This is a genomic window from Kitasatospora sp. NPDC096128, assembly GCF_040303105.1.
Lineage (GTDB): Bacteria > Actinomycetota > Actinomycetes > Streptomycetales > Streptomycetaceae > Kitasatospora.
On sequence record NZ_JBEOSP010000019.1, the window covers coordinates 53,482 to 109,209 of the forward strand.

Sequence of the window (55,728 nt, forward strand, 5' to 3'; positions counted from 1 at the left end):
TGAGCCCAGCCCAGCCCAGCCCAGCCCAGCCCAGCTCAGCTTCAGCGCAGCCCAGTTCAGCTCAGCTCAGCTTCAGCGCATGAGCGCGGCGAGCAGCGGGCGGTAGTGCTCGAAGTCCGGGGTCTTCAGGCCCGGCTCCTTCGCCTGCTCGTCCCAGTGCCGGACGGCCACCGCGTCGACGGCGCCCGGGAGTTCGGCGAAGGCGGCGGCCTCCTCGGCGTCCATCGGGCCGCCCTGGACGGTGAGGGTGTACTCGGAGGCCTCGGAGAGCTTCGCGCGGTAGCCGGGCTCGACCGCGCACAGGTAGCGCTTGGCGGCCACGTGCAGCCGGACCGGCTCGGTGACCTCCGGGCCGAACCAGCGGGCCAGCCGGTCGGCGCCGGTGTGGCTGTGCCGGTTGTCCTGACCTTGCATCAGATCCCGTCCGTGCAGGGTGCTTCGGCCGTGCTTGTCGGAGAAGTGTCCGACGTCGTGCAGCAGGGCGGCGGCGATCAGGTGGTCGGGGGCCCCGGCGGCCTCGGCGACGGCCGCGGCCTGGAGCATGTGCTCGGCCATGGTGACCGCCTCGCCCAGGTACTCCCCGGCGCCCTCGCCCGCGAACAGCTCGGCGAGCTCGTCCAGGGCGGCGGTGCGGCGGTGCAGCACCGCGAGGGTGGAGGAGAGGGAGTCGAGGTCCGCGTAGCAGCCCTGGAGGTGCCGGTGGCCGTCCTGCTGGAAGGCCGTACGGGCGTGCAGCAGACGGGTGTTGTCGAAGACCAGGCAGTCGCCGGGACCGAGTCGGAAGGTCAGCTGGAGCTCGGGGCGCAGGGTGATCGCGGCGAAGCGGCGGTAGGCGGCGTAGAAGGCCTCCCGGTTGTCGCTGCGGAGCGTGCCGATCGAGCGGTTGTTGAAGCGGACCTCGCGGATCCGGCCCAGGGCGTCCACGTCGATCAGCGGGCGGTCGGCGCGCAGTTCGGTGCGGCGGTCGCGGAAGACGAAGGGGACGGGGGTGCGGGTGAGCGTCGCGAAGTCCTCGGGAGCCTCGTCCCGCAGGACCGCCGCCGCCTTGAAGCCGTCCACCAGGCCGGAGTCGCCGCCGGTCGCCGAGTTCTCCAGACAGTGCAGCAGTTGGAGCGTCGGCACCGGGTCGCGGTACGGGTTGTCGGTGTGCGGGGCGATGGAGACGCTGGTGAAGGCCAGGTTGTTGGGGTCCGGCTCGACCCGGACGTCGAACAGCTCGCCGTAGTTGGTGACCCGGACGTAGCCGAAGCTCTCGGCCACCCGTAGCACCTGCCGCTCCACGGTGGGCACCCCGCGCAGCACCGCGAAGCCGCTGCGCCGTACGGCGGCCAGCACGGCGGCCTGCTCGGCGGGGTCGGTGAGGTACGTCCCCCAGTCGGCCTCGGGGATGCCGCGGGCGAAGTCGGCGGCGGCCCAGAGCCGCTTGCCCTGCTCGGTCCGGCCGTCGTCGCCGTCCTCCCCGGCCAGCCAGGCGAGCGGGTAGCGGGAGCGGTGGCCGTCGGACCAGAGCACCTCCAGGTGGCCGTCGAGCTCGGTGCTCGCGGCGACGGAGAGGTCCGGCGGCAGGTCGTCGATCTGGAACAGCTTCTGCCCGTTGCGCGGGTCCCGGCACTCGGCGCAGGGGCAGTTGTCGCGCAGCCAGTACGGCGGCGGTTGCTCGGTCATAGGGCCCTCCTCGGCGGAAAGTTGTCTAGCCAACTTCAGCTCTGGGCGGAGCCTGCCGCTCCCCGGTGAGTTCCGCGTGCCGGGCAGGTGAACGCTGCGGGAACTGTGCCGGGAGGCGGTGGCCGGAAAGCGATCAACCGGGTGGGGTGCGGAGATAGGCCTCGGCGGCGGAGCGGGTGTAGAAGCGCCTGATCCGGGCGGAGCTGCCGTGCACGCGGAGGTACTGGTGTCGGACCGGGTCCCACAGGCCCCAGCTCTCCAGAAGGAGGAAGTGGGGGCTGCGGGAGCCGATCAGGCGGATCTCGTACCGCGTGCAGGGGAGGGCGTCGGGCATCACGCGACCTCCGGGGTCGGGCGGGGCTGCTCGTTGGCGCTGACCCAGCGCTCGGCCTGGTCGTAGGAGTAGAAGCGGAGCGGTTCGGGGCGGGGCGGGAGCGCCTTCACCAGGTGGCCGGTGGTGTGGTCGTGGACGACCCAGACCGGGTACGACGCCCCGTCGTGGGTGTCGGCGGGAACGATTCCGTAGCGGGCGCTCATCTGCGGGCCACCTGGAGGAAGCCGCCGGCCTTCTCGACCTGGGCGGCGAAGTCGTCGAACTCGCCGTCGATGGGGGAGATCGCGGCCCTGGAGGGGAGCAGGATCGCGCCGGCGGTCCGGTCCGTGATCGTCTGCAATGCGGCCAGGAGCAGGGGGCGCTGCTCCGGAGGCTTCTCGGTCTCGTCGTCCAGGACGGTGAGGGTGACGTCCCAGCGGTGGGCGATCGCGTACGCCTCGCAGCTGCGCATCTCCAACTCGGGGAAGTCGGCGGTGGGTTTGGCCAGGTAGATCACCACCTGGAAGCGCTCGGTGGGGCGGAGTCGGGGGGAATGCGGGGCGGAAGGGGTTCGTTGCAGCTTCATGGCCCGCTCCTCTCAGTAGTGAGACGGCTACCCGGAGTCCCCACTGTGGTCTATGCTTTGAGGGTCTTCAACCTGTCAAACGTGCTCGAAGAGCGAGGATCAAGGTCCATGAACAAGGTTGAGCTCGACCCCGATGGGGGGCCGGCGACGAAGTTCGGTGTGTTCCTTCGCACTTCACGGGAAGAGCGGGGATGGACTCAGGACGATCTGGCGGCTGTCATCGGCTACTCCGCGACGCATGTGTCGGCCGTGGAAACTGGTCGACGGCCTCCAACGCCGCGTCTGGCACGCGAACTTGACAGAGCGTTCGGCTGGGAGCGTGTGTTTGCCCGCAAGGCCCTCGACATCAAGACCTCGGCACTCCTCGAAGGGTTCCCACAGTACGTGGAGCGGGAGTCGAAGGCCGTCGAGCTGAGGCTGTTCGATCTCGGCATCATTCCCGGTCTTCTCCAGACCACGGACTACGCACAGGCCATTGCGGCCGGAGCAGTCCGCCGAGGAAGCATCACGTCTGCCCAGGCCGAAGAGCGAGTGACATACCTGGCGCGCCGGCAAGCCAACCTGCGTCGAGAGCCCTCGCCGTTGATCCACGTTGTCCTGGATGAGAGCTGCATCCGTCGGCCCGTCGGCGGCCCCGAGGTCATGGCGGCTCAGCTGGATCAGCTTGCCGAGTTTGCCGCAATGCCCAACACGATGCTCCAGGTGGCTCCGTATGCCATAGGGGAGGAGCGGTCGTTCGACCTTCCGGTGAACATCTTGACCCTCCCTGACCGATCGCTGATGTCCTACGCGGAATCGGCACAGCAGGGTCACCTGGAACGGGACAGCGCAGCCGTGCTGCCGGTACTTACGGCCTACTATCAGTTGCAGGCCCTCGTGCTCTCGCAAGCTGAGTCCGTGGCCCTGATCAGACGGCTGAGGGAGGAACTACCGTGACCGCCACCGAACCTGCGTGGTTCAAGTCTTCGTACAGCAGCAACGGCGGCAACTGTGTCGAGGTAGCGGGGAACCTGGTCGCCTCCGGCGCTGTTCCCGTCCGTGACTCGAAGGATCCCGAGGGTCCCTCCCTGGTCTTCCCGGCCGACGCCTGGTCGGCTTTCGTCTCCGCCGTGCGCAGCGGGGAGTTCGGCGCAGTCTGAGCACAGTGGTCGACGGGCCCGCCCCGAGGATTCTCGGGGCGGGCCCGTCCTGGTGTTTTAGCCCCTGCGGCCTTTTGGGCTTCCAACGACCTTGCTGACCCTGCCGAACAGGACCATCGTGGGATACGGCGAGACTCAGCGACTGCTCAGCGAGTCGAGAGTTCATCCGACAGGTTCGGAGAGGTGTTGAGGATGGATGACCTGACAGGCGCCGCGTGGCGCACGAGTAGCTACAGCGTGCAGGAAGGGCAGTGCGTGGAGGTCGCGGACGGGTTCCTCGACCGGGTGCCCGTGAGGGATAGCAAGGATCCCGATGGCCCTGCCCTGGTCTTCCCGGCTGACGCTTGGTCGGCGTTCGTCTCCGCCGTGCGCAGCGGGGAGCTCGGTACCGTCTGACTCAAAGGAGGAACTACCGTGACCGCCACCGAACCTGCGTGGTTCAAGTCTTCGTACAGCAGCAACGGCGGCGACTGCGTCGAGGTAGCGGGGAACCTGGTCGCCTCCGGCGCTGTTCCCGTCCGTGACTCGAAGGATCCCGAGGGTCCCTCCCTGGTCTTCCCGGTCGACGCCTGGTCGGCGTTTGTCTCCGCCGTGCGCGGCGGGCAGCTCGGCGCGGCCTGAGCGAACGAGTGGCGGGCCCGCCCCGAGGATTCTCGGGGCGGGCCCGTGTGGTCCCACCGGTACCGGCCGTTCGGGTGAGGGTGCAGGTCGGAGGGTGTTTCGGGGCGAGGTGGGCCGCCGGGGCTGCGGCACTGTCGGGGTGGATTTCTCCCCGATTCGAGAGGCGGCTGCGCCATGGCCCGTTCCGATACCACGTCATCTCCCCCCACGGGGCACAGCGGGCTGAAGCGCGAGGTCGGCGTCGTCGGGCTGCTCTGGGCGTCGGTCGGCGCGATCATCGGCTCCGGCTGGTTGTTCGGGGCGCAGAAGGCGGCCGTGGCGGCCGGGCCCGCCGCTCTCCTGTCCTGGGGCATCGGCGCGGTGGCGATCATCCTGCTGGCGCTGATCCACGCCGAGCTGGGCGGGCTGTTCCCGGTGGCGGGCGGCACGGCGCGCTACCCCCACTATGCGTTCGGCGGGTTCGCGGGGATGTCGTTCGGCTGGTTCACCTGGCTGCAGGCGGCGACCATCGCGCCGATCGAGGTCCAGGCGATGATCAACTACGCCCGGCACTGGACCTGGGCCGACGGGTTCCTGAACAAGGACCTGACGCTGACGGGCAGCGGGTTCGTGGTCGCGGCCGTGCTGCTCGGGGTGTTCGTCGCGATCAACTTCCTCGGGGTCCGGCTGCTCGCCCACACCAACAGTGTGGCCACGGTGTGGAAGGTCGCCGTCCCGATCCTGGCGATCTTCGCGCTCGGGATCACCGAGTTCCACGGCTCCAACTTCACCTCGCAGGGCTTCGCGCCGGACGGGTCCAAGGGCGTGCTCGCGGCGATCAGCACCAGCGGCGTGATCTTCGCCCTGCTCGGCTTCGAGCAGGCCATCCAGTGGGCGGGGGAGAGCCGCAACCCCCGCCGGGACATCCCCCGGGCCGTCCTCGGGTCGGTGGTGATCGGCACGATCGTCTACGTCATGCTCCAGGTGGTGTTCATCGGCGCCCTGCCGCCCGAGACCTTCGCCGGGGGCTGGGGCAAGCTCGACTACCCGGGCATCAGCGGCCCGTTCGCGGGCCTCGCGACGCTGATCGGGCTCGGCTGGCTGGCGACGATCCTGTTCATCGACGCGGTGGTCTCCCCGGCCGGTACCGGCCTGGTCTACATCACCTCCAGCTCCCGGGTCACCTACGGCCTCAGCCGCAACGGCTACGCGCCGCCCGCCCTGCAGTACACCGACCGCAACTCGGTGCCCTGGCTGGGCCTGCTCATCGCCTGGGTCGCCGGCGTCATCTGCTTCCTGCCGTTCCCGAGCTGGCAGAAGCTGGTCGGCTTCATCACCTCGGCGGTGGTGCTGATGTACGCGGGCGCGCCGCTGGCCTTCGGGGTGCTGCGCAAGCGGCTGCCGGACATGGAGCGCTCGTACCACCTCCGCGGCGGCACGGTCATCTCGCCGATCGCCTTCGCGGTGGCGAGCCTGGTCATCTACTGGTCCGGCTGGGACACCCTGTGGCGCCTAGGGCTGGCGATCCTGATCGGGTACGCGCTGCTCGGCGGGTACTCGGCGTACGCCGCCTCGAAGGGGGTGCCGAACGCGCCGCGGATGGACTTCAAGGCCGGGCAGTGGCTGCCGGTCTACCTGGTCGGCATGGGGATCGTCTCCTGGCAGGGCACCTTCGGCGTGGGCGCGCAGGGGAACCTGCCGCTGTGGTGGGACATCGGGGTCGTGGTGGTGTTCTCGCTGGCCGTCTACTACTGGGCGCTGGCGGTCGCGCTGCCGGCGGAGGAGATCGAGCGGAACATCCGCGGCGTCGAGGTGGTGGACGCGGGCGGACACTGAGCGCAGTCGAGCGAACGGCCCCCGGAGCGGTTCGGGGGCCGTTCGGCGTTCCTAGGCGGTGGCCTTCCAGGCCGCCTCGGCGGCCGCGAGCGCCGCGTCGGCGTCGCCCCCGGCGGCCTTGGCGAGGGCGGTCAGGCAGGCCGCGACGGTGTCCAGCGAGGCCGCCCGGCCGTAGTGGTTCACGCGGAGCATGGAGGCCGCCAGTGCCCCGCCGCCGGGCTGGACGGGCAGCGCCGGGTCGAGGGCGGCGGCCAGTTCGGCGGCGTGCACGCCGGCCGGGGTGCGCAGGGTGGTGGCGACCGGGGCGGCGTGGGCGTCCTGGTGCACGTACGGGCTGACGGTGCCGAGCGCGCGGGCGCCGGCCCGGGTGGCGGCGGACGCGGCGCGGTGCCGGGTGATCACGGCGGGCAGGCCGTCGGCGGCGATCCGGTCCAGGCAGGCGCCGAGCGCGAGCATCTCCAACTGGGCCGGGGCGTGCGGCAGTACGGTGCGACCGGCGTCCGTCCAGCGCTCCTTCCAGTCCAGCAGGGAGAGGTAGGAGCGGCGCGGGGCGGCCGGGTTGGCGGCGATCCGCTCCCAGGCGCGCTCGGACACCGAGACGGCGGAGACCCCGGCCGGGCCGCCCATCGCCTTCTGCCCGCCGATCACGCACAGGTCGATGCCCCACTCGTCGGTGAGCAGCGGCTCGGCGGCGACCGAGGCGACCGCGTCGAGCATCAGCAGGGCGCCGTGCTCGCGGACCACGGCGGCGATCCCGGCGACCGGGTTGGTGTTGCCGGTGGCGGCCTCGGCGTGCACCAGGGAGACGAAGTCGATCTCCGGATGGGCTTCGAGCGCCTCGGCGACCTGCTCGGCGCTGACCGCGCTGTCGAAGGGCACCGCGAGGTCGACGACCGTCGCGCCGCAGGAGCGCAGCCAGTTGCCGAAGGTCTGGCCGTACGGGCCGGTGACGATGTTGAGCGCGGTGGAGCCGGGGTGCGCGGCGCCGCGGATCGCGGCCTCCAACGGGAGCAGGGCCTCACCCTGGGTGACGATGACATCGGCCTCGGTGTGCAGCAGCGCGGCCACCTGGTCCTCGATCGCCGCGAACCCGGCGGCGCTGAGCGGGGGGAGGTCGAGGAACGGACTCACGATCGGAGGGCCTTTCGCCGTAGGGGTGGTGGGTGCGGGAACGAGTGTGCCGCATTCTCGCCCCTTACACGTGGGGGTCGCGTCGGTAGAGTGCCGCCATGAGCGATGGCGCGGTGCTGCACGTCCGGGGTCGGGTGCTGGTCGGCCCGGAGGAGGTCAGGGACGAACTCTGGGTGGTGGACGGCCGGGTGAGCTTCACCCGCCCGCCGACGGCCGGGGACGTCCGGACGGTCACCGGCTGGGTGCTGCCCGGCCTGGTGGACGCGCACTGCCACGTCGGCCTGGACGCCCACGGCGCCGTGGACGCCGAGACCAGCGAGAAGCAGGCGCTCACCGACCGTGACGCGGGCACCCTGCTGATCCGCGACGCCGGCTCGGCCGCCGACACCCGCTGGATCGACGAGCGCGAGGACCTGCCCCGGATCATCCGGGCCGGCCGGCACATCGCCCGCACCCGCCGCTACATCCGCAACTATGCCCACGAGATCGAGCCCGGCGACCTCGCCGCCTACGTGCGGGCCGAGGCCCGGCGCGGCGACGGCTGGGTGAAGCTGGTCGGCGACTGGATCGACCGCGACCGCGGCGACCTCGCCGCCTGCTGGCCGGGCGACGCGCTGGCCGAGGCGATCGCGGCGGCGCACGAGGAGGGCGCGCGGGTCACCGCGCACTGCTTCGCGGCCGAGTCGCTGCCGGACCTGCTGGCGGCCGGGATCGACTGCGTCGAGCACGCCACCGGGCTGACCGAGGAGCTGATCCCGGCCTTCGCCGAGCGCGGGGTGGCCATCGTCCCGACCCTGGTCAACATCGCCACCTTCCCGGAGCTGGCCGCCGGCGGGGAGTCCAAGTTCCCGGCCTGGTCGGCGCACATGCGGCGACTGCACGAGCGCCGCTACGACACCGTCGGGGCCGCGCACGACGCGGGCATCCCGGTGTTCGTCGGCACGGACGCGGGCGGCTCGCTCGCCCACGGGCTGGTCGCGGACGAGGTGGCGGAGCTGGTGAAGGCGGGGCTGAGCCCGGCGGAGGCGCTGTCGGCGGCGAGTTGGGGCGCGCGCGAGTGGCTCGGGCGGCCGGGGCTGGAGGAGGGTGCGTCGGCCGACTTCGTGGTGTACGAGGAGGACCCGCGGGCGGACGTCCGGGTGCTCGCCGACCCGCGCGCGGTGGTGCTGCGGGGGCGGCCGGTGGCGTGACCGGTCGGGTGAGCGCTCGGGTGGGCGGTCGGGTGAGCGCTCGCGGCGGGCGTTTGTGGTGGTCAGCTGAGGTGACGCCCTGTCGGTATCGGCCGATAGGGTGACGCCCATGGCACCGCGTCCACTGAACGAGATCGTCGAGCCCGGCTGGGCCACCGCCCTGGAACCCGTCGCCGGACGGGTCGCCGCCATGGGCGACTTCCTGCGCGCCGAACTGGCCGCCGGCCGTACCTACCTGCCCTCCGGCCCGAACGTGCTGCGGGCCTTCCAGCAGCCCCTCGCCGACGTGCGGGTGCTGATCGTCGGGCAGGACCCGTACCCCACCCCCGGCCACGCCGTCGGGCTGAGCTTCTCGGTCGGGCCCGAGGTGCGGCCGATCCCGGCGAGCCTGATCAACATCTTCCAGGAGTACGGCACCGACCTCGGCCTGCCCCAGCCCTCCAACGGGGACCTCACGCCGTGGACGAACCAGGGCGTGCTGCTGCTCAACCGGGCCCTGACCACCGCGCCGCGCAAGCCCGCCGCGCACCGGGGCAAGGGCTGGGAGGAGGTCACCGAGCAGGCGATCCGGGCGCTGGTGGCGCGTGGCGGTCCGCTGGTGGCGATCCTCTGGGGGCGCGACGCCCGTAACCTGCGGCCGCTGCTGGGGGACGTCCCGGCGATCGAGTCGGCGCACCCGAGCCCGTACTCGGCGAGCAGTGGGTTCTTCGGCTCGCGGCCGTTCAGCCGGGCGAACGAGCTGCTGGTGCGGCAGGGGGCGCAGCCGGTGGACTGGCGTCTGCCCTGACGTCCGCAACAATTCCGGAGCGGACTGTCGCTCGGAGTGCGGGCCGCCGTGTGAGGTACTGGAGCCAGGTTGGGGCGGTACCGACGAAAGCCCTCGCTTTCGTATGCCCGAACCAATGGCGCTGCCCCGCCAGTTGCCCTGGCGGGGCCCCGTTCTCCTTGCTCAGGCCGGGCGGACCAGGCCGTCGAGCATCTTCTCCAGCAGGTCGTTGTTCGCATTGAAGCTGGACACTGACGCGGCGATGTTCTCCTCCTGGTCCATCTCCTGCCAGGAGACGGTGTATCCGGCTTCGCGGGCGAGTTGGGCGAGGAAGGCGCGCTGGGTGCGGCCGTTGCCTTCCCGGAAGGGGTGGATGGCGTTCACGTCGCCGTACAGGTCGGCGAGGGCTCGGATGAACTCCGGGCGGTCCAAGCCTTGCAGGTGGTCGTTGTCGGCGAGCTTGCGGAACACGTCCTCCGCGAAGGAGACGATGTGGATCGAGGGGCAGAACGATGTGCCCTTGGAGATCTCAATGGTGCGCAGTTCCCCGGCCCACGGGTACACGCTTCCGAAGATCCGCCGATGGAACGCTTGCAGGTGTGCGAGGTCGTACCCGCCGGGCAGCGGCTCGGCGTCGAGGATGGTCAGCTCCACGGCGGCAATGTCCGCTTCGGCCTGCGAGAGCTCGGTTGCGTCGGTGATGCCGAGACTGTTTCGGAGGACGCCGTTGGGCTCGCTGTAGGGGTCGGTCACTCAGCGGCCTTGCGGGTGTAGCGGGCGAGGGCACGGGCTCGCAGGGCCGCGGCGTCGAGTTCTCCGCGCGCGTAGGCGTCGAGGTCGGTGGTGGTGTCTGCGCTGACACGCAGCCCCTCGGCCTCTGTGGAGCCGATCGCGGAGGCGACCGCCGCTCGGCGACGCTGGGCTTGCTCGTACTGTTCGCGTCGCCGGTATCCCTCCAGGGATGCGACGTCCACACGGCGGTGCGTGCCGACCATGCGGTACTCGATCGCGCCCTTGTCGAGCAGCTTGACCAGGTGCGGCCGGGAGACACCGAGGGCTTTGGCTGCCTGGATAGTGGACAGTTCCATGCTCTTGGCGATCACTTCGACCGAGCTTCCGGAGGCGATGAGCGCCATGGTCTCCACGAGGACCGCCAGGGCTTCGCGCGGCACCTCCATGGTGACCTTGCCCGCCTCGGCGACGGTGACGTGGAAGGTCTCGGCGCTGCCGGTAAGGGCGTCGCGCAGGCATGGCACGGCTTCCTCGACGGTGCGCCTGCGCTGCTCCTTCCGCGTGCGCTGCGCCTGAGCCCCGCGCAGCGCCGGCGGGTCCTCGGTGGGGCGCTTGCGCAGCCTCTTCCGGGTGCGGGAAGTCAGGATCTCGTAGGCAGAGGTCGTCGTGACGTCCGCGGTGGCGCGCTTCTTCTGCCTGATCGGCTCTTGTTCCTGGTGCGTCACGGGCATAGGTGCGTCCCCAGCTTCGAGTGGCGGCTATCACCCCTGAGCATATGAAACAAGTGGATCAAGTGCAATATGTGAAACTATGCAGGGTGGCGAAGGTCTCCCCCTGGGCTCGTAGCAGATCCGGGTCAGCGCCGGGCGTCAAGCTCACTCCAACGAGTGAAATGACGCTCCGTGAGGCTCATGTGACGGATCGTTTGAGAAGACTGGCGACTCATCGTTTCACCTGTGTGGGGGTCCCGCCATGTCTTCTCGGCCGTCTCGCCGAATCGTTTCCGCATCCGCCGCCGTGGTGGTGAGCACCCTGCTCACCGCCGGGCCCGTCCAGGCCGCCCCGGCGGCCCCGGCGGTCACCCCCTCGCCGGGGAAGGCGCGCGCCGTCACCGCCGAACTCGCCCTGGACGTCAGCCTCTTGAACAAGGCGGTGGACGTCCCGGTGGACATCGCGCTCAACAAGGTGGAGACACCCGAGCAGCGGGAAGGTTCCGTGCTGACCGCCAAGGTGGCGGGCGTCGACCAGGCCGGCCCGGTCGAGCTGGTCAAGGCCGACATCGGCAAGTCCGTCACCCGGGTCGACGCCAAGGGTGCCACGGCCTCCGTCAAGCTGGTCAACGCCGACGTGCACGCCCCCGGCCTGCCGGCCACCGCGCTGCTCGGGCTGGAGGCTATGAGCGCCGAGGCCACCTGCCCGGTCGACGGGCAGCCGACCGCGGACGTGGTCGCGCCCGCCAGGCTGACCGTGCTGGGCAAGCCCGTCACCGTCGGGCTGTACGGCCCGACCACGGTGGACGTGCCGCTGGTCGGCAGTGTGTCGGTGGAGTTCTCCAAGAAGAACACCACCACGACCACGGCCGCCGCCTCGGCCCTGGAGGTGAAGGTGGAGGTGAACCCGCTCAACCTGAACGTCGCCAAGGTCACCGGGACGATCACCGTCGCCTCGGTGAGCTGCGAGAAGCCGTCCGGCCCGGCCGCCACCGACACCCCGAGCGCCGCGCCCACCAGCGCGCCCGCCGCCCAGCCGGTCGCGGACGCCACCACCTCCCGGGCCGCCGTGCCGCAGGCCGCGGTGGAGAAGCCGGAGCGGCTCGCCACCACCGGCGGCAGCGGCGCCACCGGCCCGCTGGCCGCCGGGGCCGCCGCCCTGGTCGCGGGCGGCGCGGCCGCACTGTGGGCGACCCGGCGCCGCCGGGCCGCCCACGCCCGTCGCCCCTGAGCACCCATCGCGGTGCGGGGTGCCACACCCGGCACTCCCGCACCGTGACCGTGCCATCGCGGACGGTTGGTTCACATGCGCGTTACACGAGAGGAACAACCGGGAAACGGCGGCTTGCGACGCTACGCGGGCACCCACCACCCAGCAATGCGAGGGACCAAGCCGTGGCAATCAAGGCCGAGTACATCTGGATCGACGGCACCAAGCCGACCGCGAAGCTCCGTTCCAAGACTCGCGTCCTGGCCAACGCCGACAAGATCCCGACCTGGGGCTTCGACGGTTCCTCGACCAACCAGGCCGAGGGCCACGCCTCGGACCGCGTGCTGGAGCCGGTGAAGGTCGTCAAGGACCCGATCCGCGGCGGCGACAACATCCTCGTCCTGTGCGAGGTCCTGGAGACGGACGGCACCCCGCACGAGTCCAACACCCGCGCCCTGCTGCGCGAGGTCGAGGAGAAGTACACCGCGCAGGAGTCGATCTTCGGTATCGAGCAGGAGTACACCTTCTTCAAGGGCTCCCGCCCGCTCGGCTTCCCGGAGGGCGGCTTCCCGGCCCCGCAGGGCGGCTACTACTGCGGTGTCGGCGCCGAGGAGGTCTTCGGCCGCGAGATCGTCGAGCTGCACCTGGACCGCTGCATCGACGCCGGCCTGGCGATCTGCGGCATCAACGCCGAGGTCATGCCCGGCCAGTGGGAGTTCCAGATCGGCCCGGTCGACGCCCTGACCGTCTCGGACGACCTGTGGATCGCCCGCTACCTGCTCTACCGCACCGCCGAGGAGTTCGGCATCGACGCCACCCTGGACGCCAAGCCGGCCCGGGGCGACTGGAACGGCGCGGGTGCCCACACCAACTTCTCCACCAAGGCGATGCGCGAGGGCTACGACGCCATCATCACCGCCTGCGAGTCGCTCGGCACCTCCCAGGAGAAGGTGCTGGAGCACGTCACCCAGTACGGCGCCGACATCGAGTCCCGCCTGACCGGCAAGCACGAGACCGCCCCGTGGAACGTCTACAGCTACGGCGTCTCCAACCGCGGCGCGTCGGTCCGCATCCCGTGGCAGGTCGAGGTGGAGCAGAAGGGCTACATCGAGGACCGTCGCCCGAACGCGAACGTCGACCCGTACGTCGTCACCCGCCTGCTGATCAACACCTGCTGCGCGGCCCTGGAGAAGGCCGGCCAGGTCTGATCCCCGCTTGAGGTGCTGAGGTACTGAGGTGTTGAGGCACTGAGGAACCGCAATACCCGCAGGCCCTTTCCCGCCGGGGGAAGGGCCTGCGGGCGTTGTGCCCGGTCGGGCATAATCGAGTGCATGACCGCTCCCCGCCCCCGCTACCTCGTGCGCCGGCTGCACGTGGACCTGGCGCGGGTGTGGGCGGCCGGCTGTCGTCGTCGGTGAGTTCGCAGCAGCAGGACTGCCGACCCCAGACCGCACCGGCCGCAGGAGTGTGTCCGTTCCATGGCTCTCACCTTCCACTGGTTCCTCCCCACCAACGGCGACAGCCGGCAGATCGTCGGCGGCGGGCACGGCTCGACGCCCGGGACGGCCGGCGCCGACCGGCCGCCGAGCATCGCCTACCTGGGCCAGATCGCCCGCAGCGCCGAGCAGTTGGGCTTCGAGGGGGCGCTCACCCCGACCGGCGCCTGGTGCGAGGACGCCTGGCTGGCCACCGCGATGCTGACCCAGGTCACCGAGCGGCTGAAGTACCTGGTGGCGTTCCGCCCCGGGCAGCTCAGCCCCACCCTGGCGGCGCAGATGGCCGCGACCTACCAGCGGCAGTCCGGCGGGCGGCTGTTGCTCAACGTGGTGACCGGCGGCGAGTCCGCCGAGCAGCGGGCGTACGGCGACTTCCTGGACAAGGACGCCCGCTATGCCCGCACCGGGGAGTTCCTGGACATCACCCGGCGGCTCTGGGCGGGCGAGACGGTCGACCACCACGGCCCTCATCTGCGGGTCGAGCGGGCGAGGTTGAACCGGCTGCCCGACCCCGTCCCGCCGGTGTACTTCGGCGGCTCCTCCCCGGCGGCCGGCGAGGTCGCGGCCCGCTCCGCCGACGTCTACCTGACCTGGGGCGAACCGCCGGCCCAGGTGCGGGAGAAGATCGACTGGATCCGTCGACTGGCCGCGGCCCGGGGCAGGTCGGTGCGGTTCGGGATACGCCTGCACGTGATCACCCGGGACAGCTCCGCGCAGGCCTGGGCGGAGACCGAGCGGCTGCTCGCCGGTATGGACCCGCGGCGGGTCCGGGAGACCCAACGGGCACTCGCCGAGAGCGAGTCGGAGGGGCAGCGCCGGATGATCGCGCTGCACGGCGGCTCGGCGGAGCGGCTGGAGGTGCACCCGGGGCTGTGGGCCGGCATCGGGCTGCTCCGCGGCGGCGCCGGCACCGCGCTGGTGGGCAGCCACCGGGAGGTCGCGGACCTGATCACCGAGTACCACGAGCTGGGGATCGACGAGTTCGTGCTGTCGGGCATGCCGCACCTGGAGGAGGCCTACTGGTTCGGCGAGGGGGTCCTGCCGCTGCTGGCCGCCCGCGGGCTGTGGCACCGGCCGTGACGACCGCGGGGCGTGACGTTCGCGGACCTTGACCGGTCGGCCATGGCGCCGGCCGCGATCGGCCGCACCAGTCGGTATCAGGCAAACCACTGGTCAATCCCGATCACCCGCCGGAGAATTCACGGCATGACTCGACAGCCGCTGCTCCTCCTCGATGTGGACGGACCCCTCAACCCCTTCGCCGCGCCGAGGCTGCGGCGGCCGGCCGGCTACCGGACGCACGAGCTGATGCCCACCTGGTGGGCGGAGCGGCAGACCCGCCGCGCCCCCGACGGCGAGCCGAAACCGCTGAAGGTCTGGCTCAACCCGGCGCACGGGCCCGAGCTGCTGGCGCTGCCGTACGAGCTGGTGTGGGCGACCACCTGGATGGCCGAGGCGAACGCCCTGATCGGCCCCAACCTCGGGCTGCCCGAACTCCCGTACATCCCCTGGACGGAGCTGTTCGGCGAGGATCCGGACGGGCTGCACTGGAAGACCAGGGATGTGGTGGCCTGGGCGGACGGTCGGCCGTTCGTCTGGGTGGACGACGAGCTCGGCCCGCAGGATGCCGAGTGGATCGCGGCGAACCACCCGGGCCCCGCGCACACCCTGCACATCAACCCCCGGACCGGCATGGCCGCCGGGGACTTCGCGATCCTGCGCGAGTGGGCGGCCGCCGCGTGACCGGCCTGCCGCTGCTCCTGATCGACGTGGACGGACCGCTCAACCCCTACGCGGCGCCGGACACCCGCTGCCCCGAGGGCTACGGCACCCACCGGCTGCTGCCCGAGTCCTGGGTCGCGCGGCACGCGCCGCAGCCGCGCGAGCAGGTCGAGCCGCTGCGGGTGTGGCTGAACCCGGCGCACGGGCCGGAACTGCTGGCGCTGCCGTACGAGTTGGTGTGGGCGACCACCTGGATGGCCGAGGCGAACACCTTCATCGCCCCCCGCCTCGGGCTGCCCGAACTCCCGTACATCCCCTGGACGAACCTGTTCGGCGAGGATCCGGACGGGCTGCACTGGAAGACCAGGGACGTGGTGGCCTGGGCGGACGGTCGGCCGTTCGTCTGGCTGGACGACGAACTCGGCCCGCAGGACATCGAGTGGATCGCGGCCAACCACCCGACCGAGGCACTGCCGCTCTGGGTCGACCCCAGGGCGGGTCTGCGGGAGCTGCACTTCGCGGCCCTGCGCGAGTGGGCGGAGGAGGAGTCGTGCTGACCGGTGAGACCGTCGGCCGGGTCGAGCGGCTGCTCCGCTACCCGGTCAAGTCGCTGCTGGGGGAGGAGCTTCCGGCGGCCGAGGTGTCCGCGCGGGGCCTGGCGGGGGACCGGGCGCGCGCCCTGCTGGACCTGGAGACCGGACGGGTGGCCAGTGCCAAGAACCCCCGCCGGTGGGCCGGGCTGCTCCGCTACTCCGCGGCGGCCGCGGCGGACGGCCGGGTGACGATCACCGGCCCGGACGGGCGCAGCGCGGACGAGGCCGGGCTGTCCGAGGCACTCGGCCGCAAGCTCGCCCTGATCGACGAGCGCCCGCCCGGCGCGGAGGTCGAGCGGGCCGTGCCGGAGGAGGTGCTGGCGCGCGGCATCGAGGCGGAAGTCCCGGTGACGGTCAACGAGTTGGGGCGGGCCGCGCCGGACGGCGGATTCTTCGACTTCGCCCCGCTGCACCTGATCACCAGCTCCACGCTGCGGGCCGTCGGCGTCGAGGCCGAGCGCTACCGGCCGAACCTGGTGATCCGCACCGAGGGCGAGGGATTCGTCGAGAACGCCTGGGTGGGGCGGGAGTTGACCGTCGGGGAGACGCTGCGGCTGCGCATCGTGGCGCCCACCCCGCGCTGCGCCGTCCCCACCCTGGCGCACGGCGCGCTGCCCCGCCGGACGGAGGCGCTGCGGATCCCGGCCGAGCGCAACCGGCTGGTGCCGCTGGAGGGCATGCCGGCGCTGCCCTGCACGGGGGTGTACGCCCAGGTGGTGGTGGCGGGGGCGATCCGGGCCGGGGACGCGGTCCGGCTGGGCTCCGGCTGAGCTGAGCTGAGCTGAGGCTGAGGCTTAGGTCCGGCCGGGCGCGCGGTCCGGCCGGGCGGGTCAGGCCGGACCGAGCACCGTCTCCAGGGCGTCGAGGAAGCGGTCGGTGGTCCGCTCGTCCCGGACCGCGATCCGCAGCCAGTCCTCGCCGAGCCCGGGGAAGGTGTCCCCGCGCCGGACGGCGAAGCCGTGCTCGCGCAGCCGCTCGCGGACCGCCGCCGCGTCCGGCAGTCGGACCAGCACGAAGGAGGCGGCGGGCTCGCCGTACATCCGCAGCGCCGGGAAGGCGGCCAGGCCCTTCACCAAGTAGGCCCGCCACAGGGCGAGTTCGGCGGCCGCCCGGTCCGCCTCGGCGAGCGCCGCGGGGCCGCTGCAGACCTCGGCGGCGGCCAGTGCCGGGGTGGAGACCGGCCAGAGCGGCTGGGCGGCGCCGAGGGCGGCGATCAGCGGGGCGGGCCCCAGCGCGTAGCCGATCCGGAGTCCGGCCAGGCCCCAGGTCTTGGTGAGGCTGCGCAGGACGACGACCTGCCCGGGGAGGTCCCGGACGGCGGCGAGGGACTCCCGCTCGCCGGGCACGGTGTCCATGAACGCCTCGTCCACCACCAGGGTGCGCCCGGGGCGGGCGAGCGCGGCGACGGCCTCGGCGGGGTGCAGGACGGAGGTCGGGTTGGTCGGGTTGCCGAGGACGACCAGGTCCGCCTCCGCGGGCACGGCGCCCAGCCGGAACCCGTCCCCGGGGGAGAGCAGCACCCGGTGCACCCGGTGCCCGGCGTCCCGCAGCGCGGCCTCGGGTTCCGTGAACTGCGGGTGGACGACGACGATGTGACGTGCTGTCAGGACGCGCGCGAGCAGCACGAAGGCCTCCGCGGCCCCCGAGGTGAGCAGCACCTCCTCGACCGGGCGCCCGTGCCGGGCGGCCACTGCGGCGCGGGCGGCGCCCTGGTCGGGGTAGGCGGCGAGGGTGCCGAGGGTGGCGGCGAGGTGCTCGCGCAGCCAGGCCGGGGGCGTGCCGGTCCGGACGTTGACCGCGAGGTCGACCAGGTCGTGGCCGTCCGCGCGCACCTCGGCGTCGCCGTGGTGGCGCAGGTCGGGTTCGCCGGCGGTCATGCGGAGGCCCCCGTCCGCTCGGGCCCGCCGGACGGTCCGGGCTCACCGGGCAGCTGGGGCTCACCGGGCAGTTGGGCCAGCCCGGGCACCCGTAGGACCTCGTACGCGCCCGGCGGCACGGTGAGCGCGGCGCCGTCGCCCAGGGCGACCAGGGCCACGGCGTGCCCGTGCTCGGCCAGGGCGACGGCCGCCCCGGTCGGATCGACCGCCCGCCCGGCCCGGTCGGTCGCCACCCCGGCCCGGTCGGTCGCCACCCCGGCCCGGTCGGTCGCCTCCCCGGCCGGGTCCGGCACCACGCCGCGGCCGCTCCGCACCGACCCGGGCTCCGGTACCGCGACCCGTCGCGTCCCCGGCCGGAGCAGCGCGGCCACCGCCTCCACCGCCTCCGGCCGGCCCACCACCACCGAGGCGCGGTGCAGTTCGGCGAGCGCGCGGGGCACCAGCAGGTCGTGCGCGCCCGGTCCGAGGCCGACCAGTGCCAGCCGGCCGCGCACCGCCGCCCGGGCGATCGCGACCGTCGCCGTCGCCGACTTCCGCTTGGGGACGACGAGTTCACCGCCGGCGGCGCTGGCCAGCGCCGCCGCCTCGGCGACACTCGCGGTGCCGACCGCCGTACCGACGGCCTCGGACGGGTTGGGCACCGTGAGCCGGGCCAGCTCCTCCGCCGGGTGCTCGTCCACCGGCACGTGCAGGCAGCGCGCGGCCCAGCGCACCGCCGGGTGGTCCGCCTTGCCGGCCACCGTGGCGATCCGGGCGATCGCCTGGCGCAGGTAGCCGGTCTCCTTGAGCACGTCCATCAGCAGGCGCATGGCGTCGGTCGATCCGGTGCCGCCGCCCGCGCCGATGCCGACGACCAGGGTGCGCGGGACGACCAGGAGGTCGCCGTGGCCCGGGTCCTCCTGGTCGGTGATCCGCAGCACGGGGGCGTCCTCGGGGGCGTCCGGCCGGACGTTCGGGGGCAGGGCGGGCAGCGGGTACGGCACCTCGCTGACCAGTCGGACCGGCAGGCCCGCCGTCGCGGCCTCCGCGGCGGCACCGGCACCGGCCCGGCGGTAGCGGACGGCGTGCGGGGTCAGCACGTCGAGCGGGTCGCCGGGCCCGGGCAGCGGGCCGGTGAGCACCGGGGTGACACCGAGGGCGGCCGCGACCTCCTCGGCCAGCGCCACCGCGGAGTCGGTGTGGCTCAGTGGGATCACCCAGCGGCGCCCCGGGTCCACGCAGAGCACCTCGGTGCCGCGCGGGACCTCGATCCGGGGGTCCGTCAGCAGGCCGACGACGGCGGCGAGCGATCCGACGGCGATCACCTGGCGGTGGTTCTCGAGGGCGACGTGCATCGCCTCCGGCCCCTGGAAGCAGTTGCCGTGCGAGGCCCGATAGGCGCGGGTGCTGTCCGGCCAGAGCTCCTGCAGTTCGTCGGTCAGCGGGCGGCCCGGCCCGTAGATGGCGACCAGTCCGATCACGTACTGCACTCCTTGCCGTCCCCGGCCCAGCGCTCGCGGGCCCCCGTGATCCCACCACGGGCGGAGGAGGGGGGTCAATCAGGGCGCGTGTGACGTCTGCCGCCGTTCGCCGTTCCTTCGTGTGGGGATCGCCTCGCAGCTGTTCTTCTGTTCTTCATTTCTCTTGTGCGGTACACGACACGCCGCGATCCTACTGTTCTCGGCGCTCCCGCCCCGGAAGCCCCGACACTCGGAGGACCCCATGGCCTTCGCACGACTCCGCACCCCCGGCACCCCCACGGCCGGCCCGCGCCCCGCCCGTCGCCGCAGGCTCCGCCCGCTCACCGCGCTCGCCTCCGGCCTCGGCCTGGTCGCCGGCTCCCTCGGCCTGTGGGCCGCGGGCGGCAGCGCGGCCGCCGACACCGCCGCCGGCCTGCCCAGCCCCGACCACATCATCGTCGTGGTGATGGAGAACCACGCGTACTCCCAGGTCATCGGCAGCTCCAGCGCGCCGTACTTCAACAACACCCTGGTGGCCGGCGGCGCGACGCTGACCCAGTCCTACGCGCTCACCCACCCCAGCCAGCCCAACTACTACATGCTGTTCTCCGGCAGCGCCCAGGGCGTCACGGACGACAGCTGCGTGGACGTCGGCGCCCTCCAGCAGCCCAACCTCGGCTCCGAACTGCTGGCCGCCAACCAGACCTGGGCCAGCTACAACGAGGGCCTGCCCTCGGTCGGCGCCACCGACTGCCGGGTCGACAACTACGCCCAGAAGCACAACCCGTGGTTCGGCTTCGGCAACGTGCCCACCTCCAGCGCCTACGGCATGGACGCGTTCCCGACCGACTTCACCACCCTGCCGAAGGTCTCCTTCGTCATCCCGGACCTCTGCGACGACATGCACGACTGTTCGGTCGGCACCGGCGACACCTGGCTGCAGAACAACCTGGACGCCTACGCCCAGTGGGCCAAGGCCAACAACAGCCTGCTGGTGGTGACCTTCGACGAGGACAACCGGCTCGCCGGCAACCGCATCCCGACCCTCGTCTACGGTGCCCACGTCACCCCCGGCAGCTCCACCGCCACCCGGTACAACCACTACGACGTGCTGCACACCCTGGAGGACCTGGCCGGCGTCAACGCCCACGCCGGCAACTCCGCCAACGCCTCCGACATCACCGGCATCTGGAACTGACGCCCGTGTACGTCGCGGACTCCCGCAGCTCGAAGGCCCCCGTCGCACCGGCCACCGGCCCGGTGCGGCGGGGCGCCGCCCTGCGCTCAGTGCCGGGGGCGGTCCTCGCCCTCGGCGCCGTCAGCATGGTCACCGACATCTCCTCCGAGATGGTCAACGCCGTGCTGCCGCTCTACCTGCTCACCGGACTCGGCCTCTCCCCGCTCGGCTTCGGCCTGCTCGACGGCATCCAGAACGGCTTCAGCGCCCTGGTCCGCCTGGTCGGCGGCCACCTCGCCGACCGCCGCGACCGCGACGGGGCCGCCCGGCACAAGGCCGTCGCCGCCGTCGGCTACGGGCTGTCCGCGCTGTGCCGTCCGCTGCTGCTGTTCGTCCACACCGTGCCGCTGATCGGCGCCGTGATCGCCGCCGACCGCACCGGCAAGGGCCTGCGCACCGCACCCCGGGACGCGATGATCTCGCTGGCCACCGAGCCCGCCCACCGCGGCCGGGCGTTCGGCGTGCACCGGGCGATGGACACGGCCGGCGCCCTGCTCGGCCCGCTCACCGCCTTCCTGGTGCTGCGGCTGGCCGGCGGCCCGATGCTCGCCGACAGCGGTGAACGGCACGGCTACGACGCGGTGTTCACGGTCAGTGCCTGCGTCGCCGCGCTCGGCGTGCTGATCCTGCTGCTGTTCGTGCCGAACCGGCAGAGCGGCGAGGCGCCGTCGACCGCCGCGCCCTCGCTGCGCAGCAGCCTCACCCTGCTGCGCCTGCCCGGACTGCGCCGGCTCACCCTGTGCGCCGTCCTGCTCGGGCTCACCACCGTCAGCGACTCCTTCCTGTACCTGCTGATCCAGCGCCGGCTCGGCCTGTCCGTCAACCTGTTCCCGCTGCTGCCGCTCGGCACCGCGGCGGCCTTCCTGCTGCTCGCCGTCCCGCTCGGCGCGCTCGCCGACCGGATCGGGCGCCGCCGGCTCTTCCTGCTCGGCCACGGGGTCCTGCTGCTCGCGTACGGGCTGCTGCTCTCGCCGCTGCGCGGGCTGCCCGCGGTGCTCTGCGTGCTGCTGCTGCACGGCTCGTTCTACGCCGCCACCGACGGCGTGCTCGCCGCCGCCGCGGCCGACGCCGTCCCCGCCGGGCAACGCGGCGCCGGGCTCGCCCTGGTCGGCACCGGGCAGGCGCTGGCCCGGTTCGCCTGCTCGCTGCTGTTCGGCGCGCTGTGGAGCGCGGTGGGTGGCCCGACCGCGCTGGCCTGGTCCGCGGGCGCCCTGGCGCTGTGCGTGGCCGGGGCGGCGCTGGTGCTGCGCCGCTCGGAGCCCGTCGCCGTGGAGGAGATCCCGTGAACCTGCAGAACAACCGCAGCCGGGTGATCGTGCTGCTGCTCGCCGTCCTGGTGCTCGGCGCGGTCGGCACCGGCGCCGTCCTCTACGCGGCCGACCGCGGCTCCGAGCGCGACCGCGCCCAGGCCGGCGGACCGGCCGTCGCGCCCGGCCCGGTCTCGCTCCAAGCGCCGTCCAGTGGGCGCCAGTTGCTCTTCCGCAACATGGCCTGGGGCCCGCACCGGGACGAGCTCACCACCGTCCCCGCCGACCACCCCGACGGCCCGCGCACCGCCTCCGGCACCCAGTGCCTGCGCTTCCACGCCGCCGCCGGCACCGGCATCTGCCTCCAGGCCCAGCACGGCGCGCTCGACGACACCTACCGCGCCGTCATCCTGGACGACCACCTGCACGAGCGGCGCTCCTTCCCCGCCGCCGGCATCCCCACCCGCTCCCGGGTCTCCCCGTCCGGGCACCTCGCCGCCTGGACCGTCTTCGTCAGCGGCGACTCCTACGCGGGCACCGACTTCTCCACCCGCACCTCGATCGTCGACGTGCGGGACTGGAACCTGCGGGAGAACCTGGAGGACTTCGCCGTGGTCAAGGACGGGCACCCGTACCAGGCCCACGACGTCAACATCTGGGGCGTCAGCTTCGCCGACGACAACACCTTCTACGCCACCCTCGCCACCTCCGGGCAGACCCACCTCGTCCGCGGCGACCTCGCCGCCCGTACCCTCACCACCCTGCACGACAACGTCGAGTGCCCCTCGCTCTCCCCGGACGGTACCCGCGTCGCCTACAAGAAGCGCGTCCCCGGCCTCTCGCCCGACGCCCCCTGGCGGCTGTACGTCCTCGACCTCGCGACCGGCACCGAGACCGCCACCGCCGAGCAGCGCAACATCGACGACCAGGCGCTCTGGTCCGACACCGGGACGCTGCTGTACGCCCTGCCCGGGGACTACGGCGCCGACCTGTGGACCGTCCCGTCCGACGGCTCCGGCACCCCGAGGCTGGTCACCAAGGCCGCCGTCGCCCCCGCCTACCTGGGCTGAGGAACTCTCCGCTAACGTCCCACGTCGAGCAGAGTGCGACGTCCAGACCAGAGGTGCCGGTCGGACGTCCTGATCGGAGCGGGGGAACGAGCGAACCGTGGACGGCATCCCACCCGAGCGCGTGGTCACCGACTCCTGGCCGGCCCTGCACGGCCGGCCGGTCCTGCGGCGCACCGTCGCCGTCGGACTCGTGCTGTGCGTGTCCGCCGGCGCCGCCATGATCGTGCGCGGCGTCAACGCGCTCACCGTCGGCCGGGTCGGGAGGGAGACCGACCGGGACCGCGCCGAGCGGCTGGCCGGGCTCCACCCCTCCCAGCACCCCGGGGCCGGCCGCTACTACGTCCCGGTCGGCGCCGTCTACACCCTCACCTCGGACGGCTCGCCCGTCGCCTACCTCCACTACCGGCTCGGCGGCGGCAAGGAGCCCGGCCTCGGCGACTTCCTGCGCACCTACGACCTCCCCGCGCCCGGGCCCGCCGCGCCGCTGCCGCCGGACCTCGCGGCCGCGCTCGGCGGCGACGAGCCGGCCGAGGCGCCGGAGCTGCCGGAGGAGCCGACGGCGGTGCCGGCCTCGCCGGGGACTCCGTCCGGGTCCGCCGCGGGCCCTTCCGTCCCGGCCCCTTCCGTCCCGGCCGCTTCCGTCCCGGCCCCGGAGCCCACGGCCGCGCCGGCGGCCGTCGCGGCGGAGCCGACCCCGACCGATGCCGACCCGGACGGTGTGGACGGTGATGCGGACGGCGCCCAGGGCGGCGCCCAGGACGCCGGTGCGGACGCCGGTGCCGGTGGGGGCGTCAGGACCGGCGGCGCCGCGCACGTCCCCGCGGACACCGCCGAGGGCGGCACGCCCGACCCGGTCCCCACCCCGACCTGGACGCCCACGGCCAGCCCGTCCGCCGTCCCGACCCACGCCCCTACGGCCCGCCGGATCTACGTCGCCACCATTCCGGGCGGCCTGCCCGGCGCCGCCGACATCTACATCCGCGCCACCGGCTGAGCAGGCCGCCCGCCCGTCGGACATGCCGACGCCCCGCCGGGCACCGGCGGGGCGGGGTGGGGCGTCGGGTCGTCAGCGGGCGGCTGCCGCCCGGGTTGCGGGGGCGGGCGCCGGGGTGGGCGCCGGTACGGGGGCCGACGCCGGTGCCGGGTTGGCCCGTCGGGCCGGGGCCTGGCCGACCAGCAGGGCGCCGAGCGCCAGCAGCAGGCCGAGCACCTGCCACGGGGTGAGGGTCTGGCCGAGCACGACCAGGCCGCCGATCGTGGCCACCACCGGGTTGATCAGCCCGAGGAAGGAGACCGGTCCGGCGCCGAGCCGCTCGATGCCGCGGAACCACAGCACGTACCCGACCGCGGTGCTGAGCAGCCCGAGGTAGGCGAAGCCCGCCAGGTTGGCGGCGCTCAGGGCCGGCGGCGCGCCCTCGACCAGCGCAGCGAGCGGGACCAGGAAGACCGAGCCGGCCAGCAGCTGCCAGGCGGTGAGGTCGATCATGGTGGCGCCCTCCGGGCGGCCCCAGCGGCGGGTCAGTACGGTGCCCATGGCCATCAGGCCGATCGCGGTGACCATCGCGGCGATCCCGACGCCGTCCAGCTCGGCCCCGCTCTTGAGCACCAGCAGGGCCACCCCGGCGACCCCGACCACTCCGGCGAGCAGCGCCCGGCGCCCGGGCCGGACCCGGAGCACCCCGATCGAGAACCCGGCGACCAGCAGCGGCTGGATCGCCCCGATGGTGGCCGCGACGCCGCCGGGCAGGCGGTAGGCGCCGACGAAGGTGAGCGGGAAGAACAGCCCGATGTTGAGCATCCCGAGCACCGCCGCGCGCCCCCACCAGCGCCCCTTGGGCAGCTTGCGGCCGATCAACAGCAGCAGCAGCCCGGCGGGCAGCGCGCGCAGCGCGGCGAGCAGCAGTGGACGGCCCTCGGGCAGCAGCTGTGTGGTGACCAGGTAGGTGGTGCCCCAGGCGGCCGGGGCGAGTGCGGCGGTGGCGGCGATGGCTGCGCGCTTGCGGTCCATGGTGATCCCGATCCCCTCAACGTTGACTATCTGAACGTTGAGATATTTCTACGCCCGGGATCGGTGAACGTCAAGTATGTGAATGTTAAGATATCTGGAGCGGCAGCCCCGCGGCGCAGCAGTCCCGCAGTCCCGCAGTCCGAAGGAGATGACAGGCCATGCAGCAGCGCGACACCGTCGACGACATCGCCGAGCAGTGGGCCAGGAACCGCCCCGACCTGCCCCTGGAAGCCATGGCCCTGATCGGCCGGCTGCGCAGGCTCAACGTCCGGGTCGACAACGCCCTGCGCGACTACTTCCTCACCTGCGGCCTGGACCCCTCCGAGTTCGACGTCCTCGCCACCCTCCGCCGCTCCGGCGAGCCCTACGAGCTCAACGCCCGCGCCCTGCTCAAGTCCGCGATGGTCACCTCCGGCGCCATCACCAACCGGGTCGACAAGCTCTCCGCCAAGGGCCTGGTCGAACGCAACCCCTGCGCCACCGACCGCCGCGCCGTCCTGGTCCGCCTCACCCCCGCCGGAAAGGACCTCATCGACGCCGCCCTGCCCGGCCACATCCGGAACGAGGAGAGCCTCCTCACCGCCCTCGACGCCGACGAACGCGCCCAGCTCGACAGCCTGCTGCGCAAGCTCCTCATCGCCCACGGCGACACCGAACCGCTGATCGGCTGAGCCGCCGCCGGCGCCCCCCGGCGGATCGCGTGTCCACGACCTTCCCCGCCGCGTTGACCCTCTCGGGACGACATAGCGGAGGAGAAGGCCGATGAAGCACAAGACCCCCAGGGAGATCGCCGTCGACGACCAGCTGCGGGCGGCCGGGGCGGAAGGTGCCCAGTGGCTCGCCGCCGCCGGGTGGGGGCCGCCGGTCAAGGTGCCGCTGCAGAATGCGGCCAAGTGGCAGCGGGAGACCCGGGAGAGGATGCTCGCCTCGCAGGAGGACGAGTCCTGCACCTGGTGCGACCACCTGCTCCACGGCGGCCCCCAGCCCGTCGTCGTGCACGCCGAGCATCCGACCCACCTGATCTGCCGCGCCTGCTCGGTCGCGGTCCGCCCCCACCGCCGCTGCGCGGACTGCGGCAGGCCCGCGGGTTCGGCGTCTCCGCTCGACGGCCGTGAGGACGTCTGCATGGGCACGGTGACGATCTACACCCGCCTCCGCTGCCCCGCCTGCTACCGCCGCGACCCGCTCAACGGGACCTTCGGCGGAAGCGCATGACCCCTCAGCAGAGCCGAGCGACCAGCGCATAGCGCTCGTCCGCCACCGGGCCGCCCCACAGCTGAGCGTCCCCGCTGAGCGGCTCGACCCGCAGCTCCGCCACCAACGGGCGCACCGCCGCAGCGAGTTGCTCCGCGCCTACGCCGCCGCCCCAGGGCAGGCGCTCCGCCCCGGCGACGTACGGCTCCGGCTGCTCGCCCGCCTCGCGCCAGCGGCCCTCGACCAGCACCAGCCGCCCGCCGGGGCGCAGCAGCCGCACCCATGCGCGCAGCGCCCGCTCCGGCTCGGGCAGGGTCCAGACCAGGTGGCGCGACAGCACCACGTCGAAGCCGCCCGCCCGCACCGGTGGCGCGCCCGCGTCCCCCACCAGGAACCGCCCGGCCAGCCCGGCCGCCGCCAGCTTCGCCCGGGCCCGCGCGACCATCCGCGGCGCCAGGTCCACCGCCGTCACCCGGTGCCCGTCCGCGGCCGCCAGTTCCGCCAAGGACCCCGTCCCGCACCCGATGTCGAGCACGTCCGCCGGCCCGCCCGGCAGCCACCCCCGCACCCGCCGTCGCCACGCCGCCCGCGTCGCCGCCGCCCGCAAGCCGTGGTCCGGCTCCTCGTCGAAGGCCGCGGCGGCCGCGTCCCAGTAGTCGGCGATGGCCCGCCCGGAGTCCGTCATGCCGCCCATCCTCCCCACCCCCACCGACATCCGGCCCGGATCGGTGGCCAGGCCCCAGGCCCTAGCCGCCGATCGAGACAGGGATGCCCCGGCGGTCGCCGGACAGTGACCGGCGGATGGCGTTGACCAGTTGGACCTGGGCCCTGGAGGTCGGCTGTCGGGCCTGTTCGAACTCGTCGGGGCGTAGCGGTGCGGTCGACGGGTCGCGGGTCCGCGCCACCTGGTCGAGGAAGGTGTCGACGGCGTTGCCGAACCTGTCGATCTCGGCGGCGACTTCGGCCGGGGCGACGAGGCCGGCGTGCACCAGGGCCGCACTCCACCCGCCCCAGTCGTAGTCCCAGCCGCGCCGGTCGCCGTGGGCGCGCCTGAGCTCCATCGTGAACTTGGCGTAGTGCGCGAGCAGTTCCCGGTAGGCGGCGAGCTGCTGGTCCCGTGACCACTGGCGGTCCTGGGCGCGGCGGGTGACGAGGCCGCCGGCCACGACGCCCACGGTCGCGGAGAGTGCTCCGGCCGCTGTCGTCACCAGAGCGTCCAGCATCGCGCCTCCCGGGGTGCGTCCGTCGGTAGCGGTCCCAGGGTAGGCGTCGCGCGGTGCCGTGTCCGACGGTTTTCCGCTGCTGCTCCCGTCCTCAGGCTCCGGTGCGGAGGGCCGGGGGCTGCCAGCCGTAGATCGTGGTGGTGCGGCTGAGGAGGGTGCGGGCGGGGAGGAGGCCGGCCAGGGTGAGGGCGGTGGTGCGGAGGAGGGTGGCGGCGGGGGTGCGGAGGGCGACCAGGTCGCCGGTGCGGCGGGAGGCGGTGGCCACGGCGGTGGTGCGGGGGAGGCGCGCGGCGGTGTAGGCGGGGAGGGTGGTGACGGGGTCGGTGGCGGGGGTGAGCGGGGCGGCGAGGACGAGGGCGTCCTCGATGGCCTGGCAGGCGCCCTGGCCGAGGAAGGGGCACATGGCGTGGGCGGCGTCGCCGAGGAGGGCGACCCGGCCGTGGTGGTAGGCGGGCAGGGGGTCGGCGACTTCCCGGACGTCGTTGCGGAGCAGCCGCTCGGGTGCGGCGAGGGCGAACAGCTGGGGGACGGGGGCGCACCAGTCGCCGAAGTGCCGCTGGAGTTCGGCGTGTTCGTCGGCGGCGCGGCCGCCGGCCGGGGCGAGGGCGGCGCCGTAGACGTAGACCCGCCGGTCGGCGAGCGGGACGATCCCGGCGAGCCGGCCGGGGCCCCAGACCTCGCCGGCGGCGCCCGGTCGGGCCCCGGGGGTGACGATGGCGCGCCAGGTGGTGAAGCCGCTGTAGCGCGGGCCGGGGTGGTGGGGGAAGAGCAGGCCGCGGGTGGCGGAGTGGATGCCGTCGGCGGCGACGACCAGCGCGGCCTCCCGGTCGCCCTCCTCGGTGCGGACGACGGCGGGTCGCCGGTCGTCGCCCGGGTCGGTGACGGCGGCGGGGGAGCCGGTGCGGACGGTGCCCTCCGGCAGGGCGTCGACCAGGGCGGCGATCACCTCGGCGCGGGCGACGGCGGCGATGGTGTCGCCGAGGTGGGCCTCGACGGCGGCGCTGCTGGTGCGGACGAGCCAGCGGCCGGAGGGGTGGCGGATGCCGACGGCGGGGTGGGCGGTGGCGCGGGCGCGCAGTCGGGAGCCGACGCCGAGCCGGTCGAGGGTGCGCAGGGCGTTGGGGGCGAGGGCGAGTCCGGCGCCGACGGGCTCCAGGGTGGCGGCGCGTTCGTGGACGGTGACGTGGATGCCCTGCCGGTGGAGGGCGAGGGCGGCGGTGAGGCCGCCGATCCCGCCGCCGATGACGATCGCCTGGTGCTGGCCCATGAGGGGGTTCCTGTTCTCCCACGATCCTGGCCACTACAGCTGTAGTGGCCATTGCTCCAGCACCGTACTACACGTGTAGTGGGCCGTAAACTACGGCTGTAGTGAGCTGGGTGGTCCCGAGGAAAGGCCCTGATCGAACCCATGACGTCCCCGAACCCGACGCCCCCGCGCCCGACCCTGATCGCCGACGCCGCCATCGACCTGATCGCCGAGGCCGGCCTGCGCGGACTCACCCACCGCGCCGTGGACGACGCCGCCGGCCTGCCCGCCGGCTCGACCTCCAACCTCGCCCGGACCAGGGCCGCCCTGCTGGAACTCGTGCTCACCCGGATCGTCGAGCGGGAGACCGCCGACTACCCGGTCTTCGCCGGCGACCCGCAGCCCCGAGCGGCCGCACCGGCCCGCGCGCTGCTGGTCGAGGTCGGCGCCGAGGTGCTCTTCCAGGCGCTCACCCGTGGCCGCCGGCTCACCCTGGCCCGCCTGGAGCTCGCCCTGGAGGCCACCCGCAGGCCCGAACTGCGCGCCGTCTACGACTGCCTGGGTGCCCGCTTCGCCCGGCTCGGCGCCGGCCTGCTCGCCGCCGCCGGCTCCACCGACCCCGAGGGCGACGCCCGCCGGCTGGTCCGCTGGTGCGACGGCGTGCTGTTCAACGCGACGGCGGGCAGCGGGCACTGGCACGTACCGATGCCGGAGGAACTGCGCGCGGAGATCGACCGCTACCTCACCGCCCTGCTGGACCGGTAGGGCCCGGGCCGCATCGGCCCTATACTCCGTGTGCTCGATCAGCCAGGGGGAAGCATGCTGAGCACGCTGGACGTCGTCGTACTGCTCATGATCGGTGCGGCGCTGCTGCTGCGGTTGGCGACGCTGCCGGTGTTGGTGCGCGCTCAAACAGCCGCGCGCCGAAGGGCGTTGGCGGCCACCGGCGCGGACGCGGGCGCGGGTGCGCCGGGCGGGGTCGGCGCGACCGTCGGCGAGTCGGTGCTGGGTCTGGTGGGCATCGCCGGGGTGACGGTGTTCCTGTCCGCCAACGTCGCGGGCAGCATGGTCTTCAAGGGGCTGGGGCAGCCGTTCGACCCCGCCAACGCGAGGTACCTCGCCTATCCGACGCACACGGACCGCAACCTGATGCAGACCGTGTACATCGCCGTCTTCGTCGTCTGCCTGCTGCTCGGCCTGCTGCTCTGCTACCTGACCCAGCGCAGGCTGCTGACCGCCGACCTGCCCCCGCAGGCCTGGTCGGCGGGCGCGACCCAGGCCCGGGTCGTCGGCCTGCTGGTCCTCCGGGCGGTGCTCGCGGTGTTCGTGCTGCCGGCCGCCCTGGTCGTCCCGGCGCTGGTGTTCCAGGTCGTCGCCTTCTTCGTGAGCCGCAGGCCCAGACCGGTCGGGGCGGAGCAGGGGAGCGCTCCGGAGGCCGGGGCCGCCCAGGCGTTCCAGGCGTACCTGGACGCGCAGAACCCGTATGCGCCCACCGCCCAGCCGCCGCAGGGCCCGTACGTCCCCCCGCAGTTCACCCCGCCGGCCCCGACCGCCCCGCCGACGCCGCCCGCCCCGCCGGTGGTGTCGAGCCCGCCGGTCGGCAGCCCGCTCAGCCCGCACGAGCCCCGCACGATCGGCGGCTACCAGCTGCTCGGCCGGATCGGCGCCGGCGGCATGGGCACGGTCTACCTCGCCCAGCGCCAGGGCTCCGCCACCCAGGTCGCCCTCAAGACCATCAACCTCGAACTCCTCGACGACGACGACCTGTTGCGCCGCTTCCAGCGCGAGGCCGAGGTGCTGGCCATGGTCCCCGGCGCCTACACCGCCCGGGTGCTCGACACCGGCGTGGACTCCGGACGCCCCTACCTGGCCATGGAGTTGCTGGACGGCCGCCCGCTCGACGCCCACCTGCGCGAGCAGGGCCCGATCCGCTCCGCCGAGGCGCTGCGCGCCCTGGCCCTGGCGCTGGCGGTGGCGCTGTCCGGGGTGCACCGGCTCGGGCTGGTGCACCGGGACCTCAAGCCCGCCAACATCATGCTGACCACGGCCGGCCCGCGCCTGCTGGACTTCGGCATCGCGGCGATCGTGGACGGCACCCGGCTGACCGCCACCGGCGGCGGGCCGGGCACCCTGACCTACATGGCGCCGGAGCAGTTCGGCGACGAGCGGGTCGGCCCGGCGGCCGACGTGTGGGCCTGGGCCTGCTGCGTGGTCTGCGCGGCGTACGGTGTCAGCCCGTTCGCGGCGACCAACACGGGTGCGGTGATCCGCCGGATCGTGGAGAGCGGGCCCGAGCCCGCCGCGCTGGCGGCGGTCCAGGCCCTCGACCCGGCGCTCGCGGCCGTCGTCACCCGCGCCCTGGCCATCGACCCGGCCGCCCGCCCGGCCGACGGTACGGGCCTGCTGGCGGCGCTCGCGGCGGCCCAGTCGACGGCGCCGGACCCGGCGGCCGTCCACGAGCAGATCACCCGCGGCTGGCAGACCCTGGCGCTCTGATCCGACGCTACCCCGCGACCCCCACCGTCACCTCGGCCTCGTGGCGCACCGGGAAGTTCACCGAGTTGGCGATGAAGCAGCCCCGGTTCGCCGCCGCGTGCAGGGCGAGCGCCGGCTCCACCATCCCCGGCTCGGCGACCTGCACCCGCGGGTGCAGCACCGCCGAGGTGAAGCGCCCGCCCTCCGGGGTCACGGCCATGGTGCCCACCGGTCGGTCGACGTACGAGGTCACCACGACCCCGTTCACGGCGCACTGGTGCAGGTACGACAGCAGGTGGCACTGGGAGAGCGCGACCAGCAGCAACTGCTCCGGGTTCCAGCGGGCCGGGTCGCCGCGGAAGGCGGGGTCGGCGGAGCCGGGGATGCCCGGCAGGCCCTCGGCCGTCACCTCGACGTCGCGGGCGTAGGCGCGGTAGTCGCTGGTGCCGGTGCCCCGGTTGCCGGTCCAGTTGATCTCGGCGGTGTACTCGTACTGCCTGGCCATGGGCGTGCCTCCGTGGGAAGGGGGTGCTGCCGGACAGTCAACCGCAGGAGGCCGCCCGCGCGGGGCTCATCGCGTCGCCGCCATGCGGGCGAGGATCGCGTCGGCGCAGTCCTCCGCCGAAGCCCGCGAGGTGTCCACGACCAGGTCGTACCCGACGCCCTCGTGCACCGCCTCCGCCTGCGCGGCAGCCATCCCGGCGACCCGGTCGCCGCGCGCGGCCTCCCGGGCCGCGGCCACCGCCGGGTCGCAGCGCACGCCTACCCAGAGCACGTCCAGACCGTCCAGCGCCGCGCGCCACCGCTGCTGGGAGGCGGCCCCGCCGAGGAACACCTCGTCCACCAGGACCGGGGCGCCGGCCCGGGCCATCGCCGCCACGCCGAGCGTCCAGGCGGCGTCCAGCCGGGCGAAGGCCGGCCCGACCTCCACCGTGCCGTCCCCGCCCGTCAGGCCGCCGATGCCCTCCTCGCCGCCGAGCAGCCACGGCGGCAGCGCGTCCACCATGGTGTCCGCGCCGAGGTGCAGCCACGGCTCCGTCAGCAGCTCCTGCAAGCGCCGGGCGATGCTCGACTTCCCGGAGCTGGAACCGCCGTTGAGAACGATCACATCCATCCGGGCATCCTAAGGAGGACAGCCCTCAGGACGCCCCCGCATCGAACGCCGCCGCGGCCCCCGCGAACGACTCCGCCAACCCGGGGGCCCCGGCCCAGTGCAGGTGCAGGTACGAGGCGTGCACGTTCCCGGCGGCGAAGCCCTCGGTGCGCGGCCCGGTCGGCAGGCGCCAGCCCCAGGCGGGGTGTTCGCCCGCGCCCGGTTCGCAGACCGTCCGGTGGAACTCGTGCCCGCGCAGCCGGGTGCCGGCCGGGGCGAGCGGGGAGTCGTGCAGGGCGACGGCCTCCCGGTAGCCGAGGGTGAGCCGTTCGGTCATCCGGGCGTCGGTGTCCAACACCCCGCACATCGGCAGGCCGTCCAACTCCCGCCCCAGATAGAGCAGTCCGGCGCACTCGGCGGCGACCGGGCCACCCGCCGCCGCGAACTCCGAGATGGCCCGCCGCAGTTCGGCGTTCCCGCTCAACTCCCGTACGTACAACTCCGGGAAACCGCCGCCGATGACCAGACCGGTGGTGCCCTCCGGCAGCGCCGAGGCGTGCAGCGGGTCGAACGGGACGACCTCCGCGCCCGCCGCGCCGAGCAGTTCGGCGTTCTCGGCGTACGAGAACGAGAAGGCCGCACCGCCGGCCACCGCGATCCGCGGCCGCCCGCCGACCGGCGTCACCTCCACCGAAGCGTCCCACGGCTCGGCGTCCAACTCCGGAGCCGTACGCGCGAGTTCCAGCACCGCGTCCAGATCCACCGAAGCCGCGACCAGCTCGCCCATGTCGGCGACGGCCTTCAGCGCCTCCGCCGACCGCTCCACCGCCGGGATCAGCCCGAGGTGCCGGGACGGCGTGGCCACGGCCGCCGAGCGGCGCAGCGCGCCCAGTACGGGCACGCCGGAGCCCTCCTCCAGCGCCTCGCGCAGCAGCTGCTCGTGCCGGTCGGAGGCGACCCGGTTGAGGATCACCCCGGCCAGGCGCACCTGCGGGTCCCAGGAGGCGAAGCCGTGCACCAGCGCCGCCACCGAGCGGGACTGCGAGGAGCCGTCCACCACCAGTACCACGGGGGCCCGCAGCAGCTTGGCGACGTGCGCGGTGGACGCCAACTCCCCGCGCCCGGAGGCTCCGTCGAACAGGCCCATGACGCCCTCGACCACCGCGACGTCCGCCCCGGCCGCGCCGTGCAGGAACAGCGGCGCGATCCGTTCCGGCCCGCACATGAAGGCGTCCAGGTTGCGGCCCGGGCGCCCGGCGGCGAGCGCGTGGTAGCCCGGGTCGATGTAGTCGGGGCCGACCTTGTGCGGTGACACCGCCAACCCGCGCGCGGCGAGCGCCGCGATCAGGCCGGTGGCGACGGTGGTCTTGCCGGCGCCCGAGGAGGGCGCGGCGACGACGAGGCGGGGGACGTTGCTCAAGAGGTCACCACTCGATACCGCGCTGGCCCTTGCGGCCGGCGTCCATGGGGTGCTTGACCTTGGTCATCTCGGTGACCAGGTCGGCGACTCCGGTCAGCGCCTCGGGCGCGTACCGGCCGGTGATGACGACGTGCTGGCTGCCCGGACGCTCCTTGAGCACCGAGACGACCTCCTCCGGGTCGATCCACCCCCAGTGCATCGGGTAGGTGAACTCGTCCAGCACGTAGAAGCGGTAGGTCTCGGCGGCGAGGTCGCGCTTGACCTGCTCCCAGCCCTCCTTGGCGGCCTCCTCGCTGGTCATCTCCTGCTCGGCGGAGCGCTGGATCCAGGACCAGCCGGAGCCCATCTTGTGCCAGTCGACGGTGCCGCCCTCGCCGGAGGCGCCGAGCACGCGCAGCGCGTTCTCCTCGCCGACCTTCCACTTGGCGGACTTCACGAACTGGAACACCCCGACCGACCAGCCCTGGTTCCAGGCCCGCAGCGCCATGCCGAAGGCGGCCGTGGACTTGCCCTTCCCGGGGCCGGTGTGCACGGCGGTGATCGGCTGGGTACGGCGCTGACGGGTCGTCAGACCGTCGTCGGGAACGCTCTCGGGGACACCCTTGGGCATGTCGGCTCAGGCCGCCTTTCGGATCGAAGTGGTCGAACGGTTCGCGCGGACGAGCGAGGCCACGCCCTCCGCGCGCAGCTCGTCCAGGCTGACGGCGCTGCCGCCGAGCAGCCCGGCCAGGGTGCGGGCCAGGCCCAGTCGGACCGGCCCGGACTCGCAGTCCAGGACCACGCTCGCGGTGCCCTGGGCGGCGAACAGCGCAGCCGCCCGCTGGGAGCGGGCGAGCGCGTCCCGCCCGCCGGTGGCCCGGCCGTCGGTCACCACGACCAGCAGCGGGCGCCGGTTCGGGTCGCGCAGCCGCTCGACCCGCAGCACCTCGTGGGCGCGCAGCAGGCCGGCCGCCAGCGGGGTGCGCCCGCCGGTGGGCAGCGTCTCCAGCCGGGCGGCGCCGACCTCCACCGAGGAGGTGGGCGGCAGTGCCAGCTCGGCGTCCGCGCCGCGGAAGGTGATCATGCCGATCTTGTCCCGGCGCTGGTAGGCGTCCATCAGCAGCGACAGCACCGCGCCCTTGACGGCGGCCATCCGCTGCCTGGCGGCCATCGAGCCGGAGGCGTCCACCACGAACAGCACCAGGTTGGACTCCCGTCCTTGGCGCACCTGTTCGCGGAAGTCGTCCTTGTGCAGCACCAGCGCCCGGCCGGCCCGCCCGCGCGCCACCTGGTGCGGAGCAGCGGCCTGGAGCGTCGCGGTCAGGTGCAGCCGGCTCAGCGTGCCCTGCGGGCGGCGGGCCCGGATGGTGTGCCCGCCGGTGGTCTCCGCGGGGGAGCGGCGGCCTTGGGCGCCATGGCCGGTGCCCTGCACGGTGAACAGCCGCGTCCGGTACGGGTCACCGGCCGCGACCGGCGTCGACTCCCGCGCGGGGGAGGGGTGTTGGGCGGGCACGGGCTGCGGCCCGGGCGCCTCGGCGTCCTCGGGGGCGGAAGCCTCCGGGGCGCCACCGTCGGCCGGCTCGGGCGCGCCCCCGCCGTCGGGACCGCCGTCACCCGGGCCACCGTCGCCACCGCCGTCCGGGCCGCCCCCGTCATCCTCCGGCCCGTCGCCCTCCGGCTCCGGCTCGTCCGGCTGGGCGTGCTCCTCCAGCGTGCGGTCCAGCTGCTCCTCGTCCAACCCCGGGGCATCAAAGGGGTTGCGGCGGCGCCGGTGCGGCAGCGCCAGCTGGGCGGCCTTGCGGACGTCCTCCTCCAGCACCTCGGTCCGCCCGGCCCAGGCGGCCAGCGCGACCGCGGTGCGGGCCATCACGATGTCCGCGCGCAGCCCGTCCACCTCGAACGCGGCGCACACGGCCGTGATCTGACGCAACGCCACATCCGTCAGCTCGACCTTCGGCAGCAAGTCCCTCGCCACGGTGATGTGTTCGGCGAGCGCCCGCTCCTCCGCCGCGAACCGCTCCGCGAAGCCGGCCGGATCGGCGTCGTAGGCGAGCCGGCGCCGGACCACCTCGGCGCGCTCCGCCGGATCCCGGGTGGCGGCGATCTCGACGGTCAGGCCGAAACGGTCGAGCAGCTGCGGCCGCAGCTCGCCCTCCTCCGGGTTCATGGTGCCGACCAGCAGGAACCGCGCCGCGTGCCGCACCGACACGCCCTCGCGCTCGACGTACGAGCGGCCCATCGCGGCGGCGTCCAGCAGCAGGTCCACCACGTGGTCCTGGAGCAGGTTCACCTCGTCGATGTACAGCACACCGCGGTGCGCCTTGGCGAGCAGCCCGGGCTCGTACGCCTTGACGCCCTCGGCCAGCGCGCGCTCCAGGTCGAGCGAGCCGACGATCCGGTCCTCGGCCACACCGACCGGCAACTCGACCAGCTGGGAGGGCCGTTCGCGACTCTCAAGGTCGGCGTGCGGCCCGTCCGGGCACTGCGGGTCCGGCGCGGCCGGGTCGCAGGCGAACCGGCAGTCCGCCACCACGGCGATGGCGGGCAGCAGTCCGGCCAGTGCGCGCACCATGGTCGACTTGGCGGTGCCCTTCTCGCCGCGCACCAGCACGCCGCCCACGGCCGGGGAGACCGCGTTCAGCAGCAGCCCGAGCCGCAGGTCGGCCATGCCGACGATTGCGGTGAAGGGATAGCGGACCTCACTCATGCGTCACTCCCAGGTGCCCCGGGCGGGAGGAACGGCAGCGCTCCGGCCGCCGGCACCCCGCCCTCGATCAGCTTCCACAGCGCGTCGGTGTCCGCGTGTTCCTCGATCAGGTCGCCCAGCCGGTCCAGCCGGGCCTCGCGCGCCGCCGCGAACGAGGTGCCCGGCGCCGGCACGAACGCCCGGCCCGCCAAGTCGGCGACCTCGCGCAGGAGTTCGCGGCGGAAGCCGTCGTTCTCCAACGCGCCGTGCCAGGTGGTGCCCCAGACCGAGCCGACCCGACAGCCGTCCAGGAACGGAACGCCCCCGTCCACGGCCACCACCCCGTGGTGGATCTCGTACCCCTCGACCCGCTGCCCGTACGCCTCGCCGACCGGCCGCGCCAGCACCTTCTCGACGCCGAACCGCACATCCGTCGGCAGCAGCCCCAGCCCGGCGACGACACCCGCCTTCGACTCCACCTCGTCCTCGATCGAGCGCGCCAGCATCTGGTAGCCGCCGCACACCCCGAGGACCGGCAGCCCGGCCGCCGCCCGCGCCTTCAGCGCCGGCTCCAGGCCGCGCTCGCGCAGCCAGGCGAGGTCCGCCACGGTCGCCCGGGTGCCGGGCAGCACCACCAGGTCGGCGTCGGCCAGCTCCTCCGGCCGGGTCGCCCAGCGCACCAGCACGCCCGGCTCCTGGGCCAGCGCGTCCAGGTCGGTGAAGTTCGACAGCCGGGGGAAGCGCACCACGGCGACCCGCAGCACGTCCGCCCCCAGCGGACCGGGCCCGTCCACCCGGTCCACCACGGTGGACAGGTCCAGCGAGTCCTCGGCGTCCAGCCACAGGCCCGGCAGCATCGGCAGCGTGCCCAGCACCGGCCGGCCGGTCAGCTCGCGCAGCATCTCCAGCCCGGGCGCCAGCAGCCGGGCATCGCCGCGGAACTTGTTGACGAACCAGCCGGCCACGTGCCGCTGGTCCTCCGCCGACAGCAGCGCCAGCGTCCCGTACATCGCGGCGAACACCCCGCCGCGGTCGATGTCCCCGACCACCACCACGGGCAGCGCGGCGGCCGTGGCCAGGCCCATGTTGGCGATGTCCCGGTCACGCAGGTTGATCTCGGCGGGCGAGCCGGCCCCCTCGCACACCACCACGTCGTAACGGGCGCGCAGATCCGCCAGGCACTCCAGGGAACGCTCCAGCAGGACGGGCTTGCGCTCCCGGTAGTCCAGCGCACCCACCTCGGCCACCGGCCTGCCGAGCAGCACCACCTGGCTGCGGCCGTCCGCGCCCGGCTTCAACAGCACCGGGTTCATCGCCGCCTCCGGCTCCACCCGGGCGGCCTGCGCCTGCATCGCCTGGGCGCGGCCGATCTCGGCGCCGTCGGCCGTGACGAAGGAGTTCAGCGACATGTTCTGCGCCTTGAACGGCGCCACCCGCACGCCCTGGCGGGCCAGCCAACGGCAGATCCCGGCCGTCACCACGCTCTTGCCCGCGTCCGAGGTCGTCCCCGCGACCAGCAGTGCGTTGGCCGTACTCATGCGCCCACCTCGCTTCGCTCGGCAGGCGCTTCGCCCAACGCGCCCCTCCCCATGGTTCGCTCGCTGCGCTCGCTCACGCGCCCACCTCGCTTCGCTCGCTCACGCGTTCCCCTTCTTCCCCATCAGCATCCGCAGCAGGACGTGCCCCGCGACCGTCGTACCCAAGGCCAGCGCGCCCACCCGCCGGGACAGCGTGCAGGCCCGCTCGATGTCGTCCACCGTCACCGGCCGCAACTCCGCACCCAGGACGGGCCGGTGCTCGACCCGCTCCCCGTACTGCAACGTCCCACCCAACCGGACGCCGACCGCCCCGGCGAAGGCCGACTCGGCCTGGCCCGCGTTCGGGCTCGGGTGCGCGGAGCCGTCCCGGCGCCAGACCCGCCAGGCGGTCCCGGGCTCGGGCGCGGCGGCCACCGTCAGCAGGGCCGTCAGCCGGGCGCCCGGCCAGCCCGCGACGTCGTCCAGCCGGGCCGAGGCCCAGCCGAACCGGGTGTACCGGGGCGAGCGGTGGCCCACCATGGCGTCCAGGGTGTTCACCGCGCGGAACGCCAGCAGCCCCGGCGTGCCGGCCAGGGCACCCCAGGCCAGTGCGTTCACCACGGCATCCGCCGTGTTCTCCGCCACCGACTCGACCACCGCCCGGGCGATCTGCTGCCCGTCCAGCGCGCTCGGATCCCGCCCGCACAGGTGCGGCAGCCGCTCCCGGGCGGCCGCCAGGTCACCTGCGGCGAGCGAGCGGCCGATGGTGCGCGCCTCCCTGGTCAGCGAGGTGCCGCCGAGCACCGTCCAGGTCGCCGCTGCGGCCAGCGCGGCCCGGCCCACCGGACGGCGCCCGACCGTGCGGTCCAGGGCCAGCGCGCCGGCGGCGACCGCACCCACACACAGCGCGGTGTACCCGGCGCCGGCCGCCCGGCCGTCGCGCCACAGCCGCCGCTCCAGCCGGCCCGCGGCACTGCCGAACAGGGCGACGGGGTGGCCGCGGCGCGGATCGGCGAAACGGGCGTCGGCGGCGTAGCCCGCGACGGCGCCCACCGCGAAGGCGGCGGCCCGGGTCAGCGGGCGCACAACAACGAAAAGCTGGGAATCCAACCGGGCGGGGCAGCCTGCATCGCGTGGGTGTCCTCACTCAGGGTCCGCGCCCTGGATCGACGTACCGGTGGCGAGAGTCTCCTGGCTTCCGGGTCGGACGCACCCCCGGGCCTTCCAGCGGCTCCTGACGGCCCGCCGTGGCATGTCCGAACGTGCTCCCCGGTGACAGTGGCGGGACCGCGCCGGACTCGCACCGGCTTCCTCTCCATGCCTCCGTTTGGCCCCAGGATCCCATCACGCGTCCGAACCGGGAGTCAACCGAGGTCACGGAGGGGTTGGTCACACGACGAACCCGCCCCCGCCCTGTGCGATCGCCCAGCGCCACGAAGGGCCCGGCACCCCCGCTTCGTGCGTTCGACGGCTGGGGCCGCGCCGCCGGCCGCGCCTACGGTTCGGCCATGCGCCGCAGAAAGCCACCCGTCGTCGCCCCCACCCCGGTGCCGTTCTCGCCGGAGGCCGCCCGCGCCCACCGGGCCGGCCTCGGGTTGACCCCCGAACAGGTCGCCGAGGGCATGGCCGCACACGGCGTCCGGCTGCTGCCCGGTCACGTCCTGGCCTGGGAGGACGGCGTGCTGCGCCCCGGCGAAGCCGAGTTCATCGCCCTGGCCCGCGCCCTCTGGTGCCCGGCCGCCTCCCTGATGCCAGGCCACCCCGTCAGCCTGCGCGACCACCGCCTCGCCCGGGAGCTCCCCCCGGAGACCGTCGCCGAACGGGTCGGCATCCCCCTGCCCACCTACCGCCAGGCCGAACTCACCGGCCGCTGGGACGGCGACCCGGACCAGACCCACGCCCTCGCCCAAGTCCTGGGCCTACGCCTCACCGAACTGGTCGAGGCCACCGGCCGCCGCGAGGCCCTGGACCGTCTCCTCCGCCAATGCGTGACCGGCCGCTGGCAACCCCACCTCCGCCCGATCGCCCACCTGGTACCCGTCCCCGAACCCGACCTCGCCGCCGTCCTCCCCCTCCTCCACCAGGAACACCACATCCCCTCCCACTGGGGCACCACCACCCAACCCACCACCCCCACCCCACCCCTCACCCCCCGCTTCTGGCAGCTCCTCAGCACCCACCACTCCGCCATCCCCATCTGACCGGCCCCCACCCAAGGCAACAGGGCACGCGGGCCCCACCCCCGCGCGCCCACAACGCCCCACCCCACCCACCCGCCCCACCCACCCGCACCAACCCACCCACCCCAACCACCCCCCTCCCCCTCCCTCGCCCCAGGCGAGAGGGACGCGCTGCGGGAGGGGGCGGTGGAGGGGGTGGGTGCGGAGAGGGGCGTGACGGGTGATTTTCCGACCGCCAACGGTCTCAGCCCCCTCGATGAGGGTCGGCGGTCGGAAAATCATCCAGCCCCCGGAGCGCCCACCCCCGGAACCGCCCCCGGCGTCACCCACCCTCCCGAGAGCCCCCCACACCCAAGCCCCCCGCGCAGCGGTCCCCCGGACAGCCCCCGCCCAGTGGCCCCCTCGCCACCCCCCTTGTGGACTGGTGCTCGAACACCATCCGGGTCCATGAACAGCATGAACAGAGCGGGGATCGAAATGCGTTGGGGAACCGCAGCCGTCGTGGCGGCCGCCGCCGCCGGGGCCGTCGTCCTGGTGGTGGGCCGTCGGGCCTCCGAGCGAATGGTCCGTCCGGGGATGGGGCCGGGGGGTGTCGGGCCGGAGTCCGGGCCGGTGCTGGTGCAGAGCCTCGCGGCCGGCCGGGTGACGTTCAGCCGCCGTCCGGACAGCCTGCGGCCCGGCCGTTGGGCGGTCGAGTGGGACGACAACGGGCATGCGGTGGTGGAGGAGGTCCTGCACAGCGACGAGCAGGGCGTCACCCGCCGGCTGGTCCGGGCGGACCGGGGCACCCTGACACCCGGTACGGAGGTCCGCTTCACCCCGCGGGTGTACCTGGGCGACCCGACTTCCGCGCTCGGCCTGGCCTTCACCGACACCACCGCCGAGGGTGAACTCGGCGCGCTCCCGGTCTGGCTGCTCGGCGGCAAGCGCGGGACCTGGGTGGTCCTGGTGCACGGCCCGGAGTCCGACCGCCGACAGGTTCTCCCGGTGCTGCCCGTCCTGCACCGCCTGGGCCTGCCCGCGCTGGCGGTCACCTACCGCGGCGACGAGGGCGCCCCGGCTTCCCCGGACGGCTACAGCCACTTCGGCGAGACCGAGTGGCGGGACGTCGAGTCGGCGATGCGGCTGGCGCTCGACCACGGCGCGGGCCGGGTGATCCTGTACGGCTGGTCGGTGGGCGCGACGACGGTGCTGCAGACGGCGGCCCGGTCGGCCTGGGCCCATGCGATCAGCGGGATCGTGCTCGACTCGCCGGTCCTCGACCTGCCCGCCTCGGCCCGCCGGGACGCCGCCCGGGCCGGCTTCACCGGGGTCTCCGCCGAGCTCGGAGCGCTGGCCGCGGAGGGCCGTACGGGCGTCGACCTGGCGGACTCCTCCCGGCTCGCGGAGGGCGCGGACCTGAGGGTCCCCACCCTCGTGCTGCACAGTCCGGACGACCGGATCGCGCCGATCGACGCGGTGGAGCGCTTGGCCGCGGCCCGCCACGACGTGGTGAACCTCCAGCGCTTCCCGGGCGCCGAGCACGCGGCGCTCTGGAACTCGGCCCCGGACCACTACACCGAACTCCTCCGCCGCTGGCTGACGCCTCTCCTCTGACCCCAGCGCCCCCGGATCCAAACCCTGCGCCCCCGGATCCAAACCCTGCGCCCCCGGACCCGACAACCCTGAATCCATGGGCTAACGGGACACAATTTGCTCCCCATACAAGCCCTCGGCAGAGCCCCCCACCGCACCAGAAGTCGACCCCGCCGACTTCCCGTGCAACCCCGTCCGCCCACAGGCACATGCCAGCCGGCCGGATTCCACCCCTCCGCTTCCGCCACCCCCACCCCCCGCCGCCCCGCGAAAACCCCACCCCCACACGCAGCGTGACCGCCCGAACGAGCAGCGCGACGCGCCGAACCCGCCCTGGCATGACCCCGCCACGCGTTTCCGGCCAGGCGGTTTGCCGCTGTTGCCCGATCTTGCGGAGGTGCTCTCCCCGGTCGAGCGGTCGTACGGACAACCGGATGTGACAGAAGGCCCGTACAAGGGGAAGACTGCTCGACGTGACGTCTCGGAACCCGCGCGACCGTGATGCCCCGCTCCCGCCGACGATCGGAACCGGTGCGACGGTGACCCGTCTCCCCGGTACGGCCAACCGGCCCTCCGGTGGCAGGCCGGGCGGGGCCGGTGTACCCCGCCGCCGGGGGCCCGCTCCGGCGCCCGGCCGGGGCCGGGTTCCGGTGCCGGAGGGCTTCCCCGCGCCGGCCGAACTCGCCCCGCTGGCCCGTCGGATGCTGGTGGACGCCGTCCGGATCGCCCGTTGGGCCGGGGAGCTGGCGGAGGTCGACAAGCGCGGCGAGCTGCTCCCGGAGGACGCCCGGGCAGCCGGTCGCGCGCTGGCCATGACGGTCGGCGCGGCGGCCAAGGCCTGGGGCCAGGCGCTGCTGGTGGGCCTGGTGGAGGCCCGGGACGGCGGAGCCGGCCCCGGCTGGCGCCTGCACGCCTGGGAGCACGACGACGAGGCCGTGGTGCGCGGCTGGTCCGGGCTGTTCGACGCCTGGACGCTGCTCGCCCCGGTGCCGCCCGCCGCGCTGCGCGGGGTGTTCGCCGTCCTGGCCGGTCAGGCCGTGGACCAGGCCCCGCAGTTGCTCTCCTTCCTGCACCTGGTGGACGGCCCGGTCGCCGACAGCGAGCTCCTGGAGCTGCTGCGCCGCGGCCTGGACGAGCGCCGGGTCGGCGGCAGCGGGGGCGCGGGCCTGTCGCCCGTGCCGCACGCCGCCTCCGCCGTGTCGGCGGTCCGCGGCACCTGCCGGGCGCCGCAGATCGACACCCCGCCCGCGCCCTCCGACGTGGCCGCCGTCCTGGACTGGATGCTGGACGGCCTGACGGCGGTCGGCGCCGTGGTGCGCCGGAACGACGCCGCCGAGCTCTCCCCGCTGGGCCACTGGGCGGTCCGGGCGAAGCTGGAGGAGATCTGCACCGTCGCCCAGACGGCGGCCGGGCACATCGAGCAGAGCGCCTTCGAGCTGTTGAACGCCTGCGCGGACTACTCGCCGGGCCCGGCCCGGGCGGAGTTCCGCGCCTGGGTGGCGGCCCGCCCGGCGGACCGCGCGGTGGCCGAGCTGCTGGACGCGGCCCGGGGCGACGACGCGCTGGTGCGCGGCCTGGCCTTCGAGGCGCTGCGGGTGGCCGGCGGACCGGCCGAGCAGGCGGTGCGGGCGGCGGTGGACGCCCCGGTGCTGCGCCCCTACGCGCTGCTGTGGCTGGCCGAGCGCGCCGACGAGGGTGTGTCCCCGGCGGACGTGCTGGGCGCCGAGGACGCGGCCTGGCTGTGGGTGGACACGGCGGCGGCGGTGCTGGACCACGGCGAGACGGAGCTGCTGGTGGGGCACGTCGAGGGCGCCGCGGCGGGCGATCCGGTACGGCTGTTCGCCCGGGCCCGGCAGTCCGGGCACCCGCGGGCGGCCTCGGTGCTGACGGCGGTCTCGGGGGTGCACCCGGATCCGGGCGTGGCCCGGGCGGCCCGCCGCTCGGCCTTCAGCGTCCACACCGGCGGCGCCTAGCCCGCACACCTGCACGAGCATGGCAGAGGGGCCCGGAACCTGATGGTTCCGGGCCCCTCTGCCGTGTACAGCGTGACTCAGCCGAGCCGCGACTCCGCCCGTCGGGCGCGGACGTCGCCGACCTTCTGCCCGACCTTGCGCCGGATCACCAGCAGCGGCGCCATCGCGGCGAGCGTGATCTGGGCGAAGGCCCCGATGTGCATCAGGGTGTCGCCACCGGGCAGCCCGGTCGCCCAGGCGGCCAGGCAGCCGATCGCCACGACGACCCAGCAGAGCGTGGCGGTGGCCAGCAGCCCCTGGGGCTTCGGGTACTCGATCCGGCTGACCATCAGGTACGCGGCGCCGAAGATGGCGAGCAGACCGGGCAGGAACGGCGGGTCGAGCAGCACGATGGCGATGACCGTCATCGCGCCCATCGGGCAGGGCATGCCCTGGAACACCCCGGGCCGCATCTTGACGGCCGAGAAGCGGGCCAGCCGCAGGACCACCGCGAGCAGCACGGTCAGCGCGATCAGCGCCGAGAGCTTGGTGTTGGAGCCCTGGGAGACCATGCCCCAGACCGCGACGAAGTAGGCCGGCGCGATGCCGAAGCTGATCAGGTCGGCCAGGTTGTCGAGTTCCGCTCCGAGGGCGGAGGAGCGGAGCTTCCGCGCCACCAGGCCGTCGAAGAGGTCGCACATCGAGCCGATCAGCAGCAGCGTCACCGCGGTGGCGGCGCTGTGCCGGTCCGGAGCGGCGTCCGGGTTGGTGATGTGCGGGACCAGGACCCCGGTGGTGATCGAGTAGATCGCCAGGAAGCCGCAGACGGCGTTCCCCAGGGTCAGGAAGTCGGCGGTGGACAGGTGCTGCGGGGAGCGCGGGGCGCGCAGTTCGCGGTCGCGCGCCCAGCGGCGACGGCGCAGGGCCGTCTCCTCGTCGTCCAGGCCGACGATTGTTTCAGGATCAGTCACGGTCAAGGCGCGTCACCCCGGCTGTGGTCTTCTGGCCGACCTCGACGCCGACCTCGACGCCGGCCGGCAGGTAGGTGTCGACCCGGGAGCCGAACCGGATCAGGCCGATCCGGTCGCCCTGCTCGACCTTGGTTCCGGCGGCCACGTACGGCACGATGCGACGGGCCACGGCCCCCGCGATCTGCACCATCTCGATGTCGCCGAGCTCGGTCTCGAAGTGCCAGACGACCCGCTCGTTCTGGTCGCTGTCCTTGTTGAAGGCCGGCACGAAGCCGCCGGCGACGTGCTCGACCGACGTCACCGTGCCCGGCAGGGGCGCCCGGTTGACGTGGACGTTGAGCGGGCTCATGAAGATCGCGACCCGGGTGCGGCCGTCCGGCCAGGCGTCGATGCTCTGGACCACGCCGTCGGCGGGGGAGATGACTCTGCCGGTGCCGATCTCACGCTCGGGGTCGCGGAAGAACCACAGCATGCCCGCGCCGAGCGCGCAGGCCGGTACCGCGGCCAGGGCCCACTTGCCGTTGCGCCGGGTGAGGGCGGTGGTCACGGCGGCCGTGGCGAGGGTGGGGACGAACCAGGGGGTGGCTCCGCGCGCGATGGTCACGCGGGGTCGCCGACCGGCCGCCGGGGCTGCGAGGGCATCGCGGTCCGTGACGGAGGTGTGAGGGGACGGGCTGATGGGCATCGAAGACCTTTGTCGCGGGGGATCATGGCCGCTGGACGGGGGCCACCGCGGAATCGGTAATAGAGGGACGGCTTGCTGTCCCGGTGGATGCTATCGGGAGCACACGGTGGGTGGGCAACCCGCCTGCTCGTTCATGTGTCCGGTGGGAGTGCGTATGCGCGTCCCACCTCTACGACCGTAGCTCGCCCCGGTCCGGTTCCCAAGGGACCTGACACGGCTGGTGACTCTTGTCTCAGCAGGGGTGCGGTCGGAACCCGGTGGGGGACACGGGCCGTAGCGGGTGGAAGAAGGTGTACGGAAGCGGCCGCAGGGCGCGTTGCTGCAGCTGTACGCCCTGCGGCCGCTTTCCGGAGGCCGTGCCGGGCCCAGGCGGACCAGGCCGGGCCGTGAGATGGCACGGCGCTCTGCCGGGACGGGCCCGCACGCCCGTCGACCGGCGGTTCTGAGGGGGCCGCCCGTCAATCCGGGCGGCCCCGCGATCACTCGGCGGTCCCCGCGCTCAGGCGGGGCCGGGCCGTCACTCGGCGATCTTGTACTCCTCCAGGAGCCGGCGTCCGACGATCATCTTCTGGATCTCCGCAGTTCCTTCACCGATGAGCAGCATCGGGGCCTCGCGGTAGAGGCGCTCGATCTCGTACTCCTTCGAGAAGCCGTAGCCGCCGTGGATCCGGAAGGCGTCCTCGACGACCTCCTTGCAGTACTCCGAGGCCAGGTACTTGGCCATGCCGGCTTCCAGGTCGTTGCGCTCGCCGCTGTCCTTCTTGCGGGCGGCCATGACCATCATCTGGTGGGCGGCCTCGACCTTGGTGGCCATCTCGGCGAGCTTGAACTGGATCGCCTGGTGCTCGGCGATCTTCTTGCCGAAGGTGGAGCGCTGCTGGGCGTAGGAGATGCCGAGCTCGAAGGCGCGGCGGGCCACGCCGCAGCCGCGGGCGGCGACGTTGACCCGGCCGACCTCGACGCCGTCCATCATCTGGTAGAAGCCGCGGCCCGGGACGCCGCCGAGGACGCGGTTGGCCGGAATCCGCACGTCCTGCAGCACCAGCTCGGTGGTGTCGACGCCCTTGTAGCCCATCTTCTCGATCTTCCCGGGCACGGTGAGGCCGGGGACGGTCGGGTTCGGGCCGAAACCGGCCGTCTTCTCGATCAGGAAGGTGGTCATGTTCTTGTACGGGGAACTGCCGCCCTCGTCGGTCTTGCACAGGACCGCGACCAGGGTGGAGGTGCCGCCGTTGGTGAGCCACATCTTCTGGCCGTTGAGGACGTAGGAGTCACCGTCCTTGACGCCCTTGGTGGAGATCGCGGAGACGTCGGAGCCGAGTCCGGGCTCGGACATCGAGAAGGCCCCGCGGATCTCGCCGGCGGCCATCTTCGGCAGGAAGTAGTCCTTCTGCTCCTGGGTGCCGTGGGCGTTGATCATGTGCGCCACGATGAAGTGGGTGTTGACGATGCCGGAGACCGACATCCAGCCGCGGGCGATCTCCTCGACCACCAGGGCGTAGGTGAGCAGGGACTCGCCGAGGCCGCCGTACTCCTCGGGGATCGTGAGGCCGAACAGCCCGAGCTGCTTCATGCCCTCGACGATGGCGGTCGGGTACTCGTCCTTGTGCTCCAGCTCGGTCGCGACCGGAATGATCTCCTTGTCGACGAAATCCCGCACGGTGGCGAGGATGTCCCGCTGGATCTCGGTGAGGCCGTCGGTCTGTGCGAGGCGTCCCATCGTGCGGCTCCGGAATGTCTGAAACGGGCGGGGGGGGGGGGGATTTCCGGGGGCCCTGCCGGCGTGGCTGCGGCAGCAGGGCCCCCGACCGGGTGGGGGTCGGCCGATGACGGCGGCCTTCCCGTCCGGGGTCTACAGGGGTTTGCAGAGGGGAGAGGGGATTCAGGCGAGCGGCTCGGGGCGCCCCGGCTGCTCGCCGCCGCGCTCCTTGATGTACGTCGCGGTCGGCACCATCACCTTGCGGCGGAAGACGCAGACGACCGTGCCGTCCTGCTTGTACCCCTTGGTCTCGACGTAGACGATGCCGCGGTCGTCCTTGGACTTGGACGGCCACTTGTCCAGGACGGTCGTCTCGCCGTAGAGGGTGTCGCCGTGGAAGGTCGGCGCGATGTGGCGCAGCGACTCGATCTCCAGGTTGGCGATCGCCTTGCCGGAGACGTCCGGGACGGACATGCCGAGCAGCAGCGAGTAGATGTAGTTGCCCACCACGACGTTCTTGCCGAAGTCCGTCGTCTTCTCCGCATAGTTGGTGTCCATGTGGAGCGGGTGGTGGTTCATGGTGAGCAGGCAGAACAGGTGGTCGTCGTACTCGGTGACGGTCTTGCCGGGCCAGTGCTTGTAGACCGCGCCGACCTCGAACTCCTCGTAGGTGCGTCCGAACTGCATGGTGCTACGCCTCCGCCTTCTGGTCGGATCCGGGCTGTTCGAACTTGGTGGTGCGCTGCATGCCGGCGGCCCGGCCCTTGCCGGAGATGACCAGGGCCATCTTGCGGCTGGCCTCGTCGATCATCTCGTCGCCGAGCATCGCGGAGCCCTTGGCGCCGCCCGCCTCGGAGGTGCAGTAGTCGTACGCGTCGAGGATCAGCTCGGCGTGGTCGTAGTCCTCCTGCGAGGGGGAGTAGACCTCGTTGGCGATGGCGACCTGGTCCGGGTGCAGCACCCACTTGCCGTCGAAGCCGAGGGCGGCGGAGCGGCCGGCCACCTCGCGGTAGCCCTCGGCGTTGCGGATCTGCAGGTACGGGCCGTCGATCGCCTGGAGGTCGTTGGCGCGGGCGGCCATCAGGATGCGCATCAGGATGTAGTGGTAGGCGTCGGCGTTGTAGCCGGGCGGCTGCTCGCCGACCACCAGGGACTTCATGTTGATCGAGGCCATGAAGTCGGCCGGGCCGAAGATGATGGTCTCCAGCCGGGGCGAGGCCTCGGCGATGGCATCGACGTTGATCAGGCCCTTGGCGTTCTCGATCTGCGCCTCGATGCCGATCTTGCCGACCTCGAAGCCCATGGTCTTCTCGATCTGGGTGAGCAGCAGGTCGAGCGCCTTGACCTGCTCGGCGTCCTGGACCTTCGGCAGCATGATGCAGTCGAGGTTGGGGCCGGCGCCCTCGACGACGGTGATCACGTCGCGGTAGGTCCAGTGGGTGGTCCAGTCGTTGACGCGGACGACGCGGGTCTTGTTGCCCCAGTCGCCGTTGTTCAGCGCGTCGACGATGGTGTGGCGGGCGCTCTCCTTGACCAGCGGGGCACAGGCGTCCTCCAGGTCGAGGAAGACCTGGTCGGCCGGGAGGCCCTGGGCCTTCTCCAGGAAGCGCGGGTTGCTGCCCGGTACGGCGAGGCAGGAGCGGCGCGGGCGAAGGCGGTTGACATTGCTCATGAGGGTGGTTCGTTCCTTCCCAGTGGTCAGCTGGTCAGCTGGTCAGTTCGTGGCCGCGGTCGGTGCGGACGTCCACGGCTGGAGCCGGTTGGCCAGCCGGATCTCGTCCACGATCCGGCCGATGATGGTGGTGATGCCGAAGTCCTTCGGGGTGAACACGGCGGCGACGCCGGCGGCCTTGAGGGCCTCGCCGTCCGCTGCCGGGATGATGCCACCCACGATCACCGGGACATCCTCCACCCCGGCGCGGCGCAGCCGCTTCAGGACGTCGGGCACCAGCTCGGTGTGCGCGCCGGACAGGATGGACAGGCCCACGCAGTGCACGTCCTCCGCCACGGCGGCGGAGACGATCTGCTCCGGGGTGAGCCGGATGCCCTGGTAGACCACCTCGAACCCGGCGTCGCGGGCCCGTACGGCGATCTGCTCGGCGCCGTTGGAGTGCCCGTCCAGGCCGGGCTTGCCGACCAGCAGGCGCAGCTTGCCGGCGCCCAGCTCCTCGGCGGTGGCGGCGACGGCGGCGCGGACCTGCTCGAGCTCCCCGCCCGGCTCGGCGGCGACCGCGACGGGCGCGCCGCCCACGCCGGTGGGGGCGCGGTACTCGCCGAACACCTCGCGCAGGGCGAAGGACCACTCGCCGGTGGTGACCCCGGCCCGGGCGCAGGCGAGGGTGGCCGGCATCAGGTTGGCCTCGGTGGCGGCGACGGCCTTGAGCTCGGCCAGCGCCTCCTGGGCGGCGGCCTCGTCGCGGGCGCCGCGCCAGGCCTCCAGGGCGGCGAGCACGGACTGCTCGGAGGCCGGGTCGACGACCATGATCGCGGTGTCGAGGTCGGCGGTGAGCGGGCTGGGCTCGGTGGTGTCGAAGCAGTTCACCCCGATGATCTTGTCCTCGCCGGACTCGATCCGGGCCCGGCGGGCGGCGTGCGAGGCGACCAGGTTGGACTTCAGGTAGCCGGACTCGACAGCCGGGATCACCCCGCCCATTTCCATCACCTTGGCGATCTCCGCCTCGGCGCCGGCCAGCAGCGCCGCGGTCTTGGCCTCGATCACCTCGGAGCCGTTGAAGATGTCGCCGTACTCCAGCAGGTCCGACTCGTAGGCCAGCACCTGCTGGATCCGCAGCGACCACTGCTGGTCCCACGGCCGCGGCAGCCCCAACGCCTCGTTCCAGGCCGGGAGTTGGACGGCCCGGGCGCGGGCGTCCTTGGAGAGGGTGACGGCCAGCATCTCCAGGACGATCCGCTGGACGTTGTTCTCCGGCTGGGCCTCGGTCAGCCCGAGCGAGTTGACCTGGACGCCGTAGCGGAAGCGGCGCTGCTTGGGGTCGGTGACCCCGTAGCGCTCCAGCGTGACCTTCTCCCAGAGCAGGGCGAAGGCGCGCATCTTGCACATCTCCTCGACGAAGCGCACGCCGGCGTTGACGAAGAAGGAGATCCGGGCGACCACGTCGCCCATCCGCTCGGCGGGCACCTGCCCGGAGTCGCGGACGGCGTCGAGCACCGAGATGGCGGTGCACATCGCGTACGCGATCTCCTGGACGGGCGTGGCCCCGGCCTCCTGGAGGTGGTAGCTGCAGATGTTGATCGGGTTCCACTTGGGGATGTTGCCGACCGTGTAGGCGATCATGTCGGTGATCAGGCGCACCGACGGGCCGGGCGGGAAGACGTGCGTCCCGCGCGACAGGTACTCCTTCACGATGTCGTTCTGGGTGGTGCCGGTGAGCTTGGCGATGTCGGCGCCCTGCTCCTCGGCGACCACCTGGTAGAGCGCCAGCAGCCACATCGCGGTGGCGTTGATCGTCATGGAGGTGTTGGTCTGTTCGAGCGGGATGCCGTCGAACAGGGTGCGCATGTCGCCGACGTGGCCGACCGGGACGCCGACCCGGCCCACCTCGCCGCGGGCGAGGATGTGGTCCGAGTCGTAGCCCGTCTGGGTCGGCAGGTCGAAGGCGACGGACAGGCCGGTCTGGCCCTTCGCCAGGTTCCGCCGGTAGAGCGCGTTGGAGTCGCTCGCGGTGGAGTGGCCGGCGTAGGTGCGCATCAGCCAGGGGCGGTCGCGCTTCTGGGGCTCAGTCATCGGACCTGTCTCAGACGTTACGGAAGCGGTTGATGGCGGGCAGGTGCTTGGCGCGCAGTTCGTGGTCGCGCACGCCCAGGCCCTCCTCGGGGGCCAGGCAGAGCACGCCGACCTTGCCCTGGTGCTTGTTGTGGTGCACGTCGAGGGCGGCCTGGCCGGTCTCCTCCAGGGAGTAGACCTTGGACAGGGTCGGGTGGATCCTGCCCTTGGCGACCAGGCGGTTGGCCTCGAAGGCCTCGCGGTAGTTGGCGAAGTGCGAGCCGACGATCCGCTTGAGCGACATCCACAGGTAGCGGTTGTCGTACTGGTGCATGTAGCCGGAGGTGGAGGCGCAGGTGACGATGGTGCCGCCCTTGCGGGTGACGTACACCGAGGCGCCGAAGGTCTCCCGGCCCGGGTGCTCGAAGACGATGTCGACGTCCTCGCCGCCGGTGAACTCGCGGATCTTCGCGCCCAGGCGCTTCCACTCGCGCGGGTCCTGGTTGTTCTCGTCCTTCCAGAACCGGTAGCCCTCGGCGGAGCGGTCGATGATCGCCTCGGCGCCCATGGCGCGGCAGATCTCGGCCTTCTGGTCGTTGGAGACCACGCAGATCGGGGTGGCGCCGCCGGCCAGCGCGTACTGGGTGGCGTACGAGCCGAGGCCGCCGCTGGCGCCCCAGATCAGCACGTTGTCGCCCTGCTTCATGCCGGCGCCGTTGCGCGACACCAGCTGGCGGTAGGCGGTGGAGTTGACCAGGCCGGGGGAGGCGGCCTCCTCCCAGGAGAGGTGCTTCGGCTTGGGCAGCAGCTGGTTGGTCTTCACCAGGGCGAGCTGGGCCAGGCCGCCGAAGTTGGTCTCGAAGCCCCAGATGCGCTGCTCCGGGTCCATCATCGTGTCGTTGTGGCCGTCCGGGGACTCCAGCTCGACGGACAGGCAGTGGGCGACGACCTCGTCACCGGGCTTCCAGGCGTTGACCCCGGCGCCGGTGCGCAGCACCACGCCCGCGAGGTCGGAGCCGAGCACGTGGTACGGCAGGTCGTGGCGCCTGGTGAGCGGCGACAGCCGGCCGTAGCGCTCCAGGAACCCGAAGGTGGAGACCGGTTCGAAGATCGAGCTCCACACGGTGTTGTAGTTCACCGAGCTGGCCATGACGGCGACCAGGGCCTCGCCGGGGCCGAGCTCCGGCAGGGCGACCTCGTCGAGGTGAAGGGACTTGCGGGGGTCCTTGTCGCGGCTGTCGAGGCCCGCGAACATCTGCTCCTCGTCCTTGTGGAGCGTGACCGCCCGGTAGGACTCGGGGAGCTTGATCGCCGCGAAGTCGGCCGACGTGGTGTCGGGGTTGAGGATCGCGTCGAGGATTTCCTGCATGGCTGCCTCCGAAGGCGTACCTGTGTGAGGGTCACAGGGCGTCTGGGGGAGCCGGGAGCGGACACCGGCTTCGCTGAGGTGGGTGGTTGGCGGTCAGGCGGTCGCCCGGTGGTGGTCCGGGCGGGGCTGGCACTGCGGGGATCTGCACTGCTGGTCTGGCACTGCTCCCGGGGTGTGGGAACGCCGGACGACGGCGCGCCGAGGTGGGGAGCCGCGGCGCCGCGACTGGTGAGTAACAAGGTAGTGGCACCCTGTGCCACTCGTAAAGACACCGGGTGTCAGGAATTCCGACGCTCTGGAAGGGTCCGGAACGCGCGTGGTGCGGGTACGCCGAGGGCCCGCGCCGACGGATCGGTGCGGGCCCTCGATATGCCTCTGACCTGCTGTTTCTACTGCCTCAGTGGTCCCGGGCGCCGCTCAGCGCGGCCCGGATGCTGTCCACCACGACGTCCAGTGGAGCGTCCGTCCGGGCGACTGTGATGAGCACCTCACCTCCAGGGCTGGCACTCAGTGCGCTCTCCGCCACGACGTCCTCCGGCATCCCACTGGCACCCGGTGCCACCAGTGACCCCCGGCGTCTGGCACCCGGGGCGCTGGCCGCCCAGAAGGTCCGCCGGATCACCTCGAAGGAGTGGTCCAGCTGCGCCTCCACGTCACCCCGCCCGCCCGCCCGCAGCCAGCGCCGCAGCACGTGGTTGTGCGCCGCGACCACCGCCGCCGCCGACACCTCGGCCAGCATCGAGTCGTCCTCGCCGCCGCGCTGCCAGCCCGACGGGATGGACTCGCCGGTGTCGAAGCGGCCCAGCAGGTACCGGGTGAACAGCCGCTCGTACCGGGCCACCACCGCGATCTCGCGCTCGCGCAGCGCCGGGACCTGACGGATCAACTGGTACCGCGCGACCGACACCCCCGGGGTGGAGGCGTACATCCGCAGCACCTCCTTGATGCCGCGGCAGACCACGTCCAGCGGGTGCTCCTCCGGCTCGGCGCTGGCCAGCAGGTCGGCCACCCGGACCAGGGTGTCGTCGTGGTCGGGGAAGATCGCCTCCTCCTTCGACCGGAAGTACCGGAAGAAGGTGCGCCGGGCGACCCCGGCGGCCGCCGCGATCTGGTCGACCGTCGTCTCCTCGTAGCCCTGCGAGGCGAACAGCTCCATCGCGGCCGCGGCCAGGTCCTGGCGCATCTGCTGGCGCTGCGCCGCCGCCCGGCGGCTGCCCGGCCCGGCCTCCGTCCCGGTGCTCCCGGACGGGCCGGCCGTCCGTTCGGTGCCGCGCGGTCCGGCGGAGTGCTGCGGGGTGGCTGACTGAACCCGATCCATGTCCGGAACGCTACACGGCCCGGGTGGCGCGTCCGCGGCCCTTCCCCGGCGCACCGGCGTGACCGGGCCGGTCACCGCCGGTCTGGGCCAGCGGGCGGACACCGCCCCCGGGGGCCGGCCGGCGCGGCCGTCCGCCCCGGAGCCGTACGGGGCGGTGCCGTTGCCGTGGGCCGCGCCGGTGCCGGGCGGCACGGCCCCGTACGCCGCCGCCCCCGCGTCGGGCAGTCGGCCGCCCCCGGCCCGTGACGTGGTCACCGGCGCGCGTGGTCGCGGAAGCCGCGGCCGGTCTTGCGGCCCAGGCAGCCGGCCGCGACCAGGTGCTCCAGCAGCGGCGCCGCGGCCAGGCCCGGCTCGCGGAACTCCTGGTGCAGCACCTGCTCGATGGTCAGCGAGACGTCCAGGCCGACCACGTCCAGCAGCTCGAACGGGCCCATCGGGTAGCCGCAGCCGAGCTTCATCGCGGTGTCGATGTCGTCCACCGTCGCGTAGTGCTCCTGGAGCATCCGCACCGCGTCGTTCAGGTACGGGAACAGCAGGGCGTTGACGATGAAGCCGGCCCGGTCGCCGCACTCCACCGGGTGCTTGCGCACCTTCGCGGTCAGCTCCAGCACCGTCGCCGTGACGTCCGGGGCGGTCAGCACGGTGGAGACGACCTCGACCAGCTTCATGGCCGGCGCCGGGTTGAAGAAGTGCATGCCGATCACGTCCTGCGGCCGCGAGGTGGCGGTGGCGCAGCTGATCACCGGCAGCGAGGAGGTGGTGGTGGCGAGCACCGCGCCCGGGCGGACGATCTTGTCCAGGGCGGCGAACAGCTCCCGCTTGACCGCCAGGTCCTCGGCGACCGCCTCGACCACCAGGTCCACCTCGGCCAGTTCGGAGTACTGGCCGACCGGGGTGACCAGCGCCAGCGCGGCGTCCCGCTGCTCCGCGGTCAGCCGGCCCTTGGCGACCGAGCGCTCCAGCGACTTCGCCAGCTGCGCCTTCGCCCGCTCGGCCTTCTCCTGGCTGCGGGCGGCCAGCAGCACCGGGTGCCCGGCCTTGGCGAACACCTCGGCGATGCCGGTGGCCATCGTGCCCGAGCCGCAGACGCCGACCGTGCGCACCGTGCGGCCGGGCACCTTCGGCCGGGCCGGGCCGGTCGCCGCGTCCACGGCCCTGGACGAGCCCGGCGCCTCGTAGGTGTAGAAGCCGCGCCCGGACTTGCGGCCCAGCAGCCCGGCCGAGACCAGCTGGCCGAGGATCGGCGCGGGCGCGTGCAGCCGGTCGCGGGACTGCTCGTACATCGCCTCCAGCACGGTGCGCGCGGTGTCGACGCCGATCAGGTCGAGCAGCGCCAGCGGGCCCATCGGCAGGCCGCAGCCGAGCCGCATCGCGGCGTCGATGTCCTCCCGGGAGGCGTACTTGGACTCGTACATCGAGGCGGCCTGGTTCAGGTACGCGAACAGCAGGCCGTTCACCACGAAACCGGCCCGGTCGCCGGCCGCCACCGGTTCCTTGCCCAGGTCGCGGGCGAAGGCGGCGGCGTCCTCGGCGGTCTGCGGGGAGGTCAGCACGGTGCGGACCACCTCGACCAGCTTCATGGTGTGCACCGGGTTGAAGAAGTGCAGGCCGAGCACCCGCTCCGGGCGGGCGGTCGCGGCGGCGATCCGGGTCACCGACAGCGCGGTGGTACCGGTGGCCAGCACCGTGCCCTCCGGACAGATCCGGTCCAACTCGGCGAAGACCTCCCGCTTCAGCTCCAGCTGCTCGGGGACCTCCTCGATCACCAGGTCCGCCTCGGCGGCGGCCGTCAGCGCGTGCCCGACCGAGATCCGGGCCAGCAGCGCGGTGCGCTCCTCGGCGGTGATCCGCTCCCGGTCGACCGCGTGCGCGGTCGCCTCCTCGATCCGGGCCAGTGCCCGGGCGGCCGAGTCCTCGGAGGCCTCGATGCCGATCACCCGGCGGCCGCTCCGGGCGACCGCCACCGCGACGCCGGCACCCATCGTTCCGAGGCCGACGACGGCCACGGTGGGGAAGGGACGCTCCATCAGTCCTGACTCCTATGTCATGAAAGGGCCCGCGCGTGCTCCGGCGGGCGGGCCGCCGCGCCCGTCGACGACGACGGGGGCGGCCGCCGCCGGAGGAGGGTCCACGCGCGGGGGCTCGGGGGGATGACGGGGTTCCGGCAGACCCGGGCAGCGGCCGGTCCGCTCCGGCCGAACTGCGGGGTGTGCCGTGGTACTCAGGCGCTCGAAGGTGAAGGAAGCGGCGCTGATACGAGGGGAGGAACCCGGTCCGCCGCGGTTCGCGGCACCGACCGGTGAAGGCACCGTGCGGGCGCCGAAGACACGACGACCGCGACCTGCCGCCGGTGCGGCTCCCGAAGCCCGGCGGTGGTGCGTCCGGCCACTGTAGCGAAGCTACTGGCCGGTAGGAAGGGGGCGGGAGCGGAAAACCGTTCGGCTCCCGCACCCGCTCTCGCTAGAGTGATCGGCGCGGGGGCGGCTCCGCGGCGTGCTTCCTTCTCCTCATCTCCAAAATGACCCGAGCGCGCCCACTCTCCGCCCCCGCTTCGTCATATCCAGCGGGGGACAGAGAAGTGAAGAAGCCGAGCGTCGTGGAGCCCGGGAACGGGCTGGACGCCTACTTGCTGCGCCGTCACGGGACGGTTCCGGTCGCACCCGGCGCCGCCCCCGGGGAACCGCTGCCCTGGTCCGCCCAGGGGCTCGTGGCGCTGGAAGCCGACCTGGTGCAGCGCGGCTACGTGCTGACCCGCGACCTGCGCGCCGCCCTCGGCCGACTGCGCCCGCTGGACCTGTCCGCCGCCGGCACCCGACTGCTGTCGCAGATCGACGCGCTGCTCGGCGCCGACCGCA

Annotated in this window: 54 protein-coding genes and 1 riboswitch (1 of these 55 only partly in view); of the genes, 25 read left to right on the forward strand and 29 right to left on the reverse strand. The window is 73.4% G+C overall.

Annotated elements, in window-relative coordinates:
* Window positions 1-72: 72 nt before the first annotated feature.
* From tmpA to ABTY61_RS21920, 4 genes are all read right to left on the reverse strand, one after another.
* Window positions 73-1,665, reverse strand: coding sequence for a 2-trimethylaminoethylphosphonate dioxygenase (tmpA, locus tag ABTY61_RS21905; RefSeq protein ID WP_350506702.1), 1,593 nt, complete (start codon window positions 1,663-1,665; stop codon window positions 73-75).
* 133 nt (window positions 1,666-1,798) lie between these two features.
* Window positions 1,799-1,999 carry a hypothetical protein gene (locus ABTY61_RS21910; RefSeq protein ID WP_350506703.1) on the reverse strand — a complete coding sequence of 67 codons (201 nt, stop codon included), beginning with the start codon at window positions 1,997-1,999 and terminating at the stop codon, window positions 1,799-1,801.
* Window positions 1,999-2,202, reverse strand: a complete 204-nt coding sequence (locus ABTY61_RS21915; RefSeq protein ID WP_350506704.1) for a hypothetical protein — start codon at window positions 2,200-2,202, stop codon at window positions 1,999-2,001. The genes ABTY61_RS21910 and ABTY61_RS21915 overlap by 1 nt, the downstream gene beginning before the upstream one ends.
* The gene (locus tag ABTY61_RS21920; protein ID WP_350506705.1) at window positions 2,199-2,564 is read right to left on the reverse strand and encodes a hypothetical protein; all 366 of its coding nucleotides are present in this window, start codon (window positions 2,562-2,564) and stop codon (window positions 2,199-2,201) included. The genes ABTY61_RS21915 and ABTY61_RS21920 overlap by 4 nt, the downstream gene beginning before the upstream one ends.
* A gap of 108 nt (window positions 2,565-2,672) precedes the next feature.
* Between ABTY61_RS21920 and ABTY61_RS21925 the strand changes: the two genes are divergently transcribed.
* From ABTY61_RS21925 to ABTY61_RS21945, 5 genes are all read left to right on the forward strand, one after another.
* On the forward strand, window positions 2,673-3,500 hold the full coding sequence (locus ABTY61_RS21925; protein WP_350506706.1) for a helix-turn-helix domain-containing protein: 828 nt from the start codon (window positions 2,673-2,675) through the stop codon (window positions 3,498-3,500).
* A complete protein-coding gene (locus ABTY61_RS21930) occupies window positions 3,497-3,703 on the forward strand; it encodes a DUF397 domain-containing protein (protein WP_350506707.1) in 207 nt (68 codons plus the stop codon). The genes ABTY61_RS21925 and ABTY61_RS21930 overlap by 4 nt, the downstream gene beginning before the upstream one ends.
* A 192-nt stretch (window positions 3,704-3,895) precedes the next feature.
* Window positions 3,896-4,099, forward strand: a complete 204-nt coding sequence (locus ABTY61_RS21935) for a DUF397 domain-containing protein (RefSeq protein WP_502895393.1) — start codon at window positions 3,896-3,898, stop codon at window positions 4,097-4,099.
* Between the two features lie 18 nt (window positions 4,100-4,117).
* Window positions 4,118-4,324: a DUF397 domain-containing protein gene (locus ABTY61_RS21940; protein ID WP_350506708.1), complete on the forward strand. Its 207-nt coding sequence runs from the start codon at window positions 4,118-4,120 to the stop codon at window positions 4,322-4,324.
* Window positions 4,325-4,498: 174 nt separating this feature from the next.
* Entirely contained in the window at window positions 4,499-6,139 is a 1,641-nt protein-coding gene (locus ABTY61_RS21945) for an APC family permease (protein WP_350506709.1), read from the forward strand.
* A 51-nt stretch (window positions 6,140-6,190) separates the two neighbouring features.
* Here the strand turns inward: ABTY61_RS21945 and ABTY61_RS21950 are convergent, their stop codons facing one another.
* Window positions 6,191-7,273, reverse strand: coding sequence for a pyridoxal-phosphate-dependent aminotransferase family protein (locus tag ABTY61_RS21950; protein WP_350506806.1), 1,083 nt, complete (start codon window positions 7,271-7,273; stop codon window positions 6,191-6,193).
* Between the two features lie 95 nt (window positions 7,274-7,368).
* Between ABTY61_RS21950 and ABTY61_RS21955 the strand changes: the two genes are divergently transcribed.
* Together ABTY61_RS21955 and ABTY61_RS21960 are read left to right on the forward strand one after the other, a co-directional pair.
* Entirely contained in the window at window positions 7,369-8,460 is a 1,092-nt protein-coding gene (locus ABTY61_RS21955) for an amidohydrolase family protein (RefSeq protein WP_350506710.1), read from the forward strand.
* A gap of 109 nt (window positions 8,461-8,569) precedes the next feature.
* Entirely contained in the window at window positions 8,570-9,247 is a 678-nt protein-coding gene (locus tag ABTY61_RS21960; RefSeq protein WP_270143187.1) for a uracil-DNA glycosylase, read from the forward strand.
* Between the two features lie 162 nt (window positions 9,248-9,409).
* On the opposite strand, the gene ABTY61_RS21965 is transcribed toward ABTY61_RS21960, so the two are convergent.
* Together ABTY61_RS21965 and ABTY61_RS21970 are read right to left on the reverse strand one after the other, a co-directional pair.
* Window positions 9,410-9,979: a Fic/DOC family protein gene (locus ABTY61_RS21965; protein ID WP_350506711.1), complete on the reverse strand. Its 570-nt coding sequence runs from the start codon at window positions 9,977-9,979 to the stop codon at window positions 9,410-9,412.
* Window positions 9,976-10,683 carry an antitoxin VbhA family protein gene (locus ABTY61_RS21970; protein WP_350506712.1) on the reverse strand — a complete coding sequence of 236 codons (708 nt, stop codon included), beginning with the start codon at window positions 10,681-10,683 and terminating at the stop codon, window positions 9,976-9,978. The genes ABTY61_RS21965 and ABTY61_RS21970 overlap by 4 nt, the downstream gene beginning before the upstream one ends.
* A 292-nt stretch (window positions 10,684-10,975) precedes the next feature.
* Between ABTY61_RS21970 and ABTY61_RS21975 the strand changes: the two genes are divergently transcribed.
* From ABTY61_RS21975 to ABTY61_RS22000, 6 genes are all read left to right on the forward strand, one after another.
* A complete protein-coding gene (locus ABTY61_RS21975) occupies window positions 10,976-11,899 on the forward strand; it encodes an SCO1860 family LAETG-anchored protein (RefSeq protein ID WP_350506713.1) in 924 nt (307 codons plus the stop codon).
* Window positions 11,900-12,063: 164 nt separating this feature from the next.
* On the forward strand, window positions 12,064-13,086 hold the full coding sequence (gene glnII, locus ABTY61_RS21980; protein ID WP_350506714.1) for a glutamine synthetase: 1,023 nt from the start codon (window positions 12,064-12,066) through the stop codon (window positions 13,084-13,086).
* 270 nt (window positions 13,087-13,356) lie between these two features.
* Window positions 13,357-14,454, forward strand: coding sequence for an LLM class flavin-dependent oxidoreductase (locus ABTY61_RS21985; RefSeq protein ID WP_350506715.1), 1,098 nt, complete (start codon window positions 13,357-13,359; stop codon window positions 14,452-14,454).
* Window positions 14,455-14,580: 126 nt separating this feature from the next.
* Window positions 14,581-15,117 (forward strand): HAD domain-containing protein, encoded by a 537-nt coding sequence (locus ABTY61_RS21990; protein WP_350506716.1) that lies wholly within the window; start codon window positions 14,581-14,583, stop codon window positions 15,115-15,117.
* The gene (locus tag ABTY61_RS21995) at window positions 15,114-15,653 is read left to right on the forward strand and encodes a hypothetical protein (protein WP_350506807.1); all 540 of its coding nucleotides are present in this window, start codon (window positions 15,114-15,116) and stop codon (window positions 15,651-15,653) included. Before ABTY61_RS21990 ends, ABTY61_RS21995 begins: the two co-directional genes overlap by 4 nt.
* Complete coding sequence (locus tag ABTY61_RS22000) at window positions 15,647-16,459, forward strand: MOSC domain-containing protein (RefSeq protein ID WP_350506717.1); 813 nt, start codon at window positions 15,647-15,649, stop codon at window positions 16,457-16,459. Before ABTY61_RS21995 ends, ABTY61_RS22000 begins: the two co-directional genes overlap by 7 nt.
* A 60-nt stretch (window positions 16,460-16,519) precedes the next feature.
* On the opposite strand, the gene cobC is transcribed toward ABTY61_RS22000, so the two are convergent.
* A complete protein-coding gene (gene cobC, locus ABTY61_RS22005) occupies window positions 16,520-17,566 on the reverse strand; it encodes an Rv2231c family histidinol phosphate aminotransferase CobC (protein WP_350506718.1) in 1,047 nt (348 codons plus the stop codon).
* Window positions 17,563-19,026, reverse strand: coding sequence for a cobalamin biosynthesis protein (locus ABTY61_RS22010; RefSeq protein ID WP_350506719.1), 1,464 nt, complete (start codon window positions 19,024-19,026; stop codon window positions 17,563-17,565). The genes cobC and ABTY61_RS22010 overlap by 4 nt, the downstream gene beginning before the upstream one ends.
* 241 nt (window positions 19,027-19,267) lie before the next feature.
* Between ABTY61_RS22010 and ABTY61_RS22015 the strand changes: the two genes are divergently transcribed.
* The 4 genes from ABTY61_RS22015 (at window position 19,268) to ABTY61_RS22030 (ending at window position 23,553) form a co-directional block, all read left to right on the forward strand.
* On the forward strand, window positions 19,268-20,203 hold the full coding sequence (locus tag ABTY61_RS22015; RefSeq protein ID WP_350506720.1) for an alkaline phosphatase family protein: 936 nt from the start codon (window positions 19,268-19,270) through the stop codon (window positions 20,201-20,203).
* 5 nt (window positions 20,204-20,208) lie between these two features.
* Window positions 20,209-21,528 (forward strand): MFS transporter, encoded by a 1,320-nt coding sequence (locus ABTY61_RS22020; protein ID WP_350506721.1) that lies wholly within the window; start codon window positions 20,209-20,211, stop codon window positions 21,526-21,528.
* A complete protein-coding gene (locus ABTY61_RS22025) occupies window positions 21,525-22,559 on the forward strand; it encodes a TolB family protein (RefSeq protein WP_350506722.1) in 1,035 nt (344 codons plus the stop codon). Before ABTY61_RS22020 ends, ABTY61_RS22025 begins: the two co-directional genes overlap by 4 nt.
* Window positions 22,560-22,656: 97 nt before the next feature.
* Entirely contained in the window at window positions 22,657-23,553 is an 897-nt protein-coding gene (locus ABTY61_RS22030; RefSeq protein WP_350506723.1) for a hypothetical protein, read from the forward strand.
* 72 nt (window positions 23,554-23,625) lie between these two features.
* Here the strand turns inward: ABTY61_RS22030 and ABTY61_RS22035 are convergent, their stop codons facing one another.
* On the reverse strand, window positions 23,626-24,567 hold the full coding sequence (locus tag ABTY61_RS22035; RefSeq protein ID WP_350506724.1) for an EamA family transporter: 942 nt from the start codon (window positions 24,565-24,567) through the stop codon (window positions 23,626-23,628).
* A gap of 158 nt (window positions 24,568-24,725) precedes the next feature.
* Between ABTY61_RS22035 and ABTY61_RS22040 the strand changes: the two genes are divergently transcribed.
* Window positions 24,726-25,238, forward strand: a complete 513-nt coding sequence (locus ABTY61_RS22040) for a MarR family winged helix-turn-helix transcriptional regulator (protein ID WP_350506725.1) — start codon at window positions 24,726-24,728, stop codon at window positions 25,236-25,238.
* A 91-nt stretch (window positions 25,239-25,329) separates the two neighbouring features.
* Window positions 25,330-25,782 carry a hypothetical protein gene (locus ABTY61_RS22045; RefSeq protein WP_350506726.1) on the forward strand — a complete coding sequence of 151 codons (453 nt, stop codon included), beginning with the start codon at window positions 25,330-25,332 and terminating at the stop codon, window positions 25,780-25,782.
* A 4-nt stretch (window positions 25,783-25,786) separates the two neighbouring features.
* On the opposite strand, the gene ABTY61_RS22050 is transcribed toward ABTY61_RS22045, so the two are convergent.
* The 3 genes from ABTY61_RS22050 to ABTY61_RS22060 form a co-directional block, all read right to left on the reverse strand.
* Window positions 25,787-26,446, reverse strand: a complete 660-nt coding sequence (locus tag ABTY61_RS22050; protein ID WP_350506727.1) for a class I SAM-dependent methyltransferase — start codon at window positions 26,444-26,446, stop codon at window positions 25,787-25,789.
* A 61-nt stretch (window positions 26,447-26,507) separates the two neighbouring features.
* Window positions 26,508-26,984, reverse strand: a complete 477-nt coding sequence (locus ABTY61_RS22055) for a hypothetical protein (RefSeq protein WP_350506728.1) — start codon at window positions 26,982-26,984, stop codon at window positions 26,508-26,510.
* Between the two features lie 91 nt (window positions 26,985-27,075).
* Entirely contained in the window at window positions 27,076-28,251 is a 1,176-nt protein-coding gene (locus ABTY61_RS22060; RefSeq protein ID WP_350506729.1) for an FAD-dependent monooxygenase, read from the reverse strand.
* Between the two features lie 141 nt (window positions 28,252-28,392).
* On the opposite strand from ABTY61_RS22060, the gene ABTY61_RS22065 reads away from it, so the two are divergent.
* Both ABTY61_RS22065 and ABTY61_RS22070 read left to right on the forward strand, forming a co-directional pair.
* Window positions 28,393-28,995, forward strand: coding sequence for a TetR/AcrR family transcriptional regulator (locus ABTY61_RS22065; protein ID WP_350506730.1), 603 nt, complete (start codon window positions 28,393-28,395; stop codon window positions 28,993-28,995).
* A 54-nt stretch (window positions 28,996-29,049) separates the two neighbouring features.
* Window positions 29,050-30,726 carry a serine/threonine-protein kinase gene (locus ABTY61_RS22070; RefSeq protein ID WP_350506731.1) on the forward strand — a complete coding sequence of 559 codons (1,677 nt, stop codon included), beginning with the start codon at window positions 29,050-29,052 and terminating at the stop codon, window positions 30,724-30,726.
* Window positions 30,727-30,733: 7 nt separating this feature from the next.
* On the opposite strand, the gene ABTY61_RS22075 is transcribed toward ABTY61_RS22070, so the two are convergent.
* From ABTY61_RS22075 to ABTY61_RS22105, 7 genes are all read right to left on the reverse strand, one after another.
* Window positions 30,734-31,210, reverse strand: coding sequence for an OsmC family protein (locus ABTY61_RS22075; RefSeq protein ID WP_350506732.1), 477 nt, complete (start codon window positions 31,208-31,210; stop codon window positions 30,734-30,736).
* A gap of 66 nt (window positions 31,211-31,276) precedes the next feature.
* Complete coding sequence (gene cpt / locus ABTY61_RS22080) at window positions 31,277-31,819, reverse strand: chloramphenicol phosphotransferase CPT (protein ID WP_350506733.1); 543 nt, start codon at window positions 31,817-31,819, stop codon at window positions 31,277-31,279.
* Window positions 31,820-31,844: 25 nt separating this feature from the next.
* Window positions 31,845-33,218, reverse strand: a complete 1,374-nt coding sequence (locus ABTY61_RS22085) for a cobyrinic acid a,c-diamide synthase CobB (RefSeq protein WP_350506734.1) — start codon at window positions 33,216-33,218, stop codon at window positions 31,845-31,847.
* Between the two features lie 4 nt (window positions 33,219-33,222).
* Complete coding sequence (cobO, locus tag ABTY61_RS22090; protein ID WP_350506735.1) at window positions 33,223-33,828, reverse strand: cob(I)yrinic acid a,c-diamide adenosyltransferase; 606 nt, start codon at window positions 33,826-33,828, stop codon at window positions 33,223-33,225.
* A 6-nt stretch (window positions 33,829-33,834) separates the two neighbouring features.
* On the reverse strand, window positions 33,835-35,904 hold the full coding sequence (locus ABTY61_RS22095) for a putative cobaltochelatase (RefSeq protein WP_350506736.1): 2,070 nt from the start codon (window positions 35,902-35,904) through the stop codon (window positions 33,835-33,837).
* Complete coding sequence (locus ABTY61_RS22100) at window positions 35,901-37,421, reverse strand: cobyric acid synthase (protein WP_350506737.1); 1,521 nt, start codon at window positions 37,419-37,421, stop codon at window positions 35,901-35,903. Before ABTY61_RS22100 ends, ABTY61_RS22095 begins: the two co-directional genes overlap by 4 nt.
* 99 nt (window positions 37,422-37,520) lie before the next feature.
* Entirely contained in the window at window positions 37,521-38,477 is a 957-nt protein-coding gene (locus ABTY61_RS22105; protein ID WP_502895398.1) for a cobalamin biosynthesis protein, read from the reverse strand.
* A gap of 108 nt (window positions 38,478-38,585) precedes the next feature.
* Window positions 38,586-38,713: riboswitch (cobalamin riboswitch) on the reverse strand.
* 195 nt (window positions 38,714-38,908) lie between these two features.
* On the opposite strand from ABTY61_RS22105, the gene ABTY61_RS22110 reads away from it, so the two are divergent.
* The 3 genes from ABTY61_RS22110 (at window position 38,909) to ABTY61_RS22120 (ending at window position 43,128) form a co-directional block, all read left to right on the forward strand.
* On the forward strand, window positions 38,909-39,601 hold the full coding sequence (locus tag ABTY61_RS22110) for a helix-turn-helix domain-containing protein (protein WP_350506739.1): 693 nt from the start codon (window positions 38,909-38,911) through the stop codon (window positions 39,599-39,601).
* A gap of 426 nt (window positions 39,602-40,027) precedes the next feature.
* Window positions 40,028-41,176: an alpha/beta hydrolase family protein gene (locus ABTY61_RS22115; protein ID WP_350506740.1), complete on the forward strand. Its 1,149-nt coding sequence runs from the start codon at window positions 40,028-40,030 to the stop codon at window positions 41,174-41,176.
* 629 nt (window positions 41,177-41,805) lie between these two features.
* Window positions 41,806-43,128: a hypothetical protein gene (locus tag ABTY61_RS22120; protein WP_350506741.1), complete on the forward strand. Its 1,323-nt coding sequence runs from the start codon at window positions 41,806-41,808 to the stop codon at window positions 43,126-43,128.
* A 77-nt stretch (window positions 43,129-43,205) separates the two neighbouring features.
* Here ABTY61_RS22120 and ABTY61_RS22125 read toward each other — a convergent pair whose 3' ends face one another.
* The 9 genes from ABTY61_RS22125 to ABTY61_RS22165 all read right to left on the reverse strand — a co-directional run bounded on the left by ABTY61_RS22125 (window position 43,206) and on the right by ABTY61_RS22165 (window position 54,900).
* The gene (locus ABTY61_RS22125; protein WP_402490705.1) at window positions 43,206-44,084 is read right to left on the reverse strand and encodes a CDP-alcohol phosphatidyltransferase family protein; all 879 of its coding nucleotides are present in this window, start codon (window positions 44,082-44,084) and stop codon (window positions 43,206-43,208) included.
* Window positions 44,071-44,763, reverse strand: coding sequence for a phosphatidylserine decarboxylase (locus ABTY61_RS22130; RefSeq protein WP_350506742.1), 693 nt, complete (start codon window positions 44,761-44,763; stop codon window positions 44,071-44,073). The genes ABTY61_RS22125 and ABTY61_RS22130 overlap by 14 nt, the downstream gene beginning before the upstream one ends.
* 517 nt (window positions 44,764-45,280) lie before the next feature.
* Complete coding sequence (locus tag ABTY61_RS22135; RefSeq protein WP_350506743.1) at window positions 45,281-46,483, reverse strand: acyl-CoA dehydrogenase family protein; 1,203 nt, start codon at window positions 46,481-46,483, stop codon at window positions 45,281-45,283.
* Window positions 46,484-46,645: 162 nt separating this feature from the next.
* Window positions 46,646-47,149, reverse strand: a complete 504-nt coding sequence (locus ABTY61_RS22140; protein WP_350506744.1) for a MaoC family dehydratase — start codon at window positions 47,147-47,149, stop codon at window positions 46,646-46,648.
* A gap of 4 nt (window positions 47,150-47,153) precedes the next feature.
* Window positions 47,154-48,134 (reverse strand): HpcH/HpaI aldolase/citrate lyase family protein, encoded by a 981-nt coding sequence (locus ABTY61_RS22145; RefSeq protein ID WP_350506745.1) that lies wholly within the window; start codon window positions 48,132-48,134, stop codon window positions 47,154-47,156.
* Between the two features lie 42 nt (window positions 48,135-48,176).
* Entirely contained in the window at window positions 48,177-50,207 is a 2,031-nt protein-coding gene (locus tag ABTY61_RS22150) for an ethylmalonyl-CoA mutase (RefSeq protein ID WP_350506746.1), read from the reverse strand.
* Between the two features lie 10 nt (window positions 50,208-50,217).
* Entirely contained in the window at window positions 50,218-51,555 is a 1,338-nt protein-coding gene (ccrA, locus tag ABTY61_RS22155; protein ID WP_350506747.1) for a crotonyl-CoA carboxylase/reductase, read from the reverse strand.
* A gap of 397 nt (window positions 51,556-51,952) precedes the next feature.
* Window positions 51,953-52,873 carry a TetR family transcriptional regulator gene (locus ABTY61_RS22160; protein ID WP_350506748.1) on the reverse strand — a complete coding sequence of 307 codons (921 nt, stop codon included), beginning with the start codon at window positions 52,871-52,873 and terminating at the stop codon, window positions 51,953-51,955.
* A 251-nt stretch (window positions 52,874-53,124) separates the two neighbouring features.
* Window positions 53,125-54,900: a 3-hydroxyacyl-CoA dehydrogenase family protein gene (locus tag ABTY61_RS22165; protein ID WP_350506749.1), complete on the reverse strand. Its 1,776-nt coding sequence runs from the start codon at window positions 54,898-54,900 to the stop codon at window positions 53,125-53,127.
* Between the two features lie 551 nt (window positions 54,901-55,451).
* On the opposite strand from ABTY61_RS22165, the gene ABTY61_RS22170 reads away from it, so the two are divergent.
* Window positions 55,452-55,728 carry the beginning of an MXAN_6230/SCO0854 family RING domain-containing protein gene (locus ABTY61_RS22170; protein WP_350506750.1) on the forward strand. Its footprint extends 2,435 nt past the window's final position, so only the first 277 of its 2,712 coding nucleotides appear in the window; the start codon lies at window positions 55,452-55,454; the stop codon falls past the right edge of the window.

Coding starts and splice junctions, on each gene's coding strand:
- tmpA (WP_350506702.1), bottom strand. CDS start 1,665: ATGACCGAGCAACCGCCGCCGTACTGGCTGCGCGACAACTGCCCCTGC.
- ABTY61_RS21910 (WP_350506703.1), bottom strand. CDS start 1,999: ATGCCCGACGCCCTCCCCTGCACGCGGTACGAGATCCGCCTGATCGGC.
- ABTY61_RS21915 (WP_350506704.1), bottom strand. CDS start 2,202: ATGAGCGCCCGCTACGGAATCGTTCCCGCCGACACCCACGACGGGGCG.
- ABTY61_RS21920 (WP_350506705.1), bottom strand. CDS start 2,564: ATGAAGCTGCAACGAACCCCTTCCGCCCCGCATTCCCCCCGACTCCGC.
- ABTY61_RS21925 (WP_350506706.1), top strand. CDS start 2,673: ATGAACAAGGTTGAGCTCGACCCCGATGGGGGGCCGGCGACGAAGTTC.
- ABTY61_RS21935 (WP_502895393.1), top strand. CDS start 3,896: ATGGATGACCTGACAGGCGCCGCGTGGCGCACGAGTAGCTACAGCGTG.
- ABTY61_RS21945 (WP_350506709.1), top strand. CDS start 4,499: ATGGCCCGTTCCGATACCACGTCATCTCCCCCCACGGGGCACAGCGGG.
- ABTY61_RS21955 (WP_350506710.1), top strand. CDS start 7,369: ATGAGCGATGGCGCGGTGCTGCACGTCCGGGGTCGGGTGCTGGTCGGC.
- ABTY61_RS21960 (WP_270143187.1), top strand. CDS start 8,570: ATGGCACCGCGTCCACTGAACGAGATCGTCGAGCCCGGCTGGGCCACC.
- ABTY61_RS21985 (WP_350506715.1), top strand. CDS start 13,357: ATGGCTCTCACCTTCCACTGGTTCCTCCCCACCAACGGCGACAGCCGG.
- ABTY61_RS21990 (WP_350506716.1), top strand. CDS start 14,581: ATGACTCGACAGCCGCTGCTCCTCCTCGATGTGGACGGACCCCTCAAC.
- cobC (WP_350506718.1), bottom strand. CDS start 17,566: ATGACCGCCGGCGAACCCGACCTGCGCCACCACGGCGACGCCGAGGTG.
- ABTY61_RS22015 (WP_350506720.1), top strand. CDS start 19,268: ATGGCCTTCGCACGACTCCGCACCCCCGGCACCCCCACGGCCGGCCCG.
- ABTY61_RS22035 (WP_350506724.1), bottom strand. CDS start 24,567: ATGGACCGCAAGCGCGCAGCCATCGCCGCCACCGCCGCACTCGCCCCG.
- ABTY61_RS22040 (WP_350506725.1), top strand. CDS start 24,726: ATGCAGCAGCGCGACACCGTCGACGACATCGCCGAGCAGTGGGCCAGG.
- ABTY61_RS22045 (WP_350506726.1), top strand. CDS start 25,330: ATGAAGCACAAGACCCCCAGGGAGATCGCCGTCGACGACCAGCTGCGG.
- ABTY61_RS22050 (WP_350506727.1), bottom strand. CDS start 26,446: ATGACGGACTCCGGGCGGGCCATCGCCGACTACTGGGACGCGGCCGCC.
- ABTY61_RS22055 (WP_350506728.1), bottom strand. CDS start 26,984: ATGCTGGACGCTCTGGTGACGACAGCGGCCGGAGCACTCTCCGCGACC.
- ABTY61_RS22060 (WP_350506729.1), bottom strand. CDS start 28,251: ATGGGCCAGCACCAGGCGATCGTCATCGGCGGCGGGATCGGCGGCCTC.
- ABTY61_RS22065 (WP_350506730.1), top strand. CDS start 28,393: ATGACGTCCCCGAACCCGACGCCCCCGCGCCCGACCCTGATCGCCGAC.
- ABTY61_RS22070 (WP_350506731.1), top strand. CDS start 29,050: ATGCTGAGCACGCTGGACGTCGTCGTACTGCTCATGATCGGTGCGGCG.
- ABTY61_RS22075 (WP_350506732.1), bottom strand. CDS start 31,210: ATGGCCAGGCAGTACGAGTACACCGCCGAGATCAACTGGACCGGCAAC.
- cpt (WP_350506733.1), bottom strand. CDS start 31,819: ATGGATGTGATCGTTCTCAACGGCGGTTCCAGCTCCGGGAAGTCGAGC.
- cobO (WP_350506735.1), bottom strand. CDS start 33,828: ATGCCCAAGGGTGTCCCCGAGAGCGTTCCCGACGACGGTCTGACGACC.
- ABTY61_RS22095 (WP_350506736.1), bottom strand. CDS start 35,904: ATGAGTGAGGTCCGCTATCCCTTCACCGCAATCGTCGGCATGGCCGAC.
- ABTY61_RS22100 (WP_350506737.1), bottom strand. CDS start 37,421: ATGAGTACGGCCAACGCACTGCTGGTCGCGGGGACGACCTCGGACGCG.
- ABTY61_RS22110 (WP_350506739.1), top strand. CDS start 38,909: ATGCGCCGCAGAAAGCCACCCGTCGTCGCCCCCACCCCGGTGCCGTTC.
- ABTY61_RS22115 (WP_350506740.1), top strand. CDS start 40,028: ATGAACAGCATGAACAGAGCGGGGATCGAAATGCGTTGGGGAACCGCA.
- ABTY61_RS22130 (WP_350506742.1), bottom strand. CDS start 44,763: ATGCCCATCAGCCCGTCCCCTCACACCTCCGTCACGGACCGCGATGCC.
- ABTY61_RS22135 (WP_350506743.1), bottom strand. CDS start 46,483: ATGGGACGCCTCGCACAGACCGACGGCCTCACCGAGATCCAGCGGGAC.
- ABTY61_RS22140 (WP_350506744.1), bottom strand. CDS start 47,149: ATGCAGTTCGGACGCACCTACGAGGAGTTCGAGGTCGGCGCGGTCTAC.
- ABTY61_RS22145 (WP_350506745.1), bottom strand. CDS start 48,134: ATGAGCAATGTCAACCGCCTTCGCCCGCGCCGCTCCTGCCTCGCCGTA.
- ABTY61_RS22150 (WP_350506746.1), bottom strand. CDS start 50,207: ATGACTGAGCCCCAGAAGCGCGACCGCCCCTGGCTGATGCGCACCTAC.
- ccrA (WP_350506747.1), bottom strand. CDS start 51,555: ATGCAGGAAATCCTCGACGCGATCCTCAACCCCGACACCACGTCGGCC.
- ABTY61_RS22160 (WP_350506748.1), bottom strand. CDS start 52,873: ATGGATCGGGTTCAGTCAGCCACCCCGCAGCACTCCGCCGGACCGCGC.
- ABTY61_RS22165 (WP_350506749.1), bottom strand. CDS start 54,900: ATGGAGCGTCCCTTCCCCACCGTGGCCGTCGTCGGCCTCGGAACGATG.